Below are 57,671 nucleotides of genomic sequence, written 5' to 3'. Positions count from 1 at the left end.
GGGGCCGGGTTGGCTCCGGCGACCGAGCCGATGTTGATGATCGTCCCGCTGCCCTGACGCTGCATGACCTCGTTGGCCTGCTGGGCGACGTAGAACGGGGCGAGCAGGTTGAGCGTGACGACCGCCGAGACGAAGCGGGGGGACACCGTCGCGGTGTCGGCGCTCGGTGCGCCACCGGCGTTGTTGACCAGGATGTCGAGCCGGCCGAACCGGTCCACCGCCGCGGCGACGAGGGCCTTGGCCTGCTCCGGGTCGCGTACGTCCGACTGGACGAAGACGGGCGTGCGTCCGTCGATCCCGGGCAGTTCCTCGGGCTCGCTGCGGCCGCACACGATCACCCGCGCCCCGGCCCGGAGGAAGGCGCGGGTGATCTCGGCGCCGATGCCACGGGTGCCTCCGGTGACGACGGCGACCTGGCCGGTCAGGTCGACGCCGCCGGGCGTCGCGGGGGAGTGGGTCATCAGAGCCTCTCGATGATCGTGACGTTGGCCTGGCCGCCGCCCTCGCACATCACCTGCAGGCCGTAGCGGCCGCCGGTGCGTTCGAGCTCGTGCAGGAGGGTGGTCATCAGCCGGGCGCCGGTGGCGCCGAGCGGGTGGCCCAGGGCGATCGCGCCGCCGTTGACGTTGACCCGCTCCGGGTCGGCCCCCGTCTCCTGGAGCCAGGCGAGCACGACCGAGGCGAACGCCTCGTTGATCTCGAACAGGTCGATGTCGTCGATCGACATTCCGGTGCGTTCGAGCGCGTGGGCGGTGGCGGGGATCGGGGCGGTGAGCATCAGCACCGGGTCGTCGGCGCGTACCGACAGGTGGTGGATCCGGGCGCGCGGGGTCACGCCGTGCTCGGCCACGGCCTGCTCGCTCATGACGAGCAGGGCCGCCGCGCCGTCGCAGATCTGGCTCGCCACGGCGGCGGTGACCCGGCCGCCGGGGGTCAGCGGGTCGAGGGCGGCCATCTTCTCCAGGCTCGTGTCGGCGCGCGGGCAGGTGTCGGTGTCGACGTCGCCGACGGCGCGGATCTCGCGGCCGAAGCGGCCCTCGGCGATGGCCCGCAGGGCCCGCTCGTGGCTTCGCAGGGCGAAGCGCTCCATGTCCTCCCGGCTGACGCCCCACTTCTCGGCGATCATCTCGGCCGAGCGGAACTGCGAGATCTGCTCGTCGCCGTAGCGCTCGCGCCAGCCGATCGACCCGGAGAAGGGGTCGTCGAAGCCGTACTGCTGACCGGTGAGCATCGCGGCCGAGATGGGGATGGCGCTCATGTTCTGCACGCCCCCGGCGACCACGACGTCGTTGACTCCGGCCATGACGGCCTGGGCCGCGAAGTGCACCGCCTGCTGGCTCGAGCCGCACTGCCGGTCCACTGTGACGCCGGGTACGTGCTGCGGGAGGCCGGCGGCGAGCCAGGCGGTGCGGGCGATGTCACCGGCCTGTGGGCCGATGGTGTCGACACAGCCGAACACGACGTCCTCGACGGCGCCGGGGTCGATCCCCGAGGAACTCATGAGGCTGGTGAGCGCGGCGGCTCCCAGATCGGCGGAGTGGATCTTGGCGAGCGCGCCACCGCGTCGCGTGACGGGGGTGCGGACGGCGTCCACGATGTATGCCTCTGCCACCGGGTTCCCTTCCTTCAGATGCCTCACCGGTCGGTGCCGCCGGCGTCGCTGCCGCTAGTCTAGCAAGCGCTTGGTTGGTAGTCTGTGCTTCGTTTCCGACAAGTGACCGGCTCCGCGTGAGGAGATGTGCGTGAGTGACGTGTTGACCACGATCCCCGCCCTGCTGCGGCAGGCCGCGCAGGACGCCGCCGAGCTGGAGGCCCTCGTCGACGGGGACGTGCGGATGACCTTCGCCGAGCTCGACGCGGCCGTCAACCGGTTCGCGCGGGCCGCTGTCGCGCACGGTCTCGAGCCGGGGGACCGCGTCGTCGTCTGGGCCCCGAACAGCGCCGACTGGGTCGTCAGCGCCCTCGGCGTGCTGGCCGCGGGCGGCGTGCTGTGCCCCGTCAATACCCGCTTCCGTGGTGCGGAGGCACGGTCCGTCATCGCCAAGGTCCGGGCCACGATGGTCGTCCTGGACGACGCCTTCCTGGACGCCCACTACCTGGCCGCGCTGCGCGGCGACGGGCCGTCACCGGCCGTCGGCCGCCCCGTGCCACTGCTGCCCTCGGTGCGTACCGTCGTCGACCTGTCCGCCACCGGCCGCGAGCAGACCGATCACGGCGTGTGGTCCCTGGCGGGCTTCACCGCGCTGGCCGACCAGGTCGACCTCGGGGTCGTCGACGAACGGATCGCCGCCCTCGCCCCGGAGGACGTGTCCGACATCCTGTTCACCTCCGGCACCACCGGCTACCCCAAGGGCGCGATGGTCTCGCACGCCTCGAACCTTCGCGTCGACCGGGAGTGGGCCCGCCTCGTCGGACTGCGGCGAGGCGACCGCTATCTCATGGTCAACCCGTTCTTCCACAGCTTCGGCTGGCGGGCCGGCATCCTGGCCTGCCTCCTCACCCGCGCCACGATCATCCCGGTCGCCGTGTTCGCCGTAGAGACCGTGCTGCGTCTCATCGAGCAGGAACGGGTCACGGTCTTCCCCGGCGCGCCCACCGTCTACACGTCCCTGCTCGAACACCCCGACCTCGGCAGGTACGACCTCAGCTCGGTACGCCTTGCCGTCACCGGCGCCACGATCGTGCCGGTGCCGCTGCTGCGCCGGATGCGCGAGGAACTCGGCTTCCGCGACGTCATCACCGCCTACGGTCTGACCGAGACGTGCGGCACCGCTACCGTGTGCCCGCCCGACGCCGGCCTCGAACGGATCTCGACCAGCTGCGGGCGGGCGATCCCGGGCACCGAGTTGCGGATCGCCGGTCTCGACGGACAGCCGCTGCCGGCCGGCGAGTCGGGCGAGATCCTCGTGCGCGGCTACAACGTGATGGCGGGCTACTTCGAGGACCCGGACGCCACGGCGCAGGCCATCGACGAGGACGGCTGGCTGCACACCGGTGACGTCGGCTGGGTCGACGAGGACGGCTACCTGCGCATCACCGACCGGATCAAGGACGTCTACATGGTCGGGGGCTTCAACGTCTACCCCGCCGAGGTCGAGCGGGTGCTGTCCGAACATCCCGCCGTCTTCGACGTCGCGGTCGTCGGGGTCCCCGACGCGCGGATGGGCGAGGTCGGCAGCGCCTTCGTGCAGACCGTTCCCGCCTGGACCGGTGACGAGTCGGCGCTCGCCGACGAGCTCGAGGCGTGGTGCCGGGAGCGGCTGGCCAACTTCAAGCGTCCGCGCAGCTTCACCGTCGTTGCGGCGCTGCCACGAACCGCGAGCGGAAAGATCCAGAAGTTCAAGCTCACCGGGTGAGCCCGGCGTTGCGCTTCGTGCGGGCGCACCGGCCCCGGTGCCCTGCTCGCCGGCAGGCCCGACGCCCCGACCAGACCTGACACCGACGGCACCGCCGTCACGGGCGCCAGCCCGAGAACCGGAGGACACCAATGCAGGACGCAGTCATCGTCGCCGCGGCGCGCTCGCCGATCGGCCGGGCCTTCAAGGGGTCGTTGGCCTCGATGCGGGCCGACGACCTGGCCACCCAGATGGTCCAGGCGGCCCTGGCCCAGGTGCCGGCGCTCGACCCGACCCAGATCGACGACCTCATGCTCGGCTGCGCGCAGCCGGCCGGCGAGCAGGGCTGGGGCCTCGCGCGCGTCGTCGCTGTCGAACTCGGGCTCGACCGGGTTCCCGGGACGACGGTGCAGCGGTACTGCGCGTCGAGCCTGCAGACGACCCGGATGGCGCTGCACGCCATCCGCTCCGGTGAGGCCGACGTGCTCGTCTCCGCCGGGGTCGAGGCCGTCTCGCGCTTCGCCGCCGGCAAGTCCGACGGCATGCCGGACACGAAGAACCCGATCTTCGCCGCGGCGGGGGAGCGCACCGCCGCCCGCGGACGGGGTGGCGCCGGCCCGTGGACCGACCCGCGCGACGCGAATGAACTGCCCGACGTCTACATCGCGATGGGCGAGACCGCGGAGAACGTCGCGAGCCACCGTGGTGTGAGCCGCGCCGAGCAGGACGAGTGGGCCGCCACGAGCCAGCAGCGGGCCCAGGCCGCGATCGAGTCGGGCTTCTTCGCCACCGACATCACGCCGGTGACCCTCGCCGACGGCACCGTCGTGGCCACCGACGACAGCCCTCGCGCCGGAGTGACGGCCGAGTCGCTGTCCGGCCTCAAACCGGCCTTCCGGCCCGACGGTACGGTGACCGCGGGCAACTGCTGCCCGCTCAACGACGGCGCGGCCGCCCTCATCATCATGTCCAGCCGCAAGGCCGCCGAACTCGGCGTCACGCCGCTGGCCCGGATCCTGTCCACCGGTGTCTCGGCGATCTCGCCGGAGATCATGGGTCTCGGCCCGGTCGAGGCGTCGAGGCGGGCCCTCGCGCTGGCCGGGCTCTCGATGGCCGACATCGATCTCGTCGAGCTCAACGAGGCGTTCGCCGCTCAGGTCGTCCCCTCCATCTCGGACCTCAAGGCCAACCCCGAGCAGGTCAACGTGCACGGCGGCGCGATCGCCCTGGGCCACCCGTTCGGTCAGACCGGAGCGCGGATGACGACGACGCTCATCAACGGGCTGCGGGCGCGGGACGGCCAGTTCGGCCTCGAGACCATGTGCACGGCCGGTGGCCAGGGCATGGCGATGGTCATCGAGCGGCTCTCCTAGGCGGGTGTGTCGACGTCCCCGGTCGAACCGGGGACGTCGACAGCCGGCTCACGCCATCACGCCGAGTGGGTACGGCCGGGCGCGGATCAGTGCCGGGGCAGCGCCGCCGCGAGGGCCGCCGCCCGGCCGGCGACGGCGGCCGCCTGCTCGGCGAACGAGGCCGCGGTGCGGTCGCGGCCGCTCATCGCGCCCTGCGTGACCCTGGTGTACACGCCCTCGAGGATGCACGCGGTCTTCCACCAGTTGTAGGCGACGAAGTAGTCGATCCGAGCCGAGTCGGTGCCGGTGGCGAGGCAGTACCGGGAGAGCAGTTCGTCCCGGGTCGAGAAGCCGGGCCGGACCGTGGCCGGGTCGTGCAGCGCGCGGGCCGTGTCGCCGGCCTGCGCCCAGTAGACGAGCAGTTGGCCGACGTCGGCCAACGGGTCGCCGACGGTGGTGAGCTCCCAGTCGAGTACGCCCTGGACCCGCCATCGCGAGTCGAGCATGCAGTTGTCCAGGCGGAAGTCGCCGTGCACGATCCCCGAGCGGGACTGCCCGGGCGCCGCGGCCACCAGGTGCTCGTGCGCGGTCTGCAGGTCGGGCAGGTCGCGGATCCTGCTCCGCTGCCAGTTCTCGTGCCAGCGTCCGAGTTGCCGGGTGAGGTAGTCACGGCGGCGGGCCAGGCCGCCCAGTCCGATGACCTCCGGGGCGAGTCGGTGCAGGGCCACGAGAGCATCGACGAGCGTGGGGCCGATGAGCGCGCGGTCGGCCTCGGTGGTGAGCCGCTCGACGTCGGCGGGGCTGCGCAGGATCACGCCGTCGAGGTGCTCGAGTACGACGAGGGGCGCGCCGGCCACCTCGCCCGTCTCCTCGACGGCGAGCACCCGCGGCACCGGGAGGTGGCCGTGCAGCCCGCGCAGGATTCGCGCCTCGCGCAGGACGTCGTGCGCGGTGGCCGGGTGGTTTCCAAGTGGTGGACGGCGCAGCACGACGACGTGGCCGGCCGCGTCGGTGGTCCGGTAGGTCAGGTTGGAGCGCCCGCCGGCGATGACCTTGTGCCGGAGGTTTCCCTGCAGCTCGGGCACCGCGCGGCTGAGCCAGGCGTCGACGCCCGCGGGCAGCCCGGCGTGCCGGGTGGGCTCGATCGGGGCCGGACCTGTCCGGGCGTGACCTGCTGCCGTCATGGGGGCGCCTCCTCATCCGGCACCACCCTAGCAAGCGCTTGGTTGCCTGATGCTCAGTCCTGGGCGAGAATGCCGTCGAGGAACACCGAGACGAAGTCGTCGGCGAAGTTCGCCATGGAGTACGACGGGGTCGGCTTGAACCAGCGGACCGAGAGCCACAGCGCGTCGCGCAGCATGCCGTGCAGCACCCGTACCGGGATGTCGTTGCGGAAGTCGCCCGTGGCGATACCGGCCTCGAGCACCTGGATCCAGGCCCGCTGGATCGTGGCGGCCGCCTCGCGGATGTGCTCGTAGCCCTCGATCTTGGGCAGGTAGCCGCTCGAGTTCTGGTAGATCTCGGTCGCGTGCGGGTGGGCCTCGATGTTGGCCAGCGAACTGGTGACGAGCTTGCGCAACTGGGTCGCCGGCTTCTCCTCGGACGCCAGGACTTCGCCGTAGCGGTAGGTCAGGTCGGTCAGGTAGTCCGAGATGATCGCGTTGACCATCTCGTCCTTGGACTTGAAGTGGTGGTACAGGCTGCCGGAGAGGATCCCGACCGAATCGGCGATCTCGCGGACGGTCGTGGCATCGATTCCCTTGGCTGCGAAAAGGTGGGCGGCGTTGTCGAGGATGACCGAGCGTCGGTCCTGGGTCGTCGACATATGGGTGCTCCCGGTTCCTCGAGCAATGTGTTGGTCAAGCGCTTGCTTTATATCACTTCGATGCCTTCAGCATGATAAAGCCAGCCTCCCTTGACCGGGGTGCTCGCAATGCCTAGGGTGGCGGCCAACCAAGCGCTCGTTCGGTGCCCGGAGCCCGCGCTGCGGATCCCGATCAGCCGAGAGGGGCTGCCCGATGCCCGACCCGATTCCCGCCGCCCCGTCCGGGCATCCGCCCGCCGCCCGGCCCGACCGGGCAGCCGGCCTGCTCGCCGGCCGTGTCGTCCTCGTCACCGGCGCCGCCGGCGGGCTGGGGGCGGCGTACGCGCGCGGCATCGCCGCGGCCGGAGGCCACGTGGTCGCGGTCGACGTCGACGCGGACGGACTCGAACGGCTCAGCGGGCAGATCGCCGCGGCGGACGGCCGGGGCTCGATCCGGGTCGCCGACGTCGCGGACTGGGCGAGCGCGCACGACGTCGTGCGTGACTGCCTCGCCGAGCACGGCAGGCTCGACGGTCTCGTCAACAACGCCGGCGTCTTCGCCATGGCCCGCGCCGGCGCCGAGTCCGAGGCCACTGTGCGCCGGATGCTCGAGGTCAACGTGCTCGGCGCCGTCGCCTGGGGCGACGCCGCCATCGCGGCGATGCGTATCCAGGGGCACGGGGTCCTGATCAACGTCACCTCGGGCGAGCAGATGGGCCGTGCCGAGACGGCCGTGTACGGGGCGACGAAGGCCGCGATCGCCACGCTCACCTACGCCTGGGCGGCCGAACTCGCCGAGGCCGGGATCCGCGTCAACGCGATCTCCCCGAACGCCCAGACCCGGATGGCCGAGGTGCTCGAGCGGTTCCGCGGCGTACCGAGCGGGCAGAACGCGGGCATCGCGCCCGAGGCCAACGTGCCGCTGCTGCTCTACCTGCTCTCCGACCTCAGCGCCGAACTGACCGGCCAGGTGCTGCGCTCCTACGGTCCCGAACTCATGCTGACGACCCACCCGGCGCTCGCCGAGCCCGTGCTGCGGCACACGGCGTGGACCCCGGAGCGCATCGCCGAGGCCGTCACGGCGCGGCTGCGACCGCACCTGGCGCCCCTCGGGGTACGCCGGGCGCGCATCGAATACCTCGACTGACCCGACGTCCGAGGCCGACCCGACGTCCGAGAGCGACCCGACGTCCGAGACCGACCCGACGTCCGAGACCGACCCGACGTCCGACCCTCCGGACGACCGCCGAGCCGACAGGAGCCCGATGTCCGCCACGACCAACCCGGTCTGCGTCAGCGGCATGGCCGCGATGTCCTGGGCCCTGCCCGAGGAGATCGCGATGTACCGGCGTACCGGTGCCGACCTCGTGGGACTGCAGCGCAGCAAGGCCGTCGCCTTCGGCGTGGCCGCTCTCGGCGACCTGCTCGCCCGGCACGACGTACGGCTCGGCTACCTCGTGCACAGCTTCACCGCCCACCCGGACGACGAGCCGGGCTGGGCGCAGCAGGTCGCGGCGTTGCGGCAGGGCGTCGTGGACGCCGGCCGGCTCGGGGCCGACCTCGTCTACCTCACCTCGGGCCCGTCGGCTCACCTGACGTGGGAGGAGGCGGCCGGCCGGTTCGCCGAGCGGATCGCTCCGGTCGTGGCCACCGCCCGCGAACACGGGGTACGCCTCGCTGTGGAGAACACGCTGCCGGTCAAGTGCGACCTCAGCTTCACCCACACCGCGCGCGACACCGTCGCCCTGGCCGACCTCTGCGGCATCGGCATCTGCCTCGACCTCTACTGCTGCTGGCAGGAGCGGGGCCTGACGGAGCTGATCCGCGACCGGGTCGGTCAGGTCGAGATTCTGCAGGTGTCCGACTTCCGGGTCGGCACCTCGACCTTCCCGAACCGGTGGGTGCCCGGGGACGGCGACCTGCCGATGGCCGGTCTGCTGGCGAGCGTGCTGCGGGCCGGCTACACCGGCGTCGTCGACGTCGAGTTGCTCGGCCCGGCCGTCGAGGCCGAGGGCGCCGAGCCGGCGCTGACCCGTTCGGTCGCGTGGACGCGTGCGCAGATCGCGGCGGCGCGTCCCTGAGCGCTCAGGGCGCGTCCGCCCATCGCGGCGCGCGTTTGGCGACGAACGCGGCCGCGCCCTCGGCCGCGTCCGGGCCGGCGAGCAGTTCGAGGGTCGCGAGCCGGTTGACCGCGGCGAGATCGCCCACGCGGGGGTCCAGGCTCAGGTGCATGAGCCGCTTGGTCGCCCGCACCGCCGCGGGGGAGTGGGTCGCGATCCGGGCGCCCAGCTGCAGCGCGCGCGGCAGAACCTCGTCGGCCGGGACCACGGCGTTGACCAGCCCCAGCTCGTGGGCCCGGGCCGCGGCAAGCGGTTCGGCGGTCAGCCCGAGTTCCAGGGCCACGGCGACCGGCAGGCGACGCGGCAGGTCGGTGCCGCCCTCGGTGGCGGCGATGCCGCGCCCCACCTCGGGCAGCGCGAAGTAGGCGTGCTCGGCCGCGACTACGAGGTCGCAGGCGAGGGCGAGTTCGAAGCCGCCGCCGACGGCGGGCCCGTTGACCGCGGCGATGACCGGCTTGCGGTAGCCGCCGCGCAGCAGCGTCAGCGGGCTGCGGGCCACGTCGACCAGGCGCCCCTCGGCCGCGGCGCGCAGGTCCATCCCCGCGCTGAAGGACAACTCGCCGGTGCCGGTCAGCACGATCGCGCGTACGCCCGGGTCCGCGTCGTACCGGAGCAGGGCGTCGGTCATCGCCAGGAGGGTGTCGGGATCGAGGGCGTTGCGCACCTGCGGCCGATTGATCCTGACGACTCCCACCGCGTCGACGCGCTCGCGCACCACGGTGTCCATCTTCCGCCCTCCTTGGCCACAGGGTCTTGACCCTTCCCCTGGGGCTGTTAGTGTACCAACCAAGCGCTTGCTACATGGCGACCCGGCCGTGGATGCCCGGCACGCGACTCGCCCTTCGCGCTGCTCACCACCGCTCGGGCAGTGCTCCGACAGACGCAACGATGAGGGACACATGGCCGACAAGACTCTGACCGCCCGCGACGTCGTGTCGCGGCTCGAATCCGGGATGACCATCGGCATCGGGGGCTGGGGCTCACGGCGCAAGCCCATGGCCCTCGTGCGCGAGATCCTGCGTTCTGACCTCAAGGACCTGACCGTGGTCAGCTACGGCGGGCCGGACGTCGGGCTGCTCTGCGCCGCCGGCAAGGTCAGGAAGGTCGTCTTCGGTTTCGTCTCCCTCGACAGCATCGCCCTCGACCCGCACTTCCGCGCCGCGCGGCAGAACGGCGCCGTCGAGATCGCCGAGTACGACGAGGGCATGCTCCAGTGGGGGCTGTACGCCGCCGGCATCCGCCTGCCCTTCCTGCCGACCCGCGCCGGGCTCGGGTCGGACGTCCTGAAGCACAACCCCGACCTCAAGCTCGTCCAGGACCCGTACGGCACCGAGCAGCTCGTGGCGATGCCGCCGCTGCGCCTCGACGCGGCCCTCGTGCACATGAACCGCGCCGACGCCCAGGGCAACGGCCAGTTCCTCGGGCCCGACCCGTACTTCGACGACCTCTACTGCCTCGCCGCCGACCAGGCCTTCATGTCCTGCGAGCGGATCGTGCCCACGGCTGAGCTGAGCGCCGCCGGGCACTCGGCGACCATCAAGATCAACCGCCAGCTCGTCGCCGGTGTCGTCGAGACCCCGAACGGCGCGCACTTCACCTCCTGCGCCCCCGACTACGAGCGCGACGAGGCCTTTCAGCGTGAGTACGTCAAGGCCGCCGGCGACCCGCAGGCCTGGGCCAAGTTCGAGCAGCGGTACCTGTCCGGTACCGAAGATGACTACCAGGCGGCCGTCGCCGCCCGAGCCGAGGAGGTCGCATGAGCAGCGCCGCCACCGAGTCCGTGGACCAGCCCACGGGCAGCGCCACCACCGCCGACGCGCCGGTGACCCGCGCCGAGTACTGCGCGGTCGCCGTGGCGGACACGTTCGCCGGCGACGGTGAGTCCATCGCCAGCGCCTTCGGCACGATCCCGGCCATCGGCGTCCGCCTCGCCCGGCTCACCGTCGCCCCCGACCTGCTGCTCACCGACGGTGAGGCCCACTTCGTCTCCGGCTCCTGGGAGATCGGCGCGGACCCGCACGCCACCGAGGGCGTCGTCATCGAGGGCTGGAGCCCGTTCCGCACCATCTTCGACCTCGTCTGGCACGGCAAGCGGCACGTCATGATGATCCCGGTCCAGATCGACGGACACGGCAACACCAACATCTCGGCCATCGGCGACTACACCCGGCCCAAGGTCCAGCTGCTCGGCGTACGCGGCGCCCCCGGCAACAGCATCTACCACCCGACCAGCTACTGGGTGCCCAACCACTCCACGCGCAGCTTCGTCCGGACCGTCGACATGATCTCCGGCGTCGGCACCGACAGCGCCCGGGCCGCCGGCCCGGCCGCGATCGCGCACCACGAGCTGCGGCGCGTCGTCACCAACCTCGCGGTCCTCGACTTCGGTGGCCCCGACGGCACGATGCGGCTGCTCAGCCTGCACCCCGGCGTCACGCTCGACGAGTTCCACGCCGCCACCGGCTGTGCCGTGCACGTCGAGGGCGAGGTCCCGGCCACCCGCGAGCCGAGCGCCGAGGAACTGCGCCTCATCCGCGAGGTCATCGACCCCCGCTCGCTGCGCGACCGCGAGATCCCGGCATGAGTCAGGGCCGCGGGATGCACCCGACGCTGCGTACCCGGGCGACCGACCTGTTCGGGGTGCGGTACCCGATCGTCCAGACCGGCATGGGCTACGTCTCCGACGTACGCCTGACCACCGCGACGGCCAACGCCGGTGGACTGGGCATCCTCGCGGCCGGCCTGCTCTCCTACGACGAGCTCGTGGAGGCCGTCGAGCAGATCCAGGCCGGCACGGACGCGCCGTTCGGCGTCAACATCCGTGCCGACCAGCCGGACGTCGTCAAGCGCATCGACCTGCTCATCTCGGCCGGCGTCAAGGTCGCGTCCTTCGCGCTGGCCCCCAAGCAGGAACTCATCGCCAGGTGCAAGGACGCCGGCCTCGTCGTCGTACCGTCGATCGGCGCGCGCCGCCACGCCGAGAAGGTCGCCGCGTGGGGCGCCGACGCCGTCATCGTGCAGGGTGGTGAGGGCGGCGGCCACACCGGCGGGGTGCCCACCAGCCTGCTGCTGCCCCAGGTCGTCGACGCCGTCGACATCCCGGTCATCGGGGCCGGCGGCTTCTTCGACGGCCGCGGCCTCGTCGCCGCGCTCGCCTACGGCGCCGAGGGCGTCGCCATGGGCACCCGCTTCCTGCTCACCAGCGACTCGCCGGTCCAGCCGTCGGTGAAGGACGTCTACCTGTCCAAGACGGTCAACGACACCGTGCTGACCCTGCAGGTCGACGGCGTGCCGCAGCGCGTGCTGCGCGCCGGCACGATTGACGAGCTGGAACGCACCTCCGCCGCCGGCCGGCTGCTGCGGGCCGTACGCAACGCCTTCGCCTTCCAGAAGCTGTCCGGCACGCCGTGGGGCGACATGGTCCGCGAGGGCCTGGCCATGCGCAAGGCCCACGACCTGACGTGGAGCCAGGTCGTCATGGCGGCAAACGCTCCGATGCTCTACCGGTCGGCCCTGCTGGAGGGCAGGACCGACCTCGGCGTCATGGCCACCGGCCAGGTCGTCGGACTGATCGACGACGTACCGAGCGTCGCCGAGCTCATCGACCGCATCATCGACGAGGCCACCCGGACCCTCGACCGGCTCGGCGTGCCCGCGCCGGTCGCGTCGACCCCGGCCGGGCACAAGGAGGAGTAGTCATGGGAGCACTGCAGGGACGCGTCGTCGTCGTCACCGGTGCCGGCCGCGGCCTCGGCCGTGAGCACGCCCTGCTCGCCGCCGCCGAAGGCGCCTCGGTCGTCGTCGCCGACACCGGCGCCGCCGCCGACGGCACCGGCAGCGACCCCTCTGTCGTCGAGGCCGTCGCCGCCGAGATCACGAACGCCGGCGGGCGGGCCGTGGCCAGCACCGCGGACGTCGCCACCACCGAGGGCGCCCGCGAGCTGCTCGCGCTCGCCCGCGACACCTACGGACGCGTCGACGGCCTCGTCAACAACGCCGGCATCCTGCGGGACCGGATGTTCGTCAACATGAGCGAGGACGACTGGGACGCGGTCATCCGTGGCCAGCTCCGCGCGACGTTCGCGCCGTGCCGGGTGTTCGCCGACCACTGGCGCACCGAGTCCAAGGCCGGCAACCAGCCGGTCGCCTCGATCGTCAACGTCTCGTCGACCTCGGGCATCATCGGCGCCGTCGGGCAGACGAACTACGGCGCGGGCAAGGCCGGCATCGCCGCCCTCACCGTCATTCTCGCCCAGGAGATCAGCCGCTACGGCGTACGCGTCAACGCGATCGTCCCGGTCGCGCGTACCCGGATGACCCAGGACCTGCCCGGCATCGGCGAGATGGTCGCCGCCCCGGCCGACCCCGCAGTGTTCGACGTCTACCACCCGGGCAACGTCTCCCCGCTCGTCGCCTGGCTGCTCACCGCCGACGTGCCGGTGACCGGCGAGGTGTACTACGCCAAGGGCGGCGAGATCCGCCGCTGCGCGCCGTGGAGCTACGACTGGACGATCGACAAGGGTGCCCGCTGGACCGTCGAGGAGATCGCGAAGGAGATGGCCGCCCGTGTCTGACACCGGTCACACCGACGTCGCCGACTGGGCCGGCCCGGCCCACGGGCTGCTCTCCGGGCGTTCGGTGCTCGTCACCGCCGCGGCCGGCACCGGCATCGGCTTCGCCACGGCGCGCCGCGCCGCGGAGGAAGGCGCGCGTGTCGCCGTCAGCGACCGTCACGAGCGCCGCCTCGCCGCGTCGGCCGACGAGATCGAGCGCCTCACCGGGACCCGGCCGCTCGCGGTGCCCTGCGACGTCACCGACCAGGCCCAGCTCGACCACCTCATGGACACCGTCGCCGCCGAGTTCGGCGGCATCGACGTGCTCGTCAACAACGCCGGCCTCGGCGGCACCGCGGCGGTGCAGGACATGACCGACGAACAGTGGGACTCCGTCCTGTCGGTGACCCTGACCTCGACGTTCAAGGCGACCCGGTCGGTGCTGCGGCACATGATCCCGGCCGGCAAGGGGGTCATCGTCAACAACGCCTCCGTCATCGGCTGGCGCGCCCAGAAGGGGCAGGCGCACTACGCCGCGGCCAAGGCCGGAGTCATGGCGCTGACCCGCTGCGCGGCCCTCGACGTCGCCGAGCACGGCATCCGGGTCAACGCGGTGTCCCCGAGCATCGCGATGCACGCCCATCTGGCCAAGGTGACCAGCGACGAGCTGCTCGCCCAGCTCTCGGCCCAGGAGGCGTTCGGCCGGGCCGCGACGCCGTGGGAGATCGCCAACGTGATCGTCTTCCTTGCCAGTGACTACTCGTCGTACATGACCGGCGAGGTCGTGTCCGTCTCGAGCCAGCACCCGTGACCACCCGCTGCGCGCCGGCGACCGTGCCGGCTCGCAGCGGACCAACGAAAGGAGCACGTCGTGGCCAACCCCGACGCGCAGGGCGTCACCGGCGCCCCCTTCCGGCTCGACGTCGAACGCGGCAAGATCCGCGAGTTCGCGCTGGCCACCGGAGCGGCTGACGCGGACTACCTGCGGGAGGAGAACCCGGTCGTACAGCCGACGTTCCTCACGACGACGTTCTTCTGGCAGGGCGAGGACTCCAACCCGTGGTCCGCGGTCGAGCTCGACCAGCAGCGCGGCCTGCACGCCGAGCAGCAGTACACCTTCTTCGGCGAGCCGCCCCGCGCCGGCACCCGGCTCACCTGCCAGTCGCGCATCGGCGAGATCTACACCAAGGTGGGGCGTCGCGGCGGGGAGATGACGTTCGCCGTGATGTACACCGACTTCCACGACGAGACCGGGCGTCTCGTCGCCCGCGCCAAGCTCACCGGTGTCGAGACGGCCCGCCCGCCGGCCACCGGGGACGCGGCACAGGACGGAGCGTCCGCATGAGCGACACGACGGCCACCGCCGGTCCCCGTACGACCGAGGTCGCCCTGCCCGTCCCGGCGACCCCTCCGGCGCGCACGTACGGCCCGGTGACCCGCACCGACTTCGTCCGCTACCAGGGCGCCTCGGGCGACATGAACCCGATCCACCACGACGAGGCCTTCGCCAAGGCGGCCGGGTTCCCCAGCCCCTTCTCGGTGGGCATGTGGCAGGCCAGCCTGCTCGGCACCTACGCCACCGACTGGCTCGGCGGCCCCAACGTGCGGGACTTCCGCATCCGGTTCCTGGCCCAGGTGTGGCCCGGCGACGTCCTCACCCTCGACGGCGTTCCGCTGCGCACCTACGTGCTCGAAAGCGAGGACGGCCGTGAGGGCCGCGTCGACGTCGAGCTGACCTGCCGGCGGCAGAGCGGCGACAAGGCCGTCACCGCGTGGGCGACATTCGTGCTGCCCCTCGACGTCGCCGTCGAGGCCGGCGAGCGGCCCGAGACCACCGAGGAGCAGGGATGAACCCCACGAGCCACCCGTCGGTGACGACGACCGTGCACGCCGACGGGATCGCCGAGATCGTCGTGGACAACCCGCCGGTCAACGCGCTGCCGGTGGCCGGCTGGTTCGCGCTCGCCGCCGCCCTCGACGCCGCCGGCGCCGACGAGTCGGTGCGGGTCGTGCTGCTGCGCGCCGAGGGCCGCGGCTTCAACGCCGGCGTCGACATCAAGGAGATGCAGCACACCGACGGCTTCACCGCGCTGCTCGGCGCCAACCGCGGCTGCTACGCCGCGTTCAAGGCCGTCTACGAGTGCCCCGTCCCGGTCGTCACCGCCGTCCACGGCTTCTGCCTCGGTGGCGGCATCGGCCTGGTCGGCAACTCCGACGTCATCGTCGCCTCCGACGACGCCACCTTCGGCCTGCCCGAGGTGGACCGCGGCGCCCTCGGCGCGGCCACCCACCTGTCCCGGATGGTGCCCCAGCACCGGATGCGCGCCATGGTCTACACCTCGGCCACCGCCACCGCCCAGGAGCTGCACGCGTACGGCTCGGTGCACAGCGTCGTACCCCGGGAGCGGTTGCGCGCGACGGCGCTCGCCGTCGCGACCAGCATCGCCGAGAAGGACCCCACGGTGATCCGCGCCGCCAAGGCCTCGCTCAACGGCATCGACCTGTGGGACGTCAACCGCAGCTACCGCTTCGAGCAGGGCTTCACCTTCGAGCTCAACCTCACCGGGGTCGCCGACCGGATCCGCGACGAGTTCGCCGGCACCGACAAGGCGGCGCGCCCGGGCAGCGAGGGCTGAGCCGTGCGGTCGATGGTGGTGCGCGAGCTCGGCGGTCCCGAGGTGCTCACGGTCACCGACGGGCCGCAGCCGCAGCCCGGACCGGGGCAGGTGCTCGTCGACGTCGCCGGCGCCGGGGTGAACTTTCCCGACGGCCTCATCGTCGCCGGCACCTACCAGACCAAGCCGGAACTGCCGTTCGTGCCCGGCTGCGAGGTCGCCGGCACGGTCGCGGCGCTCGGCGACGGGGTGACCGGCCCACCCGTCGGCACCCGCGTCGTCGGCTTCTGCGGCATCGGCGGCTACGCCACCCAGGTGCTCGTCGACGCGCGCATGGTCCACCCGTTGCCCGACGGCGTCGACCTCGTCGAGGCGAGCACGATCCCCGTGGTCTACGGCACGTCCTACCACGGCCTCGTCGACCGGGCCCGCCTCGCCGCCGGCGAGACGCTGCTCGTGCTCGGCGCCTCCGGCGGCGTCGGCCTCACCGCCGTGCAGATCGGCAAGGCCCTCGGCGCGACAGTGATCGCGGCCGCGTCGAGCGAGGACAAGCGTGAGCTGTGCCTGACGCACGGCGCCGACCACGCCATCGGCTACGACGACCTGACCGCGACGGTGCGCGCGCTGACCGGCGACGCCGGCGCCGACGTCGTCTACGACCCCGTCGGTGGCGACGCCGCCACCGCGGCGCTGCGCACCCTCGCGTGGGCCGGGAGATTCCTCACCGTCGGCTACGCGGCGGGCACGATCCCGCAGGTCAAGCTCAACCGGCTGCTGCTCACCGAGGGCGCGGTGCTGGGCGTCCTCTGGGGCGCCTGGGCAAGGCGCGACCCGGCGGCGAACGCCGCCAACATGACGACGGTGCTGGAGTGGATCGCCGCCGGCCGGCTGAGGCCGCACGTCAGCGAGGTCTTCCCGCTGGAGGAGGCCGCCCGCGCGCTCGGCACGGTGCTGAACCGTGGCGCTCGCGGCAAGATCGCCCTCCGCACGAACACAGGCAAGGAGTGACGGTGGCCGACGCGACCGACCTGACCCGGATGGACCTCGGCCCCGGCCCGCGCGCGAGCGAACTGCTCGCGACGTTGCGCACGTTCATGACCGAGCACGTCTACCCCGCCGAGAAGGTGTACGCCGCCCAGCTCGCCGCCGCGGCCCGCGAGAACGGCGGGGTGTCCCACGTCCTGCCGCCGGTCGTCGAGGAGCTGAAGGCGACGGCGCGCACGCTGGGGCTGTGGAACCTCTTCCTGCCCGACCTGTCCGGCCTCACCAACGTCGAGTACGCCTACCTGGCCGAGGAGACCGGACGCTCGCCCTACCTCGCCCCCGAGGCGATCAACTGTGCCGCGCCGGACACCGGCAACATGGAGCTGCTGCACATGTTCGGCACGCCCGAGCAGAAGCAGCGGTGGCTCGCCCCGTTGCTCGACGGCACGATGCGCTCCGGCTTCTCGATGACCGAGCCGGACGTGGCCTCCTCCGACGCGCGCAACATCGCCACCTCGATCGTGCGTGACGGCGACGAGTACGTCATCAACGGACGCAAGTGGTGGACGACCGGCGCCGCGGACCCGCGCTGCGCCATCCTCGTGCTGATGGGCAAGACGGACCCGGAGGCGGCCGTCTACCGGCAGCAGTCCATGATCCTCGTACCGGTCGACACCCCCGGGGTGACGATTCTGCGGTCGCTGCCGATCTTCGGTTACCACGACCAGCACGGCCACTGCGAGATCCGGTTCGACGACGTACGGGTGCCGGTGACGAACCTGCTCGGCGCCGAGGGCGAGGGTTTCGCCATCGCCCAGGCCCGCCTCGGCCCGGGCCGCATCCACCACGCGATGCGCTGCGTCGGCATGGCCGAGCGGGGCCTCGAGCTGATGGTGCGCCGGACGACGGCCCGCGAGGCGTTCGGCGGTCCGATCTCCGACCAGGGCGTGGTGCGGAACTGGATCGCCGAGTCCCGCATGGAGATCGAGCAGGCGCGCCTGCTCGTGCTCAAGGCGGCGTGGCTCATCGACCAGGTCGGGATCCAGGGCGCCGCGACCGAGATCGCCGCGATCAAGGTCGTCGCGCCCCGGGTCGCCCGCAACGTGCTGGACCGTTCGATCCAGGCACACGGCGGCGGTGGGGTCACCGACGACTTCCCGATCGCCCGGATGTGGGCCAGCGCCCGCATCCTCGGCATCGCCGACGGCCCGGACGAGGTGCACCTGCGCACGGTGGCGCGTACGCAACTACGCCGCTACCGCGACACGCCGGCGACGGTTTCCGCCGGGACGGGACGGGACTGAGATGGATCTGACCTGGTCGGCACAGGACGAGCAGTTCCGTGCGGAGGCCCGCGACTGGCTCACCGCGAACGTACCGCGGCAGCCGCTGCCCTCCGGCGACACCGCGGCGGGCTTCGCCGCCCACCTGGAGTGGGAGCGGGCACTGCACGCGGACCGGTGGTCGGTCGTGTCGTGGCCGCAGGAGTACGGCGGCCGCGAGGCCTCGATCTGGCAGTGGCTCATCTTCGAGGAGGAGTACTACCGGGCCGGCGCGCCGCAGCGGGTGACGCAGAACGGCATCTTCCTGCTCGCCCCGACGATCTTCGAATTCGGCACGAAGCAGCAGCAGGACGAGCTGCTGCCGCGGATGGCGGCGGCGCAGGACCTGTGGGCCCAGGGCTGGTCCGAGCCGGGCGCGGGCAGCGACCTGGCCGGGATCACGTCCCGGGCGGTACGGGACGAGCAGGCCGGCGGGTGGCGCCTGAGCGGGCAGAAGACCTGGTCGACCCGGGGCGCGTTCTGCACCCACCTGTTCGGGCTGTTCCGTACCGACCCGCAGGCGCAGCGGCACCGCGGACTGACGTACTTCCTCGTGCCGTTGGACACCCCGGGCGTGACGGTGCGCGGGTTCGACCGGCTCGACGGTGACGAGGGCTTCGCCGACGTGTTCTTCGAGAACGCGTTCGTACCGGACTCGGCGGTCCTCGGCGGCGTCGACCAGGGCTGGTCGGTCGCGATGTCGACGACCGGCTCGGAGCGGGGACTGACGCTGCGCTCACCGGGGCGTTTCCTCAAGGCGGCAGCCGCGCTCGTGGCGCTCGCGGGCGAGCGGGGCGAAGCGGCGACCGACCTGCTCCGCGACCGGGTGGCGCGCTCGTGGATGCAGGCGCACGCCTACCAGCAGTTCACGCTGGCTCAGGTCACCGACATCGTCGAGGGTCGCCCGGCCGGCGCACGTTCGAGCCTCAACAAGGTCTTCTGGTCCGAGCTGGACATCGCGTTGCACGAGACGGCGCTGGAACTGCTCGGCCCGGACGCGCTCGTCGACGGGCCGTGGACCCGCGGCTACCAGTTCTCGCTGTCGGGCCCGATCTACGCGGGCACCAACGAGATCCAGCGCAACATCATCGCCGAGCGCCTGCTCGGTCTGCCGAGGAGGTGATCACGCGTGCGTTTCGCTCCGAGTGACGAGCAGCGGGAGCTGGAGGCGGTCGTCCGTCAGGTGCTCACCGACCGGTGCCCGCCGCAGACGGTACGCGCCGGAGCCGGATCGGCGCAGGTGGCCGCACTGGCCGAGAGCCTGGCCGGTCTCGGCGTTGCGGGGCTGCTCGTGGCCGAGGACGACGGAGGGCTGGGCCTGGACGAGAACCACCTCGTGTCGGTCTTCGCGCAGATCGGGTACGCCGCCGCGCCGCTGCCGCTCACGGCGACCCTCGCGGTCGCCCCGGCGGTGCTCGCCGCGGGCGCTCCGGACCTGCTGGCGAAGCTCGTCGACGGGGGCCTCACGGTCGGCGTCGACCCTGCGGAGACCGGGCATGTCGCGTTCGGTTCCGGTGTCGACCTGGTGCTGCGCGGCGGCTTCGGTGGGACGGGGCGCATCGAGATTCTCGACGTGTCCGACGCGGCGGTCTCGACGTCGCCGTCGGTGGACGTCGCGCTGGACCTGACCGGGTACGCAGGCGCGCGGCTCGTGGCGGCAGTGGACGACCCGCAGGTGGTGCGGCTGGCCTGGGAGCGCGGGGTGCTGGCGACCTCGGCCGAGCTCATCGGGCTGTCCCGGCGGATGCTCGACCTCACTGTCGAGCACGTCCGCACCCGGGAGCAGTTCGGGGTGCCGATCGGCAGCTTCCAGGCGGTCAAGCACCACCTCGCCACGGCGCTGCTGCACCTGGAGTTCGCCGTACCGGTGGTGGCGACGGCCGGGTTCGAACTGGCCGCGGGCCTTCCGGGCCGGCTGCGCGCCCTGGCGACGGCCAAGGCGCTGGCGTCCGAGGCGGCGCACGTCGTGGGCCGGGCCGCCCTGCAGTGCCACGGCGCGATCGGTTACACCACCGAGTACGACCTGCACCTGTTCCTCAAGCGGTCGTGGGCTCTGGAGTCGTCGTGGGGCAGCGCCGCCTGGCACCGGGCGGCTCTGCTGGACGACCTCGGTGTCGGCCTGACCGGCGTGCGCCCCGCGTCCTGACCGCCGGCCCCGCACGACGTACACCGACCCGTGAGAAGGAGATCCAGATGAGCGAGACCAGCGGCGTGGCCCCGCAGGCGGCGGCGGAGGTCGTCCGGTACGAGACGCGGGGGCCGGTGGCCGTCGTGACGATGAACCGGCCGGAGTACCGCAACGCGCAGAACTCGGCGATGACCTACGCGCTCGACGACGCGTTCTACCGCGCGGCCGCGGACGACGAGGTGAAGGTCATCGTCCTGGCGGGCGCGGGGAAGCACTTCTCGGCCGGCCACGACATCGGTACGCCGGGCCGGGACATCGACTCGTCGTTCGACCGGCGGGCCGGACTGTGGTGGGACCATGTGGGCAAGGCCGGGGCCGACAGCCGGTTCGCCCGGGAGTCCGAGGTGTACCTCGGGATGTGCCGCCGCTGGCGTGAGCTGCCCAAGCCGATGATCGCGATGGTGCAGGGAGCGTGCATCGCCGGGGGCCTCATGCTCGCCTGGTCCTGCGACCTGATCGTCGCCTCGGACGACGCGTTCTTCGCCGATCCGGTCGTCCGCATGGGGATCCCCGGCGTCGAGTACTTCGCCCACCCGTGGGTGATGGGTCCGCGCTTCGCCAAGGAGTTCCTCTTCACCGGCGACCGGATGCCGGCGGCGCGCGCCGCCGAGCTGGGCATGGTCAACCGGGTGGTCGCCAGAGACGAGCTCGAGGCCGAGGTCATGGGGCTCGCCGCACGGATCGCGCAGATGCCGCGTCTGGGTCTCGCGCTGACCAAGAAGGCGGTCAACCAGGCCGAGGACCTCATGGGCCTGCGGGACGGAATGGATTCGGTGTTCGGGCTGCACCACGTTGCGCACGCGCACAATGCCGAGGTGGGCAGTGACTCCCTCGGTGGCCAGGACGCCCGGAGCATGCGTGACGCCGCGAGACAGGAAAGGTGATCGAAGCGATGAATATCGTCGTACTCGTCAAGCAGGTGCCTGATTCGGGCGCGGACCGCAGCCTGCGTTCTGACGACAACACCGTCGACCGCGGTTCGGCGAACAACGTCATCAATGAGATGGACGAGTACGCCATCGAAGAGGCGTTGAAGATCAAGGAAGCGCACGGTGGTGAGGTCACCATCCTGACGATGGGTCCGGACCGGGCGACCGAGTCGATCCGTAAGGCGCTGTCCATGGGCCCGGACAAGGCCGTCCACGTGGTGGACGACGCCCTGCACGGCTCCTGCGCGGTGGCCACCTCGAAGGTCCTCGCCGCCGCGCTCGGGCAGTTGAACGCCGACCTGGTCCTGTGCGGTGCGGAGTCGACCGACGGCCGGGTGCAGGTGATGCCGCACATGATCGCCGAGCGGCTGGGCGTGGCCGCGCTGACCGGCGCGCGCAAGCTCACCGTCGACGGGTCCAGCCTGACCGTCGAGCGGCAGACCGAGGAGGGCTACGAGGTGGTCACCGCCTCGACCCCGGCTGTGGTCTCCGTCTGGGACACCATCAACGAGCCGCGGTACCCGTCCTTCAAGGGCATCATGGCGGCCAAGAAGAAGCCGGTGCAGACGCTCTCCCTGGGCGACCTGGGCGTGGCCGCGGCCGAGGTGGGCTTCGACGGCGCCACCAGCGCGGTGGTGGAGCACTCCAAGCGCCCGCCGCGTTCCGGCGGCGAGAAGATCACCGACGAGGGCGACGGCGGCGTGAAGCTGGTCGAGTTCCTCGCCACCGAGAAGTTCGTGTGAGAGGTCACTGACATGTCTGAGGTTCTCGTCGTCGTCGAAGCCACGAAGGAGTTCGGCGTCAAGAAGGTCACCCTCGAGATGCTCACCCTCGCCCGCGAGCTGGGCACCCCGAGCGCGGTCGTCCTCGGTGGCGCCGGCGCCGCCGAGGCGCTGAGCGCCAAGCTCGGCGAGTACGGCGCGGAGAAGATCTACGCGGCCGAGGGTGAGGAGATCGACGGCTACCTGGTGGCCCCCAAGGCGACTGTGGTCGCCGACCTCGTCGCGCGGGTGCAGCCGGCGGCGGTGCTGCTGGCGTCGTCGCAGGAGGGCAAGGAGATCGCCGCCCGGCTGGCGGTGAAGCTGGACAACGGCATCCTGACCGACGTGGTCGGCCTGGCCGCCGACGGCACCGCCACCCAGGTGGCGTTCGCCGGCTCCACGATCGTCAAGGCGAAGGTCACCAAGGGCCTGCCGCTGGTCACCGTCCGGCCGAACTCGCTCAACCCGGTCCCGGCCGCGGCCAGCCCGGCGGTGGAGCAGCTGACCGTGTCGGTCACCGACGCGGACAAGCTGGCGAAGGTGGTGGAGCGGGTCGCGGAGCAGAAGGGCTCCCGCCCCGAGCTGACCGAAGCCTCTGTGGTGGTGTCCGGCGGGCGGGGTGTCGGTAACGCGGACAACTTCAAGCTGGTCGAGGAGATCGCCGACCTGCTCGGCGGCGCGGTCGGCGCGTCCCGCGCGGCGGTCGACTCCGGCTACTACCCGCACCAGTTCCAGGTCGGCCAGACCGGCAAGACCGTGTCTCCGCAGCTGTATGTCGCGCTGGGTATCTCCGGGGCGATCCAGCACCGGGCCGGCATGCAGACCTCGAAGACCATCGTCGCGGTCAACAAGGACGCCGAAGCGCCGATCTTCGAACTCGCCGACTACGGCGTGGTCGGCGACCTGTTCAAGGTCGTCCCCCAGGCCGCCGAGGAGATCCGCAAGCGCAAGTGACACAGTCGTGTCGGTCATGCTCTGGATGGAGGACGGCGAATGGTGGGGGCAGCAGCGATGCGGGTCGAGCCCGATGACGTGACGTCGGACTGGACGCGTCCGGGCGTGTTCGAGGTGGCCGCCGGGGTGTACCGCATTCCGCTGCCGCTACCGCAGGACGGTCTGCGATCGGTGAACGTGTACGCCCTGGCCGGTGACGACGGCCTCGTGCTGGTCGACTCGGGCTGGGCCATCACGGCGGCCCGACAGGCATTGGACGCGGCCCTGGCTGCCCTGGGCGCGGGCCTTGCGGACGTACGCCGGTTCCTCGTGACGCACGTGCACCGCGACCACTACGCGATGGCGGTGGCCGTACGGCGCGAGTTCGGCACCACGGTGAGCCTCGGCGAGGGCGAGGAACCCTCTATCCGCGAGCTGTCGACTCCGGGCCACCGGCCGATGTCCGAACACTGGCAGGCGCTGATGCGATGCGGTGCGGGCGAGATCGTCGAAGCGCTGCGCGCGCGGGCCGAGTCGGCGCGGCATGATCCGACGGACTGGGCGGCGCCGGACGACTGGTTGGCCGGGGGGACCGACGTCGTCCTGCCGACCAGGACCCTGCGGGTGGTGGCGACCCCTGGACACACCCGTGGGCACGTCGTCTTCCTCGATCGCGACGCGGAGCTGATGTTCACCGGCGACCACGTCCTTCCGCACATCACACCGTCCATCGGCTTCGAGGCGGCGGCCGCGGCGCTGCCACTCGGGGACTACCTGGATTCGTTGCGGTTGGTCCGGTCTCTGCCCGACCAGCGGATGCTGCCGGCGCACGGCCCGGTCGGCCCGAGTGTCCACGCGCGCGTCGACGAACTCCTGCACCATCACGCGAAGCGACTCGACCAGGCGTGCGAGGTCGTGCGTGACGCGACGACGGCTTACGAGGCGGCGGGTCAACTGACCTGGACCAGGCGGGAGCGTGCCTTCGCCGACCTGGACCTGTTCAACCAGATGCTTGCCGTCACCGAGACGGCCGCCCACCTCGACCTGCTGGTGGCGCAGGGGCGGCTGAAGGCTGCCGACGTCGACGGAGTGCGCCGCTACGCCCCGGCGTGACCACACGGGCTCTTCCGGTCGAAGCCGGACGATCTCCGTCGAGCTGTTCTCGGCGAATTTCCTGCGTCCGCGCAGGGTTTCCGTCCTACTGGTGGCAGCGCCAATCAGCCAGTGCCGACCAGGGAGGGGCTCGATCATGAAGGTCGTCGTCATCGGTGGCAGTGGGCTCATCGGCTCCAAGCTCGTGAAGATCCTCGATGCCCAGGGCCACGAAGCGGTGGCGGCGTCGCCGAAGACCGGCGTGAACACGCTGACCGGCGAAGGAGTGGCGGAGGCGCTGACCGGCGCCGGCGCCGTCGTCGACGTGTCGAACTCGCCGTCGCTTGAGGGCAGCGCCGCGTTGGAGTTCTTCGAGACGTCCACGCGCAACCTTCTCGCCGCCGCCGCGGACGCCGGGGTGGGTCACTACGTGGCGCTGTCCGTAGTGGGTTCCGAACGGCTTCCGGACAGCGGATACATGCGGGCGAAGGTCGCCCAGGAGCAGCTCATCACCGCGTCCGGGCTCCCGTACTCGCTGGTGCACGCCACCCAGTTCTTCGAGTTCCTTCAGGGCATCGCCGACGCCGCCACGGACGGCGACACCGTGCACCTCGCGCCGGTGCTCATCCAGCCGATGGCAGCGGACGACGTCGCCGCCGCGGTAGCCGAGGTCGTGGTCGGCGCGCCGACGTACGCCGTGGTCGAGGTCGGCGGCCCGGAGCAGTTCCGCCTCGACGAACTGGGACGATCCGTCCTCGACGCTCAGCGGGATACTCGTTCGGTGGTGGGTGATCCCGGCGCCCGCTATTTCGGTGCCGCGGTGGCCGAACGCTCGCTGGTTCCCGCCGACGGCGCCCGCATCGCCGGTACGCGCCTGGACGAGTGGCGAACACGGACGAGTAACGGTCAGTGAACCGGCGCGCTACGTGGGACTGAGGGTGCGTTCACGTGGGCGCGGAGGGCCGGTGCGCCAACAGAAGTGGGACCGGCTCAGCGCGGTGAGTTCCAGTGCCGGAACAGCTTCTGCACCTCCGCGTGCCAGCGGACCGCGCCGTCGATCCAGCCGGAGCCTGGCTGACCAGTGGTGGCATTGACGACCAGCGCAGGTAGGGAAGGCTCTCCGGCGGCGGTGCACTCCTCGGCCACCCGGGCCAGAACGTGGCGCATCTGGTTGCGGAGATCCACGCCGGCCATGCCGATCGCCTGGCCCAGTTCGCCGTAGGTCAGCAGCGACCGTCGCATCGCGGCGATGATCAGTGCGGCACGTGCCATCCGGACCCACTGTTCCCGTTGCTCGCTCGGCATGCCCGCCAGCGTGGCACCCGCATATATCGTGATCGACCCTTCGAACGGGTCGCCGTGGGCGGCCGTACGGGCAGATCGGCGTCGCCCGTGACCTGCCGAGGACATCGCCGCTCCGCTTCTGCGCCGTAGTCCGGCCCAGATGCCGATACCCGATGCCGCTGTCGTGCGACAGACCGAGGAGGCACTCGCATCGGCAGAGCGAGCCGGAGGCTCGCCAAGCATCACGTGAGACGCATCCCTTTGGACGTGGCGTTTTCGATTCGTTGCCGCTGGCGACCGCTTCCTGGACGTCGTTCGTTCCAGGTGCTGGCGGCTATTCTGAGCGCAAGGCGTTCCGGTAGCTGCGGGACCCTACGCTCGGGTGTCACTTCGCAGCCGTGAACGTTCAGCCAGTTCGTAGTTCCACTGTTCGGTGGAACGTAAGGGACCGCGGCGGTGTCGACAATCGTTTGTACGCCCTCCCATTGGAGCTGCCGTGCAGCAGACGCCCGATCCGCCGGATCCGTTCGTTAATCCGCTTGGAACCGACGCGGCGACGCCTTCAGGGCGACCCCCGGCGCAGTATGCGGCCAGGGCTCCCGGGAAGGGCATGAGGGTAGGGATCGTCCTGTCGGTGGCAGTTGTCGGTGGTCTCTTCCTTTGCTGCATCGGCGGAGGTGCTCTCTCCGCTGTCGGCCTTCTCCTCGGCGGGGCGTCACCTTCGCAACCTGCCCCAGCCTCCCCTACCATCGAGCGAACGCCAGCACCGAGTACGCGCACGCCCGAGCCGGTTCGCACCACCGCTCTGCCTACCCCGTCGGCCACGCCGCCTTCCACGCCACCGGTAGGGGCGAGTCGCCCAGCGAGTACAAGGCAAGTGCTGCCTGCCTACGACATCTTCGAGCGCCGAGACGTCAGTTCCGGCTCCGGCGCTCGCCGTCTAGCCCTGCGGGTGGAACTGCACGTCTACCCCGTCAGCGTTCAGCAGGTCATCGACGTCGCGACACGTATCGTGGAGAACCACAGAGGGCAGGGATGGCAGGCGCTGTCGATCGTGATCACATACGACCGACGTGAGGTGTCGCCCAGTTACGCGGCGTTCGAATGGGCGCCTGAGGGGCGTTGGGCGGACGCCGCCAAAGGGGACGCCGCCTCTTGGCAGGGCTACCAGCTCCACCAGGCCATCGTCCGCGACAAGCTGAGCCAGCCGGACAAGTGTCGAGTCCCGTCCGCGCAGGCATACGGGCTCAGCGGGGAGTTCAACCAAGCAACACAGGACAATGTCGAGGTCAGCGAGGGAGCGGTGCTGGCGGATATCGCCAAACGACATCGCATCTCGACCACTCGCGCTGAGGAGTTGGTCTTGACCGTCGAGGACTGGACGATGTGCTGACTCGTCCAGGTCATCCTGATCACCAGTAGGCGGAGTCGACCGGCGCATCAAAGCGCCTGGATGTACGGTCCTTCGTCATGAGCTATGACCTGATCTTCGTACCCCGAGGCGACGACCAGTCCTGGGAGGACGCCCTGGAGGCGGCGGCGGAGGCCGACAGCGACGAGCGTCCGCGCGCCGAGGCGTGGAACCGGATCGTGGCGGCGGCGCGGCAGGTGCTCGGTGAGGTCTCCGTGTTCGAGGGGGCCGACAACTACGAGCTGACGCACGAGCCGACCGGCGTCCAGGTCAGCTACTACGCGGACGAGGTCAGTGTCACCGTGCCGTACTGGTACCGGGGCGGTGACGCCCGGGCCGTCGTCGCGGCGGTGCACCAGCTCGGCGCGGTCGTCGAGGCGGTCACCGGTCTGTCCGGCTACGACCCTCAGGTGGAGCTGCCGTTGGCCGAGGCCGCCGCGCGGCCGGAGCTGGCCGTCGCGGCCTTCGACGAGGTCGCCGAGTCCTTCGCGAGGCGCGGGATCTCCAGTCCTAGCAACGGCTGAACGCCTGCCTGCACGCCGGCAGGTCGCAGTGGCGGGGCGCTGTCGGATCGGCTGCGGCGTGCGACGCTCGTGGCGTGCGTACCGTCTTCGTCTTCCCGGCCATGGCGCAGGCCGCCGTCGTCGCCCTGCTCGACCGGCTGTCGCCGGATCAGAGACATCCGTGGCTGGTGGACGGATGCCTGTACCCGGATCTGACCGGCGAGGACGAGCACCTGTACGCGGACTGGGAGCCGGCGGCGGTGCGGGCCCTGAGCCGCGCCCGCGGTGACCGGCCCAGGTGGGCGGTGCAGGTCGACGTCTCAGGCCGGGTCGACGGGACGGTGGAGGTCCGTCGCCTGACGTTGACGCTGCTCGGTCGGGGCGGCGGCGCGATGGACGACTACTCCGACCATGTCTGGACGGCGGAGCAGATCGCCGCTGACGCGACTGTGGACGGGCTGCGCTTCTTCGACTTCAGAGGCCACTACGAGCGGAACCGGCTCGCCCGGTAGCCGGCCGACAGGAATGTCAGAAGAGCAGCACGAGTTCCTGGGCCAGCATGTCGGTCCAGGTGCGCCGGGTGAAGTTGCAGCCGGTGTGTTCCACGAACTGCCGCAGCGTGCGTACCGGGCCGATGCCGAGCCGGTCGACCGGCGGCGTGTGCAGCATGTAGAGCACCCGCCGGCGGCTCAGCTCCTCGTAGCGGGCCCAGTCGGACTCGACGTGGTCGCTCCAGTGCCGCGGCTTGTCCTGGCGGATGTAGTAGTGCCACGCCAGCACCTCGGTGGGATGGAACAGGTCGTAGCCCCATGTGTAGGCGCGCAACGCCAGGGTGATCTCCTCACCGTGGAAGTAGATGCCCGGGTCGTACGGCACCTCGACGGCGAACGAGCCGGGCGCGAAGAGGAAACCGGCGGCCAGGAACAGCGCCGGTTTGGGTGGTACGCCGGGCGCCGCCCCCTCGATGGGACGCTGACCGAAGACCGGTATGCCGAACGCCGTCCAGTCGGTGACCACGATCTCGGCCGGCACGCCGTCGCCGGTGAACTCCCGCTCGGGCTCGTAACTCGCCGGGTACGCGGTCAGGACCGGCTTCGCCGCGCCGGTCTCCCGCGCCATCCGGATCAGCCGTGTGTCCCAGTCCGGCGCGAACCGGGTGTGGCTGTCGACCTGCAACAGCCAGTCCTCACCGCGGTACCGCTGGAACGTCTGGTCGCGTGCCCAGCAGGCGCCCCGGCTGTCGCGGGCGTCGTACTCCTGGACGTCCACGCCGGGCAGGTCCCGGATGGCGGAGATGTCCTCGTCGCCGAGGTGCTGCCAGCAGACCGCGACGCGGACGTCCTGTGGGCGCGCCGCCTTCGCCAGGCAGTCCAGCACCGTCGGCACCAGTTCCCGGTCCCGGTACGACGCGATCGCCACGAAGATCGTCATGCGTCCGGCGCCGCCGGCACGAGGGCGTACGACTGGAACAGCAGGGCCAGCGCGCGGTGCTCGTCGGCGGGATCGGTGACCGGCAGCAGATCCCCGCGCGAGCGGATGTGGGCCAGCAGGTCCGGTTCCGGCGCCAGCCCGTACGCCTGCAGGTAGTAGGCGACCGACTCGGGCCACAGCCAGCGGCCGTCCGTGCGGTAGGTCATCGGCACGACCCGGCCGCGTTCGGGCCGGACCACGTCCGGTCCCCGCGCGGTGGTGGCCAGCACCGGGGTGCCCGCGTCGAGGTACGCGGCCACCCGGGCCAGTTCCGGGCCCGACAGCCGCTCCCGGTCGGGCGCGAAGCGGGCCCCGTCGTCGTCCACCTCGTCGTGGACCCGGGCGATCCGCAGTGGCTCGGCGTCCCGGTCGGCCCAGAGCAGCGCGCCGGATGCGCGGGCCGCCGCGGCGTACGGCGGAAGCTTGTCACCGGAGCGGTACACCTCGACCAGCGGCGCGGTGAGCCCGGCCCCGGCGAGCGCCCGCATCACGTTCGCCGCCGTCACCGCCTGCGGCCCGTTCGCCTCCAGCACGTACACCGGCGCGGGCGGGATCACCGAGGCCGCCCACTCCGGGGCGATCCGCCACGCGCGCCACAGCGCCACGGCGTCGGGCTGCCGCCGGACCGCCGCGACGGCGACCCGGTCGGTGTCGTCCATCAGGCCCTCGCGGCCGGTGAGGTCCGCCAGCGGCGGCACCCGCCCACCGAAGACACGCGGATCGGGTACGGCCGAAGCGAACGTGAACGCCAGATCGAGGGCCACGGGCGGCTCGGGCAGGGCCACCGTGCCGGTGTCGGCGAGCCGCAGCCGCGCCTCGGCCAGCATCGCGTCGGGGACCTGCCCGCCGAGGCGCAGCAGCGCGATGTGCAGCTGCTCCTGCTCCGTCATTCCCGGCCTCCTCGCGTCCTCGTCGGCGGCGCTCGGCGCATTCGACCACGCCGGGTGCCGTGGGCGCCGGTCCGGCCGGACGGTCGTGCCCTAAGGACACCCCGACCGAAGCCGTTCGTGCATCAGCGCGGCCAGCCGGCGCGTACCAGAGCGGCGAGCGCCCGGTGCACGGCGACCGCGTCGGCCGGCGGCCCCGGCTCGGCCCGGCGCAGCCGCAGGTGCCGGCGCAGGCCCTCGTCGGCCAGCGCGCCCTCGTCGAGCACCCGGTCGGCCAGGTCGGCCGGCCAGATCCACGCGCCGTCGGTGCGCAGGCGCTCGGTCAGCGCGGGGGCGGACCGCAGGTAGGTGACGAACGGCGCGATCTCGTCGTCGTCCAGGGGGAGCCGCCCGGCTCCGGCGGCGGCCCCCCGGACCTCGCCGGGTGGCCGCGGGGCCCAGATCAGCGCCGACCGGGACCGGGCCGCCCACTGGTACGCGGGCAGCGGCAGGCCGGGCCGGTAGACCTCGCCCGGCACGGCGTGACCGGCGGCGCCGAGCGCCCGCTGTCCCCGGTCGGCGACGTCGGGCAGCTCGTCGTCGGGCAGTGTCGCCTCGACCAGGTAGACGCGCACGGCGCTCGCCGTGTCGCCCGGCCCGGCGGTGATCCGCCAGCAGCGCCACACCCCGGCGGTGTGCGCCGGGTCCAGCACGTCGAGCAGGGCCCGGTCGAGGTCGTCCACGTTTCCGCCCGCGGTCTCGTCCACGACGAGCGGCGCGGCGGTCGCGTACAGCGGCAGGTCGGCCGGCGGGAACGGGACGAACGGGGTGCGCGGCTCGGTGTCCACGTCCTCGTCGGCCGCCGGGTCCGGCGGCAACGGCGTCTCCGGTGGCAGCAGCGCGGCCAGCGCCGCGATCTCCGCCGCGGACTGCGGGAACGCGCCGAGCAGCCGGGCGGCGCAGGCGCCCCGGTCGCCGTCGGCGAGCAGCGCGCGCAGTGCGACGAGGTCGTCGTCCGGGAGGCGGCCCGCGGCGCGCAGCAGGAGCAGGTGCAGCGTCCCGGCGCTCACGGCGCCGCCTCGCGCAGGAAGGCGGCGGACAGGCGGGCCGGCGCCGGGCCGCCCGGGTTGACCAGCGCGTCGTACGCGCCGGCCGCGGTGGCCAGTTCCGTCAGGTCGAGCAGCCGCCAGCCGGGCGCCGGCACCCGCTCCCGGTGTGCCGCGCTCGTGGTGACCACCACGCAGCTCCCGTCCTCGGGATCGGGCACGACGAGTGGCCGCCCGTCGCCGTTCGTCGCCAGGTGGAACGTGGCGTCCCGCAGGACCGTGAGCAGGTCCGCCGGCTCGGCCTCGCCCGCCGCGGTCAGGCGCAGCAGGGCGTCGGCCGGGTCGGTGGGGGAGTCCGGGAAGCGGGGACGGTACTCCGGGTTGCTCCGGAACCGGCCGACCTCGCCGTCCGGGCCGACCGGCCACATCCCGACGACCGCCTCGAACGGCGGCTCGTCGTCCTCGCCGTCGGTCCACTCCGGATCGAGCAGCAGAAGGAACTCGGCGTCGCTCACCCGGCGGCCTCCTCGTCGGCGGGCAGCAGGGCGTGCCAGACGATCGCGGCGGCCAGCCGTACCGGCTCGGGACCGTCCGGGTCGACGAGCAGGTCGATGCCGTCGGGCAGCAGTTCGGCGAGCTCGGCCAGCTCGACCGGGCGCCACAGCGGGGCGAACGTGTCCGCGCGCGTGGCCGCCGAGGTGGCCACCACCACGCAGGGCATGTCGTCGAAGGAGCGCACGACCAGCGGCCGGCCGTCGCCGTTCATCGCGAGGTCGAGCCGGGCGTCGCGCAGCGCCGACCCGATCCGCTCCACCGGTTCGTCGCCGCGCATCATCCGGTGCAGCAGATCGGCCAGCGGTGGTCCGGGCGGGGAAGGCCGGTCCGTCATGGTTCCTCCAGGTGGCGGGCGGTCCGCCGCGACAGTCCTGCCGGTCGCGGCGGACCGTCCGGGCTCAGGCGAACGGGTCCGGCGCGGCCGGAACCGGCACCGGGGGCAGCCCCTCCCGTTCGGCGTACTCGTTGAGCCAGCGCTCCAGCGGCGGGCCGGACGGGGCCACCCAGGGCTCGGCGCCGTTCTTCGGCACCACGAGCGGGCCCACCGCGAGCGTGTCCATGATGCTGCCGGTCTCGGTGGCCCGGACCGTGTTGAACGGGTACACCCAGCACCAGGCGTACTCGGCCGGGGCGTCCGGGGCGAGCAGCGTCAGCGGCTGCGCCGGGTTCTCCAGCCGGCGCAGCGCGTCCTGCGCCCGGGTGCGGGCGTCGTCGGCGTCCATCAGATTGTCCTTGTCTGTCGATGGTGGTCGGGCAGGGTGCCCGCCCCGGCCGCGGTGACGGCCGGGGCGGGCGGTGGGTCAGCGCCGGGGTACGGGGTCACGCTCCAGCCGCATCTGCGAGTCGTCGTCCCCGGCGGGGACGACCCGGCCCGCCGCGTCGTACGCGAACCGCGTCACCGCCTCGCCGGTGCGCCGCTCCACGACCCGGCCGAGCAGGTCGTACGCGTAGTGCGTGACAGCGCCGGTCGCGTCGGTGCGCTCGACGAGCTGCCCGGCGGCGTCGTAGACGTACCGCTGGGTGCGGCCGTCGAAGTCGGTCTCGGACACCATCCGGCCGTTCGGGTCGTACGTGTAGCTCCACGTCGCACCCGCCGGGTTGGTGACCCGGACCAGCCGCAGCTCGGTGTCGTACGCGTACTCGGTGCGGTTGCCCTCGTCGTCGATCTCGGCCGTGACCAGGTCGAACGCGCCGTACTCGCGGATCGTCCGGCGGCCGGTGGCGTCAACCCACTCGACCAGGTTGCCCTCGCCGTCGTAGCGGAACTCCTCGACCGAGCCGTCCGGGTTCTCCCGCCAGGCCAGGTCGCCCTCCAGCGTCCAGCCGAACTCGGTCAGACCGTTGTCGTCCTCGATGCTGAACAGGCGGCCGAGCGCGTCGTAGACGTACTCCGTCTCGCCCTGCCCGGTGCTCACCGAGGTGATCTGCCCGGCCGGGTCGCGCACGACGGCGGTCGGGCCGACGTGCGTGGTCGTGCCCCGGCCGTCGGCGGCCGGCTGCTCGTACCGGACCACCTCGCCTGCGGCGTCCACCTCGGCGACCATCAGGCCGTCCGGGCCGAACTGACGGTTGCGGGTGCTCCCGTCGAAGTCGGTCCAGGACACCGCACGACCGAGGTCGTCGTACGTGGTGGTGGACCGGCTGCCGTCCGGCCGGGTGACCGCGACCAGCCGCCCGAGCGCGTCGTACTCGCTGGAGGTGGTGCGGCCCAGCGGGTCGGTCGTGGACCGCAGGCGGTACGCCTCGTCCCAGACGTTGCGCGTGGTCGCGCCCAGCGCGTCGGTCTCGGCGACCACCTGGAAGCGGTCGTTGAGCTCGTAGACGCGCACCGCGCCGAGCGAGTCGGTCACCACGGTGCGGCCCGGCTGGTAGTCGAACCGGTAGCGCAGGTAGCCGCCCTTGCCGTCGGTGGCGACGCACCGGCCGGCCTCGTCGTAGGTGTACGTGTACCACTCGCCGTTGCGGTCCTCCCAGCGCACGAGCCGCCCGTCGGCGTACGTGAAGCGCTCGGGGTCGCCCGAGGAGTTCGTCACCTCGATCAGGTTCAGGTCACCGTCGTAGCCGAACCGCGACGCCGCCATCAGGTCACCGGCGGCGTTGGGCAGGGAGACCATCGTGATCAGCCCGGCGGACGAGGTGAACGCGATGGTGGCCCCGGTCGACGACAGCAGCTGCGTCGGCGTACCCCGGCGGTCGCGCTGGATCGTCCAGCTGACGCCGCCGTCGGTGACGTCGGTGAGCAGCGACTCGGTGTCCGACGCCGCGGCGAACAGCAGGCTGCGGCCGGACGTCGGATCGGTCAGCAGCCAGCCGCCGCCCACCAGCCGGCGCAGCGGCAGCGTCCGGCCGGTCTCCGGCTGCGCCACCTCGCCCTCGGCGGGCAGCGGGTAGGTGAGCAGCGAGCCGTCGGCGGCCAGGTAGCGGACCTGCTCGCCGTCGACGATGATCCGCTGGTCCAGCGTGGAGGCCCAGGCCCGGCCGAACGACCGGCCCCACCGGTAGTCGGAGCGGTAGGTCCGCTCCAGCGTGAGCCCCGGCAGGACCGCGTCGGTGTGGGTGAGGATCATCCGCCCGGTGGTGACGTCGATCGGGTCACCCACGGTGGGCGTCTGCGCGGTGGTCTTCGCCACCTCCTCGGGCGCCACACCCGCGAACGTCTCGGTGGTCGGCGAGAAGTCGGCCATGTCGACGTCGGAGTCGGTGTCGCGGACGGACGCCATGTCGACGTCGGAGTCGGCGTCGCGGACCGAGGCCATGTCCACGTCCGAGGACGGGGCCGGCTGCGGGTCGCTGGTCCGGATCAGGACGACGGAGCCGTCCGGGCCGATCTGCGGCAGCGTGGCCAGGCCCGGCACCTGCGAGTCCTCGAACGTCACGCGGCCCTGCGAGTCCTTCGACACGTTGACCACGTGGCCGACGGCGCCGGGGCCGTCGGTGCGGAAGCCGACGATGCCGTTGGTGCCGTTCGGCATGGCGCCGAGCGCGTCCATCAGGCCCTGGAGGGTGCCGACCTCCTCGGTGGTGCGGCCCGGGTACTGCTTCTGGATGTCGCTGAGCGCTCTCGGGTGTGTCTGCGGCGGGATCTGGGTGATCAGCCCGGACTGCTTGTAGCTGTCCACGGCCATCGTGAGCGTGACGCAGTCGTTCTGGTTGGCCGCGTCCCGGCCCTGGTGGATCTGCCGCAGGTGCCCCCGGTCCGCGTCGTCGAGCGTCGCCAGGTCGGCGGCGGTGTTCGCGGTGCCGCCGTGCGAGTTGGCCGCCAGGATCCGCAGCGTCGACCCGTTGCTCAGCGGGACGTCGCGGGACAGCGCGTCCCGGAAGGTGTCGAGGATCCGGGACTGCGCCGCCGGGTCACCCTGCGCGGCTGCCAGTTGCTCGGCCAGCGGCGTCGTGGTGTCCGCCGACGGCGTGGCGGAGGCGGCGCCGAGGCTCGCGGGAGCGCTCTGCGGCCCCTGGAAGCCGTACGCCTGGCCACCGCCGCGCCGGTGGCTGCTGCCGCCGGGACGGCTCCGGTCCCGCGGGCTGCGTGACCTGTCGCTGCGGTCGCGGCTGCCGCTGGGCTCGCCGTCGACCGCCAACGTGCGGGCCGCGGTCCGCTGCGGCCGGCGTTCACCGGTGATCAGCTGATCTGGCCGGGGGCGCTCCGACGGCGGTACGTAGTCCTCCTCGCTGGCGTAGCCACGACGGGCGGGGCCGTACCAGTGACCGACGTCCCCCCAGTAGCGCCGTGCGCGCCCGCTCCGGGCCAGTGAGTGGATCTCCTGGAGCGCGTTCGCCGCCTCGTGCCGCTCCTGGCGGTAGCCACGGGCCTGCTCGGCGAACGCGACAACTGTGGCGAACTCCCGCCCGGCGGTGCTCTCGATGGACTCCAGGGCGGTGAAGCCGCGCAGGTAGTTCGCGATCTGGCCGGCGGTACGGCGGCCGCCGTCGGACTCCGCGCCGATCCGGTCGCCGAGGCCGCTCGTCCCGTCCGCATGGTTGTACGGGCGGCTGCCGATCATCGGCTCGTTGAAGTGACCCTCGCGGTTGCTGCGGGGACCGGTACGCGGGCGGTGACCGGTCCGCGCGTACATGTCGGCGCGGATGCTCTCGAAGCTCTGGTGCGCCGTCGAGGACGTGTCGGCCAGCGCCGTCTGCGGGGCGAAACCGACGGTGTCGAACCAGGCCTGGGCCTGCGCGGTGACCTGACCGACCGGTGTGCTCAACGGCGGCGGCGACGGGGTGTCGCGCTCCACGTACACGTGGGTGACGGTGCCGTCCGCGTTGCGCCTGGTCTCCCGCACCCAGACCGGCATGCCGTACAGCGCGCTCGGCGGGGGCGGCGCCGCGGTCGTGGGCAGGCTGCTGGGCGTCTGCGCGGAGGGAACGGCGAGCGCCGGCTCCACCGCGGCCATCGGGTGGGGCGTAGCCGGGGCCGGCGTGCAACTGGTCAGACCCAGCGGGTCGGCCACGGTCAGCGGGTCGGCGACGTACGCCGTCGGGTTCGGGCCGCCGGTCAGACCGAGCGGGTCGGGGCTGACGTACCGGCCGGTCGCCGGGTCGTAGTAGCGGAACCGGTTGTAGTGCAGGCCGGTCTCGGCGTCGGCGTACTGGCCGGGGAAGGCCAGCGGTGTCACGGTGCGGTCCGCGCCGCGTCCCCACAGGTCACCCCGCGACCACCAGCGCAGCCCGCCGCCCGGCTCGACCAGGTGGGTCGGGGTGCCGATGCTGTCGGTGATCACCGCGCGGAGCGTGCCGCCGTCGGTCTGCGCGACCGGCACCGGCGCGTCCGGCCGGTAGTCCCACGTGGTCGTGGTGGTCGCGCCGGTGACGTCGCGGTGCGTCTGCTCCAGCATCAGGTCGCCGGACCAGGCGAAGCACACCTCCTCCAGCACCCGGTCGCCGTCGCCGAGGCGCTGCTTGGCGATGCGCCGGCCGAAGCCGTCGTAGCGGTAGCGCCAGCGGTCGCCGCCGGGGGTGACGGCCAGCACCAGCCGGTCCTCGGCGTCCCACTCGAAGCGCCACGCGCCAGCGGCGTCGACCCGGCCGGTGAGGCGCCCCTTCGCGTCGTAGGAGAACGTCGCGTCGTCGGAGCGCACCAGCATCGTGCCGGTGAACTCCCAGCGTCCGCCACCGGCGCCGACCAGGTTGCCGGCCTCGTCGTAGTCGTACCGCTGCGGGACGTCCCCGTCGACGGCCCGGATGCGGCCGGTGTCGTCGGCGGTGAAGGACTGGTCACCGGCGAGCGAGTCGGCGATCGCGGTGACCCGGTCGGCGGCGTCGTAGCTGTAGCGGCGCTCGGCGGCGTCGGCGATCTGCTGCCCGGTGAGCCGGCCCGCCGCGTCGAAGGTCTGCCGCAGCGCGACCAGGCCGCCGACGGTCCGGCCGATCTCCCGGCCGGCGTCGTCGTGCGTGAAGCCGAGCAGGTGCTCCCCGGCGGTCAGGCGCTCCGGGCGGCCGGCGGCGTCGAACGTCCACCGGCTCGACCGGCCCGACGGCGTGGTGCGCGTCGCGACCGCGCCGGAATCGGTGTACGACGTGTGCACCGTCCGGCCGTTGATCGTCTCGGACAGCACCCGGCCCTCGGCGTCCCGGGTGAACCGCACCTGCGCGTCCGGGCTCAGCACGGCCGCCACGTGGCCGTCGGCGTCGTACTCGACGCGGGTGACGGCGTCACCGACCCGGCGTTCGACGACCCGGCCCAGCGCGTCCCAGCGGTAGTGGGTGACGGTGCCGGCGGCGTCGGTGTGCGCGATCAGCTGTCCCGCGTCGTCGTGCTCGTAGCGCTGGGTACGGCCGTCGAAGTCGGTCTGCCCGCACAGGCGGCCGGCCGCGTCGTACTCGTAGCGCCACGTCCGGCCCGCCGGATTCGTCACCCCGACGAGCCGTAGTTCCGTGTCGTACGTGAACTCGGTGCGGTTCCCCGCCTGATCCACCCGGGCCGTGGGTAGATCGAAGGGGCCGTACTCGAAGCTCACCGCCCTTCCTGAGGCGTCGATGACGTCCACCAGATTCCCTTCACCGTCGTAGAACCACCGTTGCGTGGAGCCGTCCGGGCGGACCCGCCACGCGAGGTCCCCCTCGGCGGTCCAGCCGTACGTCGTGACCGCCCGGTCCGGGGCCCGGGTCGCCCGGACCCGTCCGAGCGCGTCGAACTCGATGCCGCCCGCGGGCGCGGGCCGGGGCGGCGGGACCCGGTGGGTCGAGCCGTCCGGCAGGGTGACCGTGCGCGCGTCGTGGTCGAACCGGGTGACGCGCCCGAGCGGGTCGGTGCGCGACAGCAGCCGGTTCGCCGCGTCCCACTCCTGCCGGGTGGTAGCGCCCAGCGGGTCGACGATCGCGGTGACCTGGCGGCGTTCGTTGATCTCGTACCGGGTCACCTGGCCCAGCGAGTTCGTCACGGACGTGACGCCGTCGTCGTACCGCAGGCGGTAGCGCAGCCAGTCACCGGCGCCGCCGGCCCGCACGCAGCGGCCCGCCTCGTCGTAGTCGTAGCCGAACCACTCGCCGTTGCGGTCCTGCCAGCGCACCAGCCGGCCCGCCTCGTCGTAGCGCAGCCGCGTGGCGTGGCCGGAGGAGTTGCGTACCTCGACCAGGTGCCGCCGGTCGTCGTAGCCGAAGGTGGGCAGGTGGAGCGCCTCGGCGGCGGTGTCGCCGGGTGCCCGTACGTGCGCGCCGACGACCAGGCCGCCGGCCAGGTGCGGCACCACGACCACGCCGGAGGTGCAGGTCAGCAGCTCGGGGGTGCCGTCGGCGGCGCGTTCGACGTGCCAGCCGACGTCGTCGCTGACCACGTCGCTGAGCCACGAGTCACCGTGCCCGGTGGCCGGGGCGAACAGCAGCCACCGGCCCGGCTCGGTGAGCAGCCAGCCGCCGCCGGTCAGCCGGCGCAGCGGCCCGCCCGGGCCCAGGACCGGCCGGGCCTCGTCGCCCTCGGCGGGCAGCCGGTACGTGTGGACGGAGCCGTCGGCGGCCAGGAACCGCGCGTGCGTGGCGTCGGTGACGACGCGCTGGTCCAGGGTGGAGGCCCAGGCCGGGCCGAAGCAGCGGCCCTGGCGGTAGTCGGATCGGTGGGTCCGCTCCAGCGTGAGCCCGGGGAGCCGGGCGTCCACCTCGGTGTAGATCACCCGGCCGGTGGCGACGTCGACCGGGTCGCCGACGAGCGGCGTCTGCGCGGTCGGCGTGGCGACGTCCTCGGCCGGCACGTCCTCCGGCGGGACCGGCTCCGGCGGCCGGGTCACCTCGGCCTCGTGCGCGTGGTGGGCGTCCCACCAGGCGCGCTCGGCGTCCGTCACGGCCCGCTTGGCGGCGGCGACGTCCTCCGGGTCCGCGTCGGCCCGGGACGTCAGGCCGTCCCGGCGGGCCGTCGTCTCGGACAGCGTCTTCGCCGCGTCGGCGACGGCGAGCGCGGACGCGCGCAGCCCCGGGGGGAGGTCCCGGCCGGTGACGGTGCGGGCCGCCTCCTCGTCCAGCCGGACCACGTAGCCGCCCGGCACCCGGACCTCGGCGCCGCCCCGGTGCTTGCCGGCGGCGTCGCGGGAACGCGCCACGAAGCGGAACTCGACGTCGTACTCCACCGCCGCGGTGAGCTTGTCGTCCGGATCGGTGCGCCGGGTCGGCTTGCCGGTCGTGCTGACGGCGACCTTGCCCTCGTCCTTCACCTGGCGGGCCGGGTCGGTGCGGTAGAGCTGCTGCTCGACGAGGGTCGCGGCGTTCACCGCGTTGAAGGCGTCCCGCTCGCCGACCTTGCTCGCGCCGCCCGGATGACCGACGCCGCCGACGACCAGCGGCCCGGCCGTCCTCAGCGCGAACGAATGAGCGCTGGTCTGCTCGTACTCGGTGTCGGCGCTGCGCTTCGCCGAGCCGCCGATCTTCACTGTGGCGTCCGCGCGCAGCAGCTTCGGGCGGGCCACCAGGCGGGCGTCGAGGAACAGGTCGCGGCCCAGCCGGGCCGGCATCGGCAGCGGGAACGCGCCGGCCAGCATGGCCGGCAGCGCCTTCATCCGGGTGACGGTCAGGGCGTCGCGCAGCGCTGCGGTGACGTCGCGGCCGGGTTCGACGCCCGAGGCGACGAGCGCCTGCCGGGCCGCCTCGTGCAGGTCGGGCAGGCGGACCAGGACGTCCTCGACGGCGAAGCGGCCCGGCTCGGGCAGCGGATCGAAGCCGGTGGCGGCGCGCCACACCTGCCGCCCCGCATCGGTGGTCTGCCCGGCGGGTACCGCCGTGACCGGCTCGGAGACGGCCTGCGACCGGCCCGGCGTGGCCGAGTACGTGGTGACGTCGCGGACGGCCCGGATCGACACGCCGTCCTCGGGCAGCCCCTTGCCGGTGACGGTCATGGTCAGCCGGACCGCCCCGCGGAACGTCGGCACCGGCCCGGAGACGGTGAGCGTCTGTTCGTACGTGCGGCCGGCGCGTTCGGTCGCCTTGGTGGCCCGGTTGTCGAGGGCGGCGGTGCCGGTGAGACCGGCGGCGACGGTGCCGGAGGCCGGGCCGTGCCCGGTGGTCCGGGTGGCGTCGTCCTCGACCCGTTCGGCCTCGGTGCCCTGCGCCCGGGCGGTCAGCGTCACCTGCGCCGCCGTCCGGGAGGTGGTGCGGGTGTGCGCCTCGCCGACGACCGAGCGGTCGGTGACCGACAGCTCGTCGACCACCTCGATGCCGGTGAAGCTCGGCTCGCCCATCGGCTCGGCGGTGAGCGTGACGTGGTAGGTGGAGCCCCGGAAGCGCCGCTCCACCCGGATCGGCTCGCTCCGGCCGCCGTTGAGCGCGTCCGCCAGGTGCAGGTGGGCGGCGCCGAGGAAACCGGAGCTGCCGAGCCCGCGTACCGGGTCGAACGGGCTGCGGTCCTGGGTGGACGGCAGGATCGCCTGGGCGAGTTCCTCGCCGGCCGCCCGGGCCAGGGCCCGCCGCAGGTGCGGGATGCGGTCGGTGAGGTCGACGTGGGTGGTGGCGCCGCCGATGCCGAACGAGCGTTGCGGTCCCGGCCGGAACGCGGGTTGTTCCGTGTCGTCCGGGGTGCCGGGGTCGGCCGCGGCCTCGTCCTGCCGCTGCTGTTCCTGCCGGACGAGCTCGCGTTCGCGCCGCTGGTGCTCGGCCTGTACGGCCCGCTGGCGCTCCTGCGCCTGAAGCAGCGCCTGCGTGGCCTCGTCGTGCGTCGCGGTCAGCTCGGCGAGCTCGCGCCGGTGCCGCTCCTGCAGCGCGGCGAAGGACTGGTCGACGAGCCGCCGCTCCGCCTCGCCGACCTCGCGGCGCCGGCGTACCCGGTCGACGTAGTCGGAGGCGTCGCGGCGTTCGGTGTGCTGCCGCCGCAGCAGCTTCCCGCGCTCGGTGGCCTGTGCCCGCGCCATCCGGGCGCGCTGCTCGCGCTGGTCGGCGCGGACCGTCTCGGCGTTCTCGGCGTGCCGCAGTTGCAGCCGCACGTCGGCGCTCCGGTGCCGGCGGACCCGGTCGCGGTCCTGGAGCCGCTTCAGCTCTGCCGGCGTCATCCGCATGACGACAGCGCCCGGCAGGGTGAGCTGCCGGCCGGCGCGGCGGGCCGGGGAAGCGGGCCAGAGGCCCAGCGGAAGCAGGTTTGTGTCGTGCCGCGCCTCGGCGACCACCTCCGCCTCCACGTCGACCCGCACCAGCAGCTCGCGTTCGGGCCGACCGCCGACGCGCAGCTTCGAGATCCCCGAGACGCTGCGCTCGCTGATCCGGCCCCAGGCGCGCCGCCACGGCGTGACGGACAGGACGACGGCGCCCGCCGGCCGGCCGGTGCTGCCGCCGTGGTCGGCGGCCGGGCCGCTCACCGTGGCGACGCCGGTCGCGGAGAGACTCAGCTCGACCGAGCGTCCGTGCGTGGTCTTGCGCGCGGTGCCGCTGGCGAAGGTCCGCTTGATCCGGGCGAACTCGTCCGCGTCGTCGAGCACCACCGGGTTCGTCGGTCGCAGCCGTACCCGCACGTCGGCGCGGGCGTCCGCGGCCCGGCGGCCGTGCCACAGGTTGCTCAGCGCCAGCGGTCGGCTGAACAGCTCGGCGTCACCGGTGAGACGCTCCGGCGACAGCTCGTCCGCGACGACTGTGGAGATCCGGCCGTCCTCGGCGGTGTAGATGTCGTCGCCGCTGGCCTCGTGCAGCGTGTCGACCACGGCTTCCTGCAGCCGGCCGGCGCCGACGAAGGACTCCACCCGGCGTCCGTCGAGGTCGTGCGGTCCGCCGGTCATCCGGCTCAGCGGCGGCGGGTACGCGATGGTCTGCTCGTCCCGGACGGCGGGGCCGGGCTCGGGAGCGGCGCGCTGCCGGGAGACCCGCGTCTCGGGGACGAGCATGCGCACGTCGAGGCGGTGGGTGCGGGGGCGCTGCTCGGACGTCGCGACGACGGTGGGCACGTCCCGGCCGTACGCCCCGACGGACAGCTGCCGGCCCGCCTGGTTGACCCGCACGCTGGACCGGGCCGTGACGGTGAGGTCGAGGGTGGCGGCGAACTGGCGCAGCCGTACCCCGGTGGGCTTGCCCTTGTCGTCGAGCGCCGGTCCGTGGCTGCTCTCGGCGGCCTGCCGGCCGGTGATCGCGCTCTCGTCGGCGGCGCTCCAGGTGACGGCGGCGCGGGGGCCGCCGAGCATCGCCGAGGCGGCCTGGCCGAGCGGGCCGAGGATGCGCGGCTCCAGGCTGATCTCGGCCGACGTGCTGCGGTCGCGCCCGCCGGTCACAGTGGACCGGGCGTCCTGTTTGGCGTCGGCGCCGACCTTGTCGTGGTCGAGCAGGTCGCCGTCGGACACGTCGCCGAGGGTGCCCCGGATGGTCACCACAGTGACGTGGTCGTGGAACGTGCCGGTGCGGATCAGCGGGATCTTCAGCCCGGGGCCGACGATCCGGTCCGCCAGGTGGCGCAGCTGGTCGGGGGAGAGCTGGGTACGCAGGTCCGCGTCGCGGCTCAGCGCCGCCTGCAGTTGCGGGGTCAGCCCGTCGGCGAGCCGCGGGTCGTCGAAGTGCCGCAGCATCTCGTCCCGGGTGGCCAGGCGGAACCGGTCGTGACCGGGCACCGACCGCACCGCTTCGGCGACCGTCTCGTAGAGCCCCTGGTCGCCGAACCGGGTCAGGTACGCGCCGCCGAACGACTCGCCCCGCTCGATGCGGGCCGGCGCGAAGTGGGTCCGGGCGGCGCCGCGCCGTCCGTGCCATTCCCGGCCGCCCGGGTCGAGCGCGGTGCCCGGCAGCCGGTCGCGGGTGGTCCACTGGAGCGCCTCGACGGAACCGGCCAGCATCCGCGGCGGACGGCCCAGGACGCGCACCTGGACGCCGTACTCGACGCGGTACCGCACGGCGGGAGCGGTGCCCGTCACGGTCTGCTTTGCGCCGGTCCGCTCGGTGATCGTCCGGCTGACGCCGGACTCCCGGCTGCCGCCGACCCGGGGCGCGACGACAAGGCTGAGCGGCCCTGCGTCCACACCGGGACCGGCGGTGCCCCAGACACCCCACAGCCGCTTGGCGGTGGCGCCGCCGGTGCTCTCGGCGGCGAGCGCGGACGTGTCGACGTGCGTGATGCCGTCGACGCTCTCCACCTGCTCGACGCGGCGGGCGACCAGGCGCACCTCGACCTGCTGGCTGCGGCCCGGGAAGAAGCGCCGCCAGCCGGTGCGCGCGCCGCGCGGCAGCGAACCGGACCGGACCCAGCCGTCGTGCCGGTTCGCCGGGTCGGTGACGACCGTCGTCGGCAGCTTGCCGGCGAACGCCGCGTCGCTGAGCAGCTTCTGCACGGCCGGACGGCCGGGCGCGCCGATGCGGACCAGGTCGCCCATGCCGTCCTCGGCGAGGATCGCCTCGACCTGCTCGAAGAACGTGGCGCCCGGATCGGCCGGGCGGCTGCGTACGCTCTCCACCGCGAACCGGGCCGGCACCGGTCCGTCGAGCGCCGGGCCCGCGGCCGACGGCGCGGTCGCGCCGACCGGACGCAACCCGGTCGGTACGGCGAGAGCGACGGTGCCGGCGGCCTGGACCGGTCCGGTGTCGGGGCGGCCGGGCCGGACGAGCCGGGCGACGAAGCGGATCGGCACTGTCACTTCGGCCAGGTCGCTGACCTTGACCGTGGTGGTGGACGTGTAGGTGCTCTTGTGGGCGGTGGAGTGTTCGGTGGTGGGCGCCGTCGGCACCGAGCCGCCCGCGCCGACGATCACGCCCGGCAGCGCGGTGACAGTCGCCTTCGGCTCGACGTGCCGGTCCCGGGTGTGCCGCAGCGTGTGGGTGAGGTTCTCCCGGGTCTTCGTGGTGACCTTGCGCGGGTCGTCGTGCACCCGGTCGACCGTCAGCCGGTCCCAGTCGAGGACGGCGGTCACCACCAGTTCGGCGGGGCGGCCGCCGACCGTGACCGGGTAGGGGCGGCCCGCGCCGAGGAACTGGTCGATGTCGTCGCGGCTGTCGGCCTCCACCGCGGCGACGACGTCGGCCGGCAGGCGGGGGTCGAGGGTCCGCAGCGCCGCGCCGAGCGTCGCGTCCCGGGTGGCCCGTAGCTGCTCGGCGAGGCCGAGGGTGCGGCTGTCCCGCAGGTAGGTGGGCAGGCGCCGGCGTACCGCCTCGGGTGACGGCAGCGCCGTCTCGCCCTCGGTGGTCAGCGCCGTGCCGATCTGTTCCGGGCCGGCTTCGGCCGGGGTCGCCTCGCCCGTCGTGGCCGCGTCGGTGCCGGCCTCCGGCGCAGAGAACGGCGCCAGCCCCGCCGGTGCGGTCTCCACCAGCAGGTCGGCCGGTGGCTCCAGGTCGGAGTCGGCGTCCTCCTGCGGCGTCGTCGCGTCCGGCGTGCCGGCCGGCGCGGGCGACGGGGTCCGGGGCGGCACGCCGAGCCGCTCGGCCAGGTCGTAGACGTCGTTGAGTCGCTCCTCCGACCCGGTCAGCGAGTCGTGGGCGTCGTCCATGTGCGACAGCGCGGCCGTGTGCGCGCCGTACGCCCCGGGCGCCCGGGACGCCACGTCGGCGACCAGGCGCTCGGCCTGGGCGGCGGCGTCGCGCCGGTCCCGGACCGCGGTGGGCAGGTCACCGAGCGGGGCTAGCTCGGCGGTGATCCGGTCGAGGTCGGCGCGTCGCCGCGCGGTCGCGTTGACCGCCGGGTACGCCCGCAGCAGCGCGTCCGCGAGCGCCAGGTCCCGTCGTGGGCCGGGCGGGAGGCCGAGCGCCGCGGTGGCGTCGGCGGCCGCCCGGGCGGCGTGATCCGCCCAGTGCCGGGCCTCCGCCCGCAGGGCGGCGAGCCGGTCGTGCCGCTCCCGCAGGAACCGCAGGTCCGCGTCGGCGCGCGCCGCCGTCGACTCGGCCCACGCGGCGTCGTCGCGCAGGTCGCGTACGGTCGCCACCTCGGCGGCCGAGGCGGCGAGCGAGGCGCGTACCCCGGCGTCCCGGTCGCGGATGTGCTCCTCGGTCCGGCCGGCGATCTCGCGCAGCCGCCGCGCGTCGGCCGTGTCCCCGGCCCGGGTCGCCGCGTCGACGCCGGCCCGCGCCAGCTTCGGTGCCTCGTCGGCGCGCTGGTCGAGCTGGAGCTGGCTCTCCGACAGGTCGGCCACCCGGTTCGCCGCGTCGTGGTGCAGCCCGGCGGCGCGCCGGTGCGTGGCGTCGGCCCGGGTGGCGTCGTCGAGGGCCGGAGCGAGCGCGTCGAGCGCCGGCCGGGTCCGGGTCTCGACCTCGGTGGCGTCGGACCGCGCCCAGGCGGAGAGCTGCGCGACGGACCGAGCCGTCCGGTCGGGGTCGACCTGACCGACCGGGGTGTACGCGTCGAGCACGTGCGACAACTCGGTGACGGTGAGCCGGGCGGGGTCGGTGGGTGACGCCTCGAACTCGACGAACCGGGTGTCACCGGTCGGCGGGGTGAGCGCTTCGCCGTCCGGGCCGCGACTGTCGCTGCCGGTGACGATCGCGTGTCCGGTCGACCCGGCCCACACCACGCCGCCAGGCGCGATGATCCTGGTGCCGGGCAGTTCGCGGGCGAGCTGCGCGGCGAAGCCGTCCCGGCGGTCGGTGCCGCTGTCGCAGACGATCAGGACGATCGGGCGTCCCTGCCAGCGGTCGTGGTCCTCGCGGATGCGCGCGGCGAGCTGCGCCGGGGTGATCCGGGCGTCGCCGACCCGGATCGCGTCCGTCTCGCCGTGTCCGAACACGTGGTAGCGGTCGGGCCGGTCCGGGAAGTCCCGGGCGGTGGACCTGGTGGCGCGGTCGTCGGGCGCGGCGAACACCAGGCCGGAGTCGACGGCGCCGCCGGTCGTGGCGCTCGTGGTCGTGGTCGTGGTCGTTGTCGTGGTGGCGGTCGGCGCGAACGTGGCGAGGCCGTCGTCGCCGAACATCCCGAAGTCGCCGGACTCCCTGTCGCTGTCGTCGCCGGTGTCAGCCGCCGGGGGCGGCGGGGGCACGTACGGCGCGTAGGTGACCCCGCCCCACGCGTCGATCGTGCGGACCAGCGCCAGCCGGCCCTGCGGCTTGGCGCCGCGCACCTGATACTCCCGGACCGGGCCGCCCGCCCCGTCGTGCACGGTGAGGTGCACCCGGCTGCCCCGGGCGGCGGCGAACTCGACCACGTCGTGCGCGTTGCCGATCCGCTGCCGTTCGGCGTCGTCGATCGGGGCGCCGCGGCGCTGCGTGCCGGGGTCGGGTGCGAGGGCCGCCCGCACGAAGTGCCCGTTGTCGTACGGGCGCTGCTGCCGCATCGCGGCGGCGTCGTCCAGCACGATCGTGTCCCGGCCCGCCCGCAGGGTGTCGATCCGCAGGGTGTCCGCGTCGGCGCCCGGCAGCCCGGCCGCGATCGCGTCGTAGAGGGAGCCCGGCTGCCGGCTGAGCCCACCACGATCGGCGATGGCGGTGGCGGCGGCGAACTCCTGCTGGATGGTCCCCGAGTCGTTCGACGTGGCGACCAGGTGCGCGGCGACGAGGCGCTGGCTGGTCGGCAGGCCCACGGTCCGGGCCGGCTTCGACGGGTCCAGGTCGGGGTCGACGGTGAACTCGCCGCTCGGCTCCGGCGCGGGACCGGACCCGGGCGGCGGCAGCGAGACGGTGGTGACGAGCCGGTTGTGCGGCTGCGCGCCGAGCTGCTGGAGCTGCTCCGGCGTCAGCGACTCCTGCCACGTGCGCGGCGGCTCGCCCGGGGCACGCGCCACCCCGGCACGGCGGGGCGTCACGTCGGTGGGGGCGGCGAACGGCTTGCCGGCGGCTCTGTCGGGCTTGCGCAGCTCGGCCCGGTACTCCTTGAAGCCGGTGCCCTCGGTGTAGAACAGCTGCCGGTTGGCGTTCGTGGGCACGGCGTGCGACTGGGGCAGGAAGTTGCCGGCGGCGAAGTCGGCCGCCAGCCGGGACAGGTCGGTGGGCGTGGCGGCGCCCACGAAGTCCGTCATGAACCCCAGGTCGCGGTCGGGGTGCCTGTTGTTCTGCGACTCGACCTGGACATCGGTGGTGAGGACGTCCGGGGGCAGGCCGGCCGGCGTCGCCGCGCCGTGGGCGACGGCCAGCTCGTCGCCGTACGCCTGGTGCAGGCTCTCGGCGAGCAGGAGGAACTCGGCGCCCGCGTCACCGAACCGGACCTCGGGCCGGCCGAGGACGAGCAGGCCGTCGACGAAGAGGTTCGGCTCCGGCGAGTACGGGAGCATGGGGTGGACGGTGGCCTGCCGGTCCCGGGAGCGCATGTCCTCGTCCACGGCCGTGGCGAAGTCCCGGACGAACTTCTCCTGCCCGGCCTCGGTGGCGAGCTTGCCGAGCCCGCCGTGGACGGCGGCCAGCTTCTGTCGCTCGATCCCGAGTTCCTTGCGCGCCTCCCGGTCGTCGCGCGTGGCGAGTTCGGCGATCCTCGCCTCGTGGTCGCGGGCGCGTCGTTCCAGCCGTTCCCGGGTCCGCCGGACCAGATCCGCGGCGTCGCCGACCCGGTAGCCGCCGGAGATCATCAAGGGCCGGGCCGGGGAGTCCGCCTGCTGCCCGGTCGCCTCCGGGTCGAACCGGGTCGCCCGGTCGACGCGGTCGAAGACGTGGGTGCCGTCGGCGACCGTCCGGGCGCCCCGGTCGAAGTCCTGGATCGAGACGTACGGGTAGCGGCGGTCCGCGCCGTCCGGGCCGCCCTGCGCGAGGCCCTGGATCGCGGCCACCGTGTCGGGATCGCGCAGCACCTGGTTGCGGGTGCGGCCGTACGGGAACTTGTCGTTCTTCGTGCCGACCGCGTAGCCGTTCACCGCCACCGGCACGTCGAGGCTCTCGGCGAGCCGGGCGGCCCGGGCGACAGCGTCCCGGAACGCCAGGTCCGGCACCTCGGCGGTGGTGTTGACGCCGAAGACGAACGCGACCCGGGTGCCCGGGGCGAGGCCCTCGGTGACGGCTCGGACCACCTCGGGGATCTGGTCGACGTCGGCGGCCGGGAGCATCGAGTTGACGACGAACCCGATCGGCGCCGCCTCGGCCTTCAGGTCGATCGTCGCCTGCCGGTAGTTGCCCGGGTCGACGTCGCGGGTGTGTCCGGTCAGCTCGTCGAACCGCGCGTTGCGGCCGCCGGGCACCCGTACCGGCTCGAACCGGGCCGGCCGCGTCCGTGGCGGCAGCGCGCCGCGATCGGGCGAGAGCACGTCGTGCCGCAGGCCGGCGATCCGCTCGACGCCGCGGGCCAGCAGCCGCGGCTCGTTGCCGGGCTGCGGCGTGGTGGTCGCCATCAGCGAGTTGTCGTCGCGGACCAGCGCGCGCTCCAGGGCCCGGCCCGGTATCGCGTACTCGTCGCGCAGGCCCAGGAAGTGCCCGATCTCGTGCGCCAGGTCCAGGTCGGACGAATGCGTCGACCAGGCGGTCTGCGTGGTCGGCGACGGAGTGCCGTGCAGCGCGACGACGGCGTGCGCCTCGCCGGGCCGGGTCACGAACTCCACGGTGACGTTCAGCTGGTCGCGGTCACCGATGCGGAAGCCCTGGTTGTAGATCCGGTCGACCGCCTCGGTCACCCGGGTCTCCACCTCGTCCCGGGCGGCGGCGGCCGTGGCGTCGCGCGCGTCCAGGAAGACCTTGACCGTGAAGTCCTGCACGTTCCGGTCGCCGAGGTCGAGCACCCGGTGGTCGTACGCGATGCGGTTGTCGACCGCTTCGAGGCGCAGCCGGGGGCGGCCGGCTGCCGGAAGGGGCAGACCGGCCCGCTCGTAGGAGCGCGCGACCACGTCCGGAACCCGGGTGTCCGGACTCGGGTCGCGGACGATGACGTCGTAGGCGCTGGTGTTCGCGACCCTGCGCGGCGCGGTGTCGCGCTGCTCGTGGCGCGCCCGGGCGATCTCGTCGCGGGTCTTGGGTACGTCGAGCCGGGCCGGCGGGGTCCCGGCCGTGCGGGCGGTGGTGTCCACCGGGGGCGCGCCCGGCGCGGCCTCACGCGAGCGGGCCTCCGGGTCCAACTTCAGGCCGGTGACCGTGGCGAGGGCCTGGTCGACCTGGTCGGAGCCGGTCTGGCCGAGGGCCTGCTGCCACCCGTCGAAGTACGTGCGGACGCTGCCGTCGTCGTCCTGGACGAAGTCCCGCAGGGTGGCGGGATCGCCGCCGTGCCGCAGGTACTCCGACGCCGCCAATAGCCGGTCGCGGCCTTCGCCGGAGTCGGTCCGGACCGACGCGGGCCCGTGCTCCCACGGCCGGGTGTCACCCGCGGACGCGGTCACCGAGAGCGTGGGCTTGCCCGCCGCGAGGGACTCCTGCCAGGTGTTGGCGCCCTCGGTGACCACGAGCGTGGCGCGGTCGCGGAGCCCGGCCATCTGCTCCGGCGAGACGCGGGGCAGCGCCGCGACGTGGACGTCGGGGTTGCCTGTCGTGAAGCTCCGGTCGGCGTCGCCGACCACCAGGACGACAGTCGGCCGGCCGGGCCGGGCGGCGACGGCAAGCCGGCCGACCACGTCCCTGTGCTCAGGAGTGGCCTCGGTCATGCCGTAGTAGACGAGCACCACGTCGGTGCCCGGGTCGTCGACCAGGTTCGCGAGAGCGTCGGCCCCGGGAACGCCGGTGGCCCTGACGACCTCGGCGGCGGCCGGCGGCGGGGTGGCCGGTGGCCGGCCACGGTAGGTCGGCACACCGGTCAGGATCTCGTCCAGATTCGTGACCGTCCCGTCCGCGCCGCGGAACTGACGGGGGAACTTGTCCCACAGGAACGGCTGGAGCGTGAGCACGTCGTGCTTGCCGTTGTGGGCGGTGCGCAGCCCACGCTCCCAGTTCTCCTGGAACCACTCCTCCTTCTTCTCCCCGCTTACCTCCGAGCCGTCGTTGTTCCTCGCGTCGACGGCCGGCAGGACGATCAGGACGGCGCCCGGAGGTAGCGTTTCGGCGCGGACCAGGTCGAGGCGCAGGCCCTGGCCGACTTCCTGAGCGGTTGTCTCCGCCTCTTTCCGGAACGACGGCTGCAGCTCCCGTCGCCAGTCGGGCAGATCGCTGCCGCCGGCGCCGGGCCACTGCCTCTCCTTCCAGTCCCGCTCCTTGCGTAGGTCGTCGGCGGGCGTCTGTATCCGCCCCTCGCCCGGGTCGACGGGCTTCTGCTGCGGACGCATGACGACGTTCATCCCGCCCCGGCGACCGGTCCACTCGCGGTGGAACAGGTCGTACGAGCCCACCGGGCTGTCGAAGTCGGCCTGCCGGCCGAGCTGCCCGGCGTAGTACGGCGTCTTGTTGCTGGGGTAGGTCAGCACCACAGTGCCCTGGTAGCCGGTCGCGGCCAGCCCGTCGAGCATGGCGACCGTCGCCGCCTGGTGGCCCAGGCCCGGGGAGCCCTGGTCGAGGACGTGCACCATCTGGTACTTGTCGGTGAGCGCTCGCCCGATCGCCGTCGGCACGGGCTGCTGCCGGGGCGGCAGCGTGGCAGCGGAGAGGTCCGCCCGCTGCGGGACGGTGTTCCGGGTCGGCGCTCCGGCCGGCCGCGGCGGGCGGCCGGGCGCGGCCGGTGGTGGCGGAGGGCCGGGCACCCCGGGGGGAGGCGGCGGCACCGGGGCGATGGGTGGCGGTGGTGGCGGGGGCACCGGTGCGATCGGTGGCGGTGGCGGTGGGGGAACCGGAGCGACCTGCGGCTCTGACGGTGCCGGGGCCGGCGCACGCGACGGGACCTGCGGATTCGGGTACGGGTCCGGCGCCTGCTCGCGCGTCGTGGGTGGGGGTGGCAGCTCGCGTACCGGTCCTGCGGTCAGCGCGGCGTCGTGGATCGTCGCCAGATCCTCGGCGGTGAGGTAGTCGACCGGCCCGGTCGAGGTCGCGGCCTGCTCCGACGACGTCGGCAGGACGTCGACCTCGAGACCCATCACGCCCGGACGGTCCACTGTGGTGAGCAGGTGTTCGTCGGCCTGGTGACCCTCCTTGGCGCCGAGGTAGTGCATCACCTCGTGCACCATCACACCGAGGCGGTCGCCGGTGTTCCACAGATGCTGGTCGGAGCGGACGCCGGTCTCGGAGGTCACCTCGACCGGCGGGTTGCGGCGCGGATCGGCCTGCCAGTCGCGGGTCATGCCGTCGCGCCACGGCGGCGTGTCGACGATCAGGTCGATGTGCAGCAGCCGCCCGTCGGGCAGCGTGTACCTGTCGTTGACCATCTCGTCGACGGTGCGCTGCACGGCGTCGGCGAAGTCCCGCAGCTCCTGCGGGGACATCCGGTCGTTCTTCGAGACCAGATCCAGGTGTACGTCGAACGACCGGTAGTCGCGTCCGTCGGCGGTGAACTCCCGCGTGGTGAAGTCGATTGTGGTGATCTCGCCGCGCAGCAGGTGCGTGCCGGGGACGACGGTGTCCTTCCACGGGACGTACCGCTCGGTGCGCAGCCGTTGCGGCTCCGCGTTCGCCTTCGCCCGCTGGAACTGCGGGCTCGGCGTGGCCCGGCCGGGCGTTCCGGTAGCCGGGGTGACGGGTTGAGTCGTTCCCGGGTCGCCGGTCCGGGCCGGGCCGGGGTGGGAACCGGCCTGCGCGAGGTCGTCCCGGCCGCCGGTGTGGTCCGCGCCCACCGGGGCGTGGGCGGTCGTCGCACCCTCCACGGTGACGGCTGGACCGTCGGCGGTGACCACCGGCCCGGTCGGTGTGGACGCCGCAGTCGCCGGTGCCGGGGTGGCCGGCGCCTCGATGCCCCCTGCGGGACCGGTCGCCGGTGGCACGCCGACCGCAGCGACCTCGACCGAGACGCCGCCCGCCTGCTCCCGTACCGGTGGCAGCACAGGCGCGGCACCGGTGCTGTCGGCCCGCCCCGCCGCGGGCGTGGCCGCCGACGGCGGGTTCGGCGAGGACGTAGCGGTGGCGGGTGCGGGCGGGGCGGCCGACGGCGTGGCCGGGGAGGACGTAGCGGGGGACGGCGCGGTCGTGGACGGCGTCGGTCCGGCCGGGGCTCCCGGTGGGGAGCCGGAGGTGGCGGGCGGCTGCGTCGCCGACGTCGACGGCGTGGTGGTGTCGAACCCGGGCAGCCCACCACCCGACGTCGAGACGTCCGGTCCGGCCAGGGTGCCGTCGCGCGTCGTCGCGGCGTCGGTGACCACCGTCGCGGGGGCGGCCGAGGGCGCGCCGGTGGCGGTCGACGGGCTTGCGGTCGCAGTACCCGTCGAGTCGCCGCGCGCGGACCTGTCCCCGGTGGAGACCGGGGCCTCCGTCCCGCCGGCCGTGTTGCCGGTCCCGGCGGGGTTGCCGGCGCCCTGGCTGCCGGTGCCGTCGCGACCCGCGCCCTGACCACTCGCGACCGGGCCGTCGGCGCCGCTCTGCCCACCGGCCGTCGCGCTTCCAGCGCCGGTCTGCCCACCGGTGGCCGAACCCCCACCCACCTGGACGCCCGGGCTTCCCGCGCCCTGCTGACCCGGCCCCTGACTACCTGGACCCTGACCGGCGCCGCCCTGACTCCCGGCGCCTTGACCTCCGGAGCCCTGACCCCCGGAGCCCTGGATGCCGCCGACCGAACGGCCCGGACCGGAGTCGCCGACGGCGCCACCGGCGGCGCCGGAGCCGTCGGCGGGCAGCCCACCGACGCCCTGGTTCCCGGCGCCGCCGTGACCTGCGCCCGTCCCGATGGGGGAGCCGACGGGCGGGGGAACCGGTGGTCCTTCCACGCTCGTCGGCGGCGGCGTGGACGGCGTGGTGGTGAGGCTGTTCGTCTCGATCTTCGGTGGCGCCTTGGCGCCCGCGCCGGGGCCGTAGCTGTTGCCGACCACTGTGGCGTAGTGGTGCGCCATCCCGCCGATCAGCGAGGAGGACATGGTGGCCCACGGGTTGAATCCACCGCCGCCGACCATCATGGTGAACAGGCCCTCGAACAGCGTCTCGGCGAGCGCCGACAACCCTTCCCGGGACAGGATGCTGTCGTTGATCTTCGGGAAGAACTTGCCGCCGATCATCTGCACGCCGCTGACGCCCGCGCCGATGAAGGCGCCACCGGCGAACGAGATCGCCAGGTCCTTGTAGTCGAGGGACTTGCGGTTTCCCTCGATGATCTGGGTCACCTGGGCGGCGGCGCTCTGCCAGAGTTCCTCCAGGCCCTCCTGGAACGCCTCCCAGGCCAGCCGCATCAGCATGTGCCGCAGGCGCTGCCGGAACAGGTCGATCAGAGCCTTGACGATCTCCTGACCGATCTTGATCAGGGCGGGAACCGCCGCCGCGCCGAAGCCGGAGGCCAGCGCGATGGCGATCTCGACGACTTGGGTGAAGGCCGCGATGACGATGTTGTACTGGGTGTTCTCCGAGTCCAGCGCGAAGTTGTACGCCGATCCGCCCAGCGCCAGCGCGATGTTGCCGCCGGCCGGCACGTTCTTGGTGATGCCCACCTGGTACTGCTGGAACGCGTCCATCGCCGGGCCGGACAGGCTGCCGGCCAGCCCGTAGCCGAGGTTGGCGGTGGCGCCCATCCCGTTGAGGATGGTGCTGCTGAGCGCGTACAACTCGTCGCCCATTGCGCGAAGGGCGGTGGGGTCGGCCTTCGGGTACTCCTCACCGACGGCGACGAGGATCAGGTCGTACGCCCACTGCCACTGCGGGTCGTTGGGGATGTGGAAGTCGGGCATGTGCTACCGGCGACGGGTGGCGGGTGGCTCAGGCGCCGGTGATGATCGGCGAGGGCGTGCCGTCCGGCGCGTAGCTCAGGTACAGCGGCTGGTAGCCGGGGACGGTGGGGTCGGCGGCCGGGTTCTCCTTGACGACGAAGAATCGGCCCTGTCCGGGATCGATCTCCCTGCCGTCCGGGGTGGTGACAGGCGTTCCGGCCAGCGGGGTGATCGAGTCGTAGAGGTTCGCGTCCACCCGGGTGCTGCCGTCGGCGAACGGGTTGAGCGCGATCAGCCGGTACCCGTCGGGCAGTGGCCGGCCGCCGACGTGCGCGGTCGCGTACTCCGGCTTGGAGAAGTAGGACGAGATGGCCGGCGTGGCGGCGGTGACCGGGATCAGCGGCTCGGCGGGCTCCACCGGCAGCAGCGGCGTGCCCTGCTGCCGCGGAAGGAGCCCGGCCTGCTCGGGGACCGGCTCGCCGGCCGCCCGGCGGCGGGACAGCAGATGAGGCCGGCGCGGCTCACCCTCCGCGGCAGGCCCCGGCACGTCGCCGGTGGCCGCCGCCCGCATCGGGTACGCGGGGCGCCGCAGGCCGTCGAAGTCCTTTGCCAACATCCGGCTCACGTCTGCGGCGGCCTCGTCGGCCTCGCGGTACGCCCGGCCACTCTCCTTCAGGCCCTCGGCGGTGTAGTGCAGGGTGCCCTTGACGCCGCCGATGATCGCTTCGAGGTTGTCCATGCCCTGCAGGAACTTCTCCGAGAACTCCTTGCCCATGTCGTCGTCGCCCCAGGCGTTGGAGTACCGGGCGCGCAGCGCGATCGCCTGGGCGAGGTAGGACTCGTAGAGCTGGACGTGCGACTCGTACGCCTTGCCGAGCCCTTCCACGCCGTCCGGGTCGACCCACAACCGGCCGCCGGGATTGTTGCCGGTCATTCGGGTCCCCGGGTCAGGAGTTCCCGCACGCTCGTCACCATGCGCGGCTCCTTCGGCAGGAACGCGTCGGCGCCGGCCTGGCCCCGGACCAGCTTGTGGGCGTCGACACCGTCCGGCAGCATCGGCGCCAGCACGTCGGCCGCCTGGTTCATGACCTGTTCCGTGGCGTCGGCGTAGGTGTCGAGGACGAGCCGGGTCAGGTCGGCCGTGGTGAGCCGCTTGTGGGCGCCGGTGGGGAACTGGATGTCGGTGAGCACGCCGTTCTGGCCGACGGTGACGCTCACCTCGCGGCGCGGTGACGACGCGGTGGCCGAGAGCGCGCTCATCCGGGCCTGCATCTCCGTGAGGCTGTTGCGCTGCCGCTCGTACTCCTGGAACAGGCCTTCGATGCGCTCGCTGTAGTTCACGACGGACCACTCCCTCGACGTCGCCGTCAAGTGAAGACGGCGCGGCCGTCGCGCCGGAACTCCGGCCGGGCATCAGTGCATGAAAGTGCAACCACTTTTCCCGGCCTCCCGGCCGTCGCCGCCGGGCGCGGGGGCGCTGCCGTGCAATGTTGGGTGACGTTCGGACATGGCGGCGCGACGAAGTTGCGCCCGCACGGGGCGGCGGATCAACACTCTTCCCTGCCACCTTTCCCTGACATGAGGAGTCCGGCCGTGACGATGCCGAGCGTCAGCACCACCGAAGCGGGTATGCAGCGGGCTGCCCAGGAGTTCTCCGACAAGGCCACCGAGTTCACCAGCCAGCTGCGCGCGGTCAACGGGCAGATGGCCGTCCTGATCTCCTCCTGGACCGGCCAGGCGTCGCAGGGCTTCAACCAGGCCATGGACAACTGGGAGAACGCGTTCCAGCGGGTCATCAACGAGCTGCTGAACATGCTCGAGGTCATGGGCGTGACCACCAAGGGCTACCAGGCGGCCGAGGACGAGGCGTCGAGCGTGGCCAGCTCCTTCGGCGCGGCCCTGCCGGGCATCTGAGCCGTACCCCCGATCCCTGATCTCCCGAGAGGACTGACGTGTCCAACTACACCTTCGACTTCGTGCAGGCAGACGCCGTGCTGACCGACATGCACCGCATCAACGGCCAGATCCAGTCGTCGCTGGAGGAGATGGAGCGCACCGTCGAGGCGAGCCTCGCCCAGTGGACCGGTGCCGCCCAGCAGCAGTACCACGTCTCGAAGGCGGCCTGGAACCAGGCGGCCGACTCGATGGTGGGCTACCTGGAGCAGGCCCGGCAGACGCTGCTGCGGATCTCGGACAACTACGGCACCACCGAGCAGCGTCACGCCATGATCTGGAACGACGTCCGCGGCGGTTGATCCGCCGGGCGGCTGCCGCGGACGCGGCGCGGCAGTCTCCGTCGTCCGTCCCCGGCCCGGTGAGTTAGACGATCCGGGCCGCTGGGGTCTGCGCCTTCGTCCCGCCGCCGTCGACTCTCGAGTGGAGTGATCTCCTTGGCCCGCATTGACTGGGGATACGCCAGCCCCGAAGCCATCGCCGCGATGAACGCCTACGGCATGGGCGACGCCGCCATCGGGAAGCCGGAAGGCACCACTCAGGCGGCGTACGACTCCTGGATGGCCTTCTACAACAAGCACCAGAACCGGCGCACCGGCGTGGATTTCGACAGGTGGAAGGACGAGGTCCGCGCCGAGCACCCGGAGTGGATCGAGGCCCGCGAGTGGTACGACAAGAACATCCTCGACATCGACGGCTGGCGGAACCTCGTCAAGGAGTACAAGGCCAACATCACCGACCCGTCGAACGTGAAGCCGCCCGCGTTCACCGACAAGCCCGACTGGATCGACGAGACGAAGACTCCGACGAACTCGGGCTTCACCCCGCCGGGCATCAGCCCGACGTTCAAGGGTGACACCGCCTCGACCAGCGGCGTGGCCGTGAACACCGCCGCGCTGGAGTGGTTCGCCAACGAGGTGCTGGGCCGGATCACCGGTCCCGGGAACATCCTGCTCACCACCGTGGACCAGTTGAACGCTGTCGACCCGCGGCCCGGGGCCTTCGCCCGCGCGGAGGTGCTGCGGCAGGCGGTGGTCGGGGCGACCGCCCAGGACGGCGGCGTCAAGGGCGACACGAAGGACATGCTCGTCGACATGAACACGGCCCTCCTCGCCGTGCAGCATGCCCTGCTGAAGATGGCCGCCCAGTACAAGAACCTCGAAGAGCTGAACTCGCTGACCACGGAGAAGCTCAACGAGGTCATGGGTGACTCCTTCAAGGGCCTCGACAACCTGAGCACGTACGGCCAGAAGATCATCAAGACCGACGGCAACTAGCGCGGCCGGGCGGTTCTCGCCGCTCGCGAAGAGGGACGGGGCATGGGCAACGGTCTCGGTGAGAGCAAACTCGACGGGTGGAACGACCCCGCGGAGGAGGCAGGGACCTTTCCGCCGAAGGTAATTCCCGTCGGTGACCTGTACGACTACCGGACCTGGGCGACCGAGACCCGGGGCTGGCGCAAGCTCGAGGCCGCGGTCAACGGGGGCGCCGCGGTGTTCAGCGAGGCGGGACTGCAGTACGCCGCCTCCCGCGTCAACGTCGCGTCGGTGGTCGAGGCGGCGCGGGCGTTCCAAGCCACGCAGGACCTGCTGATCTGGCTGGAACAGACCATCCGTACCGCTGTCGCCTCGATGGTCGGTGACGACAAGGCGTGGCAGGGACCCGCGGCCAGCGCGTTCCGCGACAAGATGAACTTCTACGCGGACCTGCTCGGCAAGCAGGCCGAGCACCTCGCCGGCGGCAAGGTCCCGGACTCCGACACCGCGTCGAACGCCATCAACTCCTCCCCGAACCTCACGTCGCTGCCGTCGCAGCTCTACGACGCGGCCAACCACCTCTCCTGGGCCCAGCAGACGATCGCCTACCTGGACGGCGAGTGGGCGAGGATCGCCTCCCAGAACGGCGTCGGCAGCGGCAGCGGCCCGGTGCCGATCAGCGGCACCGAGTACGAGAAGCCGATGGCGCAGCAGATGGCCGAGGTCGTCCACACCGTCGCCGAGCAGTACCGGATCACCACCGACAAGGCGAAGACGGCCGGGGTCACCATGCCGACGCCGAGCATCAGCATGCCTGCGACGTCGCCGTTCCCGACGCCGAACATCACCACGATGAACCTGTCGGCGCCTCCGACGCTCACCCCGCCGGTGTTCACCACGCCCTCCATCGGCGGCATCACCACCGCGCCCCTCACCGCGCCGCCGAACATCACCGTCCCCACGATCACGCCGCCGAACCTCGGCGGCATCGGCGGGTCGGGTCCCGGCCAGGGCCCGGGGACCGTCACCCCGCCGTCGTTCTCCGGCCCGGGCGAGATCGGCGGCCCCACCCCGGGCGGAGGTGGCGTCGGCGGCGGGCTGCCCGGCTTCGACGCCCCGGCGTTCAACGGCCCGGGCGGTATCGGCGGCGGCGGGCTGCCCGGCGGCGGCGTACCGGGCGGGTTCGTCCCCGGGGCGGTGCCGCCGGGGATCAAGCCACCGGGCTCGGCGAATCTCGGCGGCGGCGGTTCGGTGAAGCCGCCGTCGTTCTCCGGCCCGGGCGAGGTCGGCGGTCCGAAGCCCGGAGGCGGAGTCGGCGGGGGCGCCGCCGGCGGCGGGTTCACCCCGCCCGGCGTTCCGGGACTCGGCTCACCCGGCGGCGCCGGCAACGGCGCCGGCGGCAGCCCCGGCCTGCCGGAGAAACCGGACGCG

42 protein-coding genes and 1 pseudogene (1 of these 43 running past the window's edge) are annotated in these 57,671 nt (G+C 73.0%); 28 read left to right on the top strand and 15 right to left on the bottom strand.

The genetic code is table 11. The annotated features are described in order from the left end of the window. On the bottom strand, positions 1 to 461 hold the 5' portion of the coding sequence (locus KBX43_RS14380) for an SDR family oxidoreductase (RefSeq protein ID WP_043324825.1). 346 nt of this gene lie to the left of the window's left edge; the window shows 461 of its 807 coding nt (coding positions 1-461); the start codon lies at positions 459 to 461; its stop codon lies off the left edge, out of view. Beyond that, a complete protein-coding gene (locus tag KBX43_RS14375; protein ID WP_064446337.1) occupies positions 461 to 1,612 on the bottom strand; it encodes an acetyl-CoA C-acetyltransferase in 1,152 nt (383 codons plus the stop codon). Before KBX43_RS14375 ends, KBX43_RS14380 begins: the two co-directional genes overlap by 1 nt. A gap of 139 nt (positions 1,613 to 1,751) precedes the next feature. Between KBX43_RS14375 and KBX43_RS14370 the strand changes: the two genes are divergently transcribed. After that, a complete protein-coding gene (locus KBX43_RS14370; RefSeq protein ID WP_210884993.1) occupies positions 1,752 to 3,356 on the top strand; it encodes a FadD3 family acyl-CoA ligase in 1,605 nt (534 codons plus the stop codon). Between the two features lie 131 nt (positions 3,357 to 3,487). After that, positions 3,488 to 4,708: an acetyl-CoA C-acetyltransferase gene (locus KBX43_RS14365; RefSeq protein ID WP_043324822.1), complete on the top strand. Its 1,221-nt coding sequence runs from the start codon at positions 3,488 to 3,490 to the stop codon at positions 4,706 to 4,708. Between the two features lie 86 nt (positions 4,709 to 4,794). Here the strand turns inward: KBX43_RS14365 and KBX43_RS14360 are convergent, their stop codons facing one another. Continuing rightward, positions 4,795 to 5,871: a phosphotransferase family protein gene (locus KBX43_RS14360; protein WP_210884746.1), complete on the bottom strand. Its 1,077-nt coding sequence runs from the start codon at positions 5,869 to 5,871 to the stop codon at positions 4,795 to 4,797. A gap of 53 nt (positions 5,872 to 5,924) precedes the next feature. Next, the gene (locus KBX43_RS14355; RefSeq protein WP_113974406.1) at positions 5,925 to 6,512 is read right to left on the bottom strand and encodes a TetR/AcrR family transcriptional regulator; all 588 of its coding nucleotides are present in this window, start codon (positions 6,510 to 6,512) and stop codon (positions 5,925 to 5,927) included. Between the two features lie 193 nt (positions 6,513 to 6,705). Here KBX43_RS14355 and KBX43_RS14350 point away from each other — a divergent pair, with 193 nt between their 5' ends. Together KBX43_RS14350 and KBX43_RS14345 are read left to right on the top strand one after the other, a co-directional pair. Next, a complete protein-coding gene (locus KBX43_RS14350; RefSeq protein WP_210884744.1) occupies positions 6,706 to 7,638 on the top strand; it encodes an SDR family NAD(P)-dependent oxidoreductase in 933 nt (310 codons plus the stop codon). A gap of 118 nt (positions 7,639 to 7,756) precedes the next feature. Further along, a complete protein-coding gene (locus KBX43_RS14345) occupies positions 7,757 to 8,572 on the top strand; it encodes a sugar phosphate isomerase/epimerase (RefSeq protein ID WP_210884742.1) in 816 nt (271 codons plus the stop codon). A 4-nt stretch (positions 8,573 to 8,576) separates the two neighbouring features. Here KBX43_RS14345 and KBX43_RS14340 read toward each other — a convergent pair whose 3' ends face one another. After that, positions 8,577 to 9,338, bottom strand: a complete 762-nt coding sequence (locus tag KBX43_RS14340) for an enoyl-CoA hydratase/isomerase family protein (RefSeq protein ID WP_069090081.1) — start codon at positions 9,336 to 9,338, stop codon at positions 8,577 to 8,579. Between the two features lie 172 nt (positions 9,339 to 9,510). Here KBX43_RS14340 and KBX43_RS14335 point away from each other — a divergent pair, with 172 nt between their 5' ends. The 17 genes from KBX43_RS14335 to KBX43_RS14255 all read left to right on the top strand — a co-directional run bounded on the left by KBX43_RS14335 (position 9,511) and on the right by KBX43_RS14255 (position 24,901). Continuing rightward, positions 9,511 to 10,371 (top strand): CoA transferase subunit A, encoded by an 861-nt coding sequence (locus KBX43_RS14335; protein WP_064446331.1) that lies wholly within the window; start codon positions 9,511 to 9,513, stop codon positions 10,369 to 10,371. Beyond that, positions 10,368 to 11,195 carry a CoA-transferase subunit beta gene (locus tag KBX43_RS14330; RefSeq protein ID WP_205797172.1) on the top strand — a complete coding sequence of 276 codons (828 nt, stop codon included), beginning with the start codon at positions 10,368 to 10,370 and terminating at the stop codon, positions 11,193 to 11,195. Before KBX43_RS14335 ends, KBX43_RS14330 begins: the two co-directional genes overlap by 4 nt. A gap of 14 nt (positions 11,196 to 11,209) precedes the next feature. Next, complete coding sequence (locus KBX43_RS14325; RefSeq protein ID WP_051611028.1) at positions 11,210 to 12,307, top strand: nitronate monooxygenase family protein; 1,098 nt, start codon at positions 11,210 to 11,212, stop codon at positions 12,305 to 12,307. Positions 12,308 to 12,309: 2 nt separating this feature from the next. Further along, positions 12,310 to 13,185 (top strand): SDR family NAD(P)-dependent oxidoreductase, encoded by an 876-nt coding sequence (locus KBX43_RS14320; protein ID WP_064446330.1) that lies wholly within the window; start codon positions 12,310 to 12,312, stop codon positions 13,183 to 13,185. Then, the gene (locus tag KBX43_RS14315; RefSeq protein ID WP_069090083.1) at positions 13,178 to 13,975 is read left to right on the top strand and encodes an SDR family oxidoreductase; all 798 of its coding nucleotides are present in this window, start codon (positions 13,178 to 13,180) and stop codon (positions 13,973 to 13,975) included. Before KBX43_RS14320 ends, KBX43_RS14315 begins: the two co-directional genes overlap by 8 nt. Positions 13,976 to 14,035: 60 nt before the next feature. Then, positions 14,036 to 14,509: a MaoC family dehydratase N-terminal domain-containing protein gene (locus tag KBX43_RS14310; RefSeq protein WP_069090084.1), complete on the top strand. Its 474-nt coding sequence runs from the start codon at positions 14,036 to 14,038 to the stop codon at positions 14,507 to 14,509. Further along, positions 14,506 to 15,015, top strand: coding sequence for a MaoC/PaaZ C-terminal domain-containing protein (locus KBX43_RS14305; RefSeq protein ID WP_210884740.1), 510 nt, complete (start codon positions 14,506 to 14,508; stop codon positions 15,013 to 15,015). The genes KBX43_RS14310 and KBX43_RS14305 overlap by 4 nt, the downstream gene beginning before the upstream one ends. Further along, positions 15,012 to 15,800 (top strand): enoyl-CoA hydratase family protein, encoded by a 789-nt coding sequence (locus KBX43_RS14300; protein WP_043324815.1) that lies wholly within the window; start codon positions 15,012 to 15,014, stop codon positions 15,798 to 15,800. Before KBX43_RS14305 ends, KBX43_RS14300 begins: the two co-directional genes overlap by 4 nt. Positions 15,801 to 15,812: 12 nt before the next feature. Next, on the top strand, positions 15,813 to 16,787 hold the full coding sequence (locus KBX43_RS14295) for an NADPH:quinone oxidoreductase family protein (RefSeq protein ID WP_113974474.1): 975 nt from the start codon (positions 15,813 to 15,815) through the stop codon (positions 16,785 to 16,787). Between the two features lie 29 nt (positions 16,788 to 16,816). Continuing rightward, on the top strand, positions 16,817 to 18,067 hold the full coding sequence (locus KBX43_RS14290) for an acyl-CoA dehydrogenase family protein (RefSeq protein WP_113974473.1): 1,251 nt from the start codon (positions 16,817 to 16,819) through the stop codon (positions 18,065 to 18,067). Between the two features lies 1 nt (position 18,068). Beyond that, positions 18,069 to 19,208 (top strand): acyl-CoA dehydrogenase family protein, encoded by a 1,140-nt coding sequence (locus KBX43_RS14285; protein WP_064446326.1) that lies wholly within the window; start codon positions 18,069 to 18,071, stop codon positions 19,206 to 19,208. A gap of 6 nt (positions 19,209 to 19,214) precedes the next feature. Continuing rightward, positions 19,215 to 20,231: an acyl-CoA dehydrogenase gene (locus KBX43_RS32075; protein WP_113974390.1), complete on the top strand. Its 1,017-nt coding sequence runs from the start codon at positions 19,215 to 19,217 to the stop codon at positions 20,229 to 20,231. A gap of 47 nt (positions 20,232 to 20,278) precedes the next feature. Beyond that, a complete protein-coding gene (locus tag KBX43_RS14275; protein ID WP_113974388.1) occupies positions 20,279 to 21,157 on the top strand; it encodes an enoyl-CoA hydratase in 879 nt (292 codons plus the stop codon). 8 nt (positions 21,158 to 21,165) lie between these two features. After that, positions 21,166 to 21,945, top strand: a complete 780-nt coding sequence (locus KBX43_RS14270) for an electron transfer flavoprotein subunit beta/FixA family protein (RefSeq protein ID WP_210884738.1) — start codon at positions 21,166 to 21,168, stop codon at positions 21,943 to 21,945. Between the two features lie 12 nt (positions 21,946 to 21,957). Then, positions 21,958 to 22,917, top strand: coding sequence for an electron transfer flavoprotein subunit alpha/FixB family protein (locus KBX43_RS14265; RefSeq protein WP_210884737.1), 960 nt, complete (start codon positions 21,958 to 21,960; stop codon positions 22,915 to 22,917). A gap of 57 nt (positions 22,918 to 22,974) precedes the next feature. Then, positions 22,975 to 24,009, top strand: a complete 1,035-nt coding sequence (locus KBX43_RS14260; RefSeq protein ID WP_043324810.1) for an MBL fold metallo-hydrolase — start codon at positions 22,975 to 22,977, stop codon at positions 24,007 to 24,009. Between the two features lie 136 nt (positions 24,010 to 24,145). Next, on the top strand, positions 24,146 to 24,901 hold the full coding sequence (locus KBX43_RS14255) for an SDR family oxidoreductase (protein WP_210884735.1): 756 nt from the start codon (positions 24,146 to 24,148) through the stop codon (positions 24,899 to 24,901). A gap of 77 nt (positions 24,902 to 24,978) precedes the next feature. Here KBX43_RS14255 and KBX43_RS14250 read toward each other — a convergent pair whose 3' ends face one another. Then, the gene (locus tag KBX43_RS14250; RefSeq protein ID WP_064446322.1) at positions 24,979 to 25,293 is read right to left on the bottom strand and encodes a hypothetical protein; all 315 of its coding nucleotides are present in this window, start codon (positions 25,291 to 25,293) and stop codon (positions 24,979 to 24,981) included. Positions 25,294 to 26,149: 856 nt separating this feature from the next. Between KBX43_RS14250 and KBX43_RS14245 the strand changes: the two genes are divergently transcribed. The 3 genes from KBX43_RS14245 (at position 26,150) to KBX43_RS14235 (ending at position 27,698) form a co-directional block, all read left to right on the top strand. Beyond that, positions 26,150 to 26,665 (top strand): hypothetical protein, encoded by a 516-nt coding sequence (locus tag KBX43_RS14245; RefSeq protein ID WP_064446321.1) that lies wholly within the window; start codon positions 26,150 to 26,152, stop codon positions 26,663 to 26,665. A gap of 77 nt (positions 26,666 to 26,742) precedes the next feature. Continuing rightward, positions 26,743 to 27,207 (top strand): hypothetical protein, encoded by a 465-nt coding sequence (locus tag KBX43_RS14240; protein WP_210884732.1) that lies wholly within the window; start codon positions 26,743 to 26,745, stop codon positions 27,205 to 27,207. A 74-nt stretch (positions 27,208 to 27,281) separates the two neighbouring features. Further along, on the top strand, positions 27,282 to 27,698 hold the full coding sequence (locus KBX43_RS14235; RefSeq protein WP_210884730.1) for a hypothetical protein: 417 nt from the start codon (positions 27,282 to 27,284) through the stop codon (positions 27,696 to 27,698). 16 nt (positions 27,699 to 27,714) lie between these two features. Here KBX43_RS14235 and KBX43_RS14230 read toward each other — a convergent pair whose 3' ends face one another. The 9 genes from KBX43_RS14230 to KBX43_RS14190 all read right to left on the bottom strand — a co-directional run bounded on the left by KBX43_RS14230 (position 27,715) and on the right by KBX43_RS14190 (position 54,372). Beyond that, a complete protein-coding gene (locus tag KBX43_RS14230) occupies positions 27,715 to 28,617 on the bottom strand; it encodes a GlcNAc-transferase family protein (RefSeq protein ID WP_064446318.1) in 903 nt (300 codons plus the stop codon). Then, positions 28,614 to 29,546: a hypothetical protein gene (locus KBX43_RS14225; RefSeq protein ID WP_210884728.1), complete on the bottom strand. Its 933-nt coding sequence runs from the start codon at positions 29,544 to 29,546 to the stop codon at positions 28,614 to 28,616. The genes KBX43_RS14230 and KBX43_RS14225 overlap by 4 nt, the downstream gene beginning before the upstream one ends. 122 nt (positions 29,547 to 29,668) lie before the next feature. Further along, positions 29,669 to 30,592: a hypothetical protein gene (locus tag KBX43_RS14220; protein WP_210884726.1), complete on the bottom strand. Its 924-nt coding sequence runs from the start codon at positions 30,590 to 30,592 to the stop codon at positions 29,669 to 29,671. Next, complete coding sequence (locus KBX43_RS14215) at positions 30,589 to 31,083, bottom strand: type VII secretion system-associated protein (protein ID WP_210884724.1); 495 nt, start codon at positions 31,081 to 31,083, stop codon at positions 30,589 to 30,591. The genes KBX43_RS14220 and KBX43_RS14215 overlap by 4 nt, the downstream gene beginning before the upstream one ends. Beyond that, positions 31,080 to 31,457 (bottom strand): hypothetical protein, encoded by a 378-nt coding sequence (locus KBX43_RS14210; RefSeq protein ID WP_064446315.1) that lies wholly within the window; start codon positions 31,455 to 31,457, stop codon positions 31,080 to 31,082. The genes KBX43_RS14215 and KBX43_RS14210 overlap by 4 nt, the downstream gene beginning before the upstream one ends. Before the next feature lie 64 nt (positions 31,458 to 31,521). Then, the gene (locus KBX43_RS14205) at positions 31,522 to 31,845 is read right to left on the bottom strand and encodes a YrhB family protein (RefSeq protein WP_209961454.1); all 324 of its coding nucleotides are present in this window, start codon (positions 31,843 to 31,845) and stop codon (positions 31,522 to 31,524) included. Between the two features lie 78 nt (positions 31,846 to 31,923). Next, on the bottom strand, positions 31,924 to 53,052 hold the full coding sequence (locus KBX43_RS14200; RefSeq protein ID WP_210884999.1) for a DUF6531 domain-containing protein: 21,129 nt from the start codon (positions 53,050 to 53,052) through the stop codon (positions 31,924 to 31,926). Positions 53,053 to 53,080: 28 nt separating this feature from the next. Continuing rightward, positions 53,081 to 53,965, bottom strand: a complete 885-nt coding sequence (locus tag KBX43_RS14195) for a WXG100 family type VII secretion target (protein WP_210884717.1) — start codon at positions 53,963 to 53,965, stop codon at positions 53,081 to 53,083. Beyond that, positions 53,962 to 54,372, bottom strand: a complete 411-nt coding sequence (locus KBX43_RS14190; protein ID WP_210884716.1) for a YbaB/EbfC family nucleoid-associated protein — start codon at positions 54,370 to 54,372, stop codon at positions 53,962 to 53,964. Before KBX43_RS14190 ends, KBX43_RS14195 begins: the two co-directional genes overlap by 4 nt. A gap of 252 nt (positions 54,373 to 54,624) precedes the next feature. On the opposite strand from KBX43_RS14190, the gene KBX43_RS14185 reads away from it, so the two are divergent. The 4 genes and pseudogenes from KBX43_RS14185 to KBX43_RS31880 all read left to right on the top strand — a co-directional run. Beyond that, positions 54,625 to 54,945, top strand: coding sequence for a WXG100 family type VII secretion target (locus tag KBX43_RS14185; RefSeq protein ID WP_064446311.1), 321 nt, complete (start codon positions 54,625 to 54,627; stop codon positions 54,943 to 54,945). 38 nt (positions 54,946 to 54,983) lie between these two features. After that, positions 54,984 to 55,286 (top strand): WXG100 family type VII secretion target, encoded by a 303-nt coding sequence (locus KBX43_RS14180; protein WP_104115516.1) that lies wholly within the window; start codon positions 54,984 to 54,986, stop codon positions 55,284 to 55,286. 135 nt (positions 55,287 to 55,421) lie between these two features. Then, a complete protein-coding gene (locus tag KBX43_RS14175; protein WP_064446534.1) occupies positions 55,422 to 56,261 on the top strand; it encodes a hypothetical protein in 840 nt (279 codons plus the stop codon). Positions 56,262 to 56,303: 42 nt separating this feature from the next. Then, positions 56,304 to 57,671: pseudogene (locus tag KBX43_RS31880) on the top strand (hypothetical protein); the annotation flags it as partial.

The sequence above is a fragment of the Micromonospora sp. C41 genome (genome assembly GCF_018070485.1).
In the GTDB taxonomy this organism is placed as follows: Bacteria; Actinomycetota; Actinomycetes; order Mycobacteriales; family Micromonosporaceae; genus Micromonospora; species Micromonospora chalcea.
This window is presented reverse-complemented; position numbering and strand designations above follow the sequence as displayed.

What these genes read in the sequence shown, in the direction of transcription:
- KBX43_RS14365 (WP_043324822.1), top strand. Translation starts at nt 3,488, where the DNA reads ATGCAGGACGCAGTCATCGTCGCCGCGGCGCGCTCGCCGATCGGCCGG.
- KBX43_RS14360 (WP_210884746.1), bottom strand. Translation starts at nt 5,871, where the DNA reads ATGACGGCAGCAGGTCACGCCCGGACAGGTCCGGCCCCGATCGAGCCC.
- KBX43_RS14355 (WP_113974406.1), bottom strand. Translation starts at nt 6,512, where the DNA reads ATGTCGACGACCCAGGACCGACGCTCGGTCATCCTCGACAACGCCGCC.
- KBX43_RS14350 (WP_210884744.1), top strand. Translation starts at nt 6,706, where the DNA reads ATGCCCGACCCGATTCCCGCCGCCCCGTCCGGGCATCCGCCCGCCGCC.
- KBX43_RS14345 (WP_210884742.1), top strand. Translation starts at nt 7,757, where the DNA reads ATGTCCGCCACGACCAACCCGGTCTGCGTCAGCGGCATGGCCGCGATG.
- KBX43_RS14340 (WP_069090081.1), bottom strand. Translation starts at nt 9,338, where the DNA reads ATGGACACCGTGGTGCGCGAGCGCGTCGACGCGGTGGGAGTCGTCAGG.
- KBX43_RS14335 (WP_064446331.1), top strand. Translation starts at nt 9,511, where the DNA reads ATGGCCGACAAGACTCTGACCGCCCGCGACGTCGTGTCGCGGCTCGAA.
- KBX43_RS14330 (WP_205797172.1), top strand. Translation starts at nt 10,368, where the DNA reads ATGAGCAGCGCCGCCACCGAGTCCGTGGACCAGCCCACGGGCAGCGCC.
- KBX43_RS14325 (WP_051611028.1), top strand. Translation starts at nt 11,210, where the DNA reads ATGCACCCGACGCTGCGTACCCGGGCGACCGACCTGTTCGGGGTGCGG.
- KBX43_RS14320 (WP_064446330.1), top strand. Translation starts at nt 12,310, where the DNA reads ATGGGAGCACTGCAGGGACGCGTCGTCGTCGTCACCGGTGCCGGCCGC.
- KBX43_RS14305 (WP_210884740.1), top strand. Translation starts at nt 14,506, where the DNA reads ATGAGCGACACGACGGCCACCGCCGGTCCCCGTACGACCGAGGTCGCC.
- KBX43_RS14300 (WP_043324815.1), top strand. Translation starts at nt 15,012, where the DNA reads ATGAACCCCACGAGCCACCCGTCGGTGACGACGACCGTGCACGCCGAC.
- KBX43_RS14295 (WP_113974474.1), top strand. Translation starts at nt 15,813, where the DNA reads ATGGTGGTGCGCGAGCTCGGCGGTCCCGAGGTGCTCACGGTCACCGAC.
- KBX43_RS14290 (WP_113974473.1), top strand. Translation starts at nt 16,817, where the DNA reads ATGGACCTCGGCCCCGGCCCGCGCGCGAGCGAACTGCTCGCGACGTTG.
- KBX43_RS14285 (WP_064446326.1), top strand. Translation starts at nt 18,069, where the DNA reads ATGGATCTGACCTGGTCGGCACAGGACGAGCAGTTCCGTGCGGAGGCC.
- KBX43_RS14275 (WP_113974388.1), top strand. Translation starts at nt 20,279, where the DNA reads ATGAGCGAGACCAGCGGCGTGGCCCCGCAGGCGGCGGCGGAGGTCGTC.
- KBX43_RS14270 (WP_210884738.1), top strand. Translation starts at nt 21,166, where the DNA reads ATGAATATCGTCGTACTCGTCAAGCAGGTGCCTGATTCGGGCGCGGAC.
- KBX43_RS14265 (WP_210884737.1), top strand. Translation starts at nt 21,958, where the DNA reads ATGTCTGAGGTTCTCGTCGTCGTCGAAGCCACGAAGGAGTTCGGCGTC.
- KBX43_RS14260 (WP_043324810.1), top strand. Translation starts at nt 22,975, where the DNA reads ATGCGGGTCGAGCCCGATGACGTGACGTCGGACTGGACGCGTCCGGGC.
- KBX43_RS14255 (WP_210884735.1), top strand. Translation starts at nt 24,146, where the DNA reads ATGAAGGTCGTCGTCATCGGTGGCAGTGGGCTCATCGGCTCCAAGCTC.
- KBX43_RS14250 (WP_064446322.1), bottom strand. Translation starts at nt 25,293, where the DNA reads ATGCCGAGCGAGCAACGGGAACAGTGGGTCCGGATGGCACGTGCCGCA.
- KBX43_RS14240 (WP_210884732.1), top strand. Translation starts at nt 26,743, where the DNA reads ATGAGCTATGACCTGATCTTCGTACCCCGAGGCGACGACCAGTCCTGG.
- KBX43_RS14230 (WP_064446318.1), bottom strand. Translation starts at nt 28,617, where the DNA reads ATGACGATCTTCGTGGCGATCGCGTCGTACCGGGACCGGGAACTGGTG.
- KBX43_RS14225 (WP_210884728.1), bottom strand. Translation starts at nt 29,546, where the DNA reads ATGACGGAGCAGGAGCAGCTGCACATCGCGCTGCTGCGCCTCGGCGGG.
- KBX43_RS14210 (WP_064446315.1), bottom strand. Translation starts at nt 31,457, where the DNA reads ATGACGGACCGGCCTTCCCCGCCCGGACCACCGCTGGCCGATCTGCTG.
- KBX43_RS14205 (WP_209961454.1), bottom strand. Translation starts at nt 31,845, where the DNA reads ATGGACGCCGACGACGCCCGCACCCGGGCGCAGGACGCGCTGCGCCGG.
- KBX43_RS14200 (WP_210884999.1), bottom strand. Translation starts at nt 53,052, where the DNA reads ATGCCCGACTTCCACATCCCCAACGACCCGCAGTGGCAGTGGGCGTAC.
- KBX43_RS14195 (WP_210884717.1), bottom strand. Translation starts at nt 53,965, where the DNA reads ATGACCGGCAACAATCCCGGCGGCCGGTTGTGGGTCGACCCGGACGGC.